The sequence below is a fragment of the Jiangella muralis genome (genome assembly GCF_001270745.1).
GTDB classification, from domain to species: domain Bacteria; phylum Actinomycetota; class Actinomycetes; order Jiangellales; family Jiangellaceae; genus Jiangella; species Jiangella muralis.
This window is the reverse complement of record NZ_LFXL01000031.1, coordinates 1-57,671: the sequence shown is the minus strand read 5'-3', so window position 1 is coordinate 57,671 and position 57,671 is coordinate 1. Positions and strand designations below refer to the sequence as shown.

The 57,671-nt window shown below is 72.8% G+C and carries 45 protein-coding genes and 1 pseudogene (1 of these 46 running past the window's edge); 27 read left to right on the top strand and 19 right to left on the bottom strand.

Annotation, left to right across the window (positions count from 1 at the left end):
• A protein-coding gene (locus tag ACW62_RS24580) for an ArsR/SmtB family transcription factor (protein ID WP_053206747.1) crosses the window boundary here: on the bottom strand, positions 1–79 show its start. Its footprint begins 269 nt before the window's first position; the window shows 79 of its 348 coding nt (coding positions 1–79); the start codon lies at positions 77–79; its stop codon lies off the left edge, out of view.
• A gap of 14 nt (positions 80–93) precedes the next feature.
• A complete protein-coding gene (locus ACW62_RS24575; protein ID WP_053206746.1) occupies positions 94–456 on the bottom strand; it encodes a VOC family protein in 363 nt (120 codons plus the stop codon).
• Between the two features lie 350 nt (positions 457–806).
• Here ACW62_RS24575 and ACW62_RS24570 point away from each other — a divergent pair, with 350 nt between their 5' ends.
• Positions 807–3,176, top strand: a complete 2,370-nt coding sequence (locus ACW62_RS24570) for an FtsK/SpoIIIE family DNA translocase (protein WP_053206745.1) — start codon at positions 807–809, stop codon at positions 3,174–3,176.
• On the top strand, positions 3,169–3,813 hold the full coding sequence (locus tag ACW62_RS24565; RefSeq protein WP_053206744.1) for a dienelactone hydrolase family protein: 645 nt from the start codon (positions 3,169–3,171) through the stop codon (positions 3,811–3,813). The genes ACW62_RS24570 and ACW62_RS24565 overlap by 8 nt, the downstream gene beginning before the upstream one ends.
• On the opposite strand, the gene ACW62_RS24560 is transcribed toward ACW62_RS24565, so the two are convergent.
• Positions 3,801–5,363, bottom strand: a complete 1,563-nt coding sequence (locus ACW62_RS24560; RefSeq protein WP_053206842.1) for a beta-N-acetylhexosaminidase — start codon at positions 5,361–5,363, stop codon at positions 3,801–3,803. The two genes, ACW62_RS24565 and ACW62_RS24560, sit on opposite strands and share 13 nt — an antisense overlap.
• A gap of 28 nt (positions 5,364–5,391) precedes the next feature.
• Here ACW62_RS24560 and rimO point away from each other — a divergent pair, with 28 nt between their 5' ends.
• The 5 genes and pseudogenes from rimO to ACW62_RS24535 all read left to right on the top strand — a co-directional run bounded on the left by rimO (position 5,392) and on the right by ACW62_RS24535 (position 8,870).
• On the top strand, positions 5,392–6,804 hold the full coding sequence (gene rimO / locus ACW62_RS24555; RefSeq protein WP_053206841.1) for a 30S ribosomal protein S12 methylthiotransferase RimO: 1,413 nt from the start codon (positions 5,392–5,394) through the stop codon (positions 6,802–6,804).
• Between the two features lie 10 nt (positions 6,805–6,814).
• On the top strand, positions 6,815–7,390 hold the full coding sequence (gene pgsA / locus ACW62_RS24550; protein WP_053206743.1) for a CDP-diacylglycerol--glycerol-3-phosphate 3-phosphatidyltransferase: 576 nt from the start codon (positions 6,815–6,817) through the stop codon (positions 7,388–7,390).
• Positions 7,387–7,860, top strand: coding sequence for a CinA family protein (locus tag ACW62_RS24545; RefSeq protein WP_205629569.1), 474 nt, complete (start codon positions 7,387–7,389; stop codon positions 7,858–7,860). The genes pgsA and ACW62_RS24545 overlap by 4 nt, the downstream gene beginning before the upstream one ends.
• Before the next feature lie 171 nt (positions 7,861–8,031).
• Positions 8,032–8,319: pseudogene (locus tag ACW62_RS24540) on the top strand (helix-turn-helix domain-containing protein); the annotation flags it as partial.
• An 80-nt stretch (positions 8,320–8,399) separates the two neighbouring features.
• The gene (locus ACW62_RS24535) at positions 8,400–8,870 is read left to right on the top strand and encodes a flavin reductase family protein (RefSeq protein ID WP_053206741.1); all 471 of its coding nucleotides are present in this window, start codon (positions 8,400–8,402) and stop codon (positions 8,868–8,870) included.
• Positions 8,871–8,889: 19 nt separating this feature from the next.
• On the opposite strand, the gene ACW62_RS24530 is transcribed toward ACW62_RS24535, so the two are convergent.
• The 3 genes from ACW62_RS24530 to ACW62_RS24525 all read right to left on the bottom strand — a co-directional run bounded on the left by ACW62_RS24530 (position 8,890) and on the right by ACW62_RS24525 (position 14,447).
• Positions 8,890–9,336 (bottom strand): GNAT family N-acetyltransferase, encoded by a 447-nt coding sequence (locus ACW62_RS24530; RefSeq protein WP_053206740.1) that lies wholly within the window; start codon positions 9,334–9,336, stop codon positions 8,890–8,892.
• 125 nt (positions 9,337–9,461) lie between these two features.
• Positions 9,462–9,698, bottom strand: coding sequence for a hypothetical protein (locus ACW62_RS34315; protein ID WP_157574957.1), 237 nt, complete (start codon positions 9,696–9,698; stop codon positions 9,462–9,464).
• Positions 9,699–9,791: 93 nt separating this feature from the next.
• Entirely contained in the window at positions 9,792–14,447 is a 4,656-nt protein-coding gene (locus ACW62_RS24525) for an Lhr family helicase (protein ID WP_053206739.1), read from the bottom strand.
• A gap of 64 nt (positions 14,448–14,511) precedes the next feature.
• Here ACW62_RS24525 and ACW62_RS24520 point away from each other — a divergent pair, with 64 nt between their 5' ends.
• The 8 genes from ACW62_RS24520 (at position 14,512) to rny (ending at position 23,164) form a co-directional block, all read left to right on the top strand.
• A complete protein-coding gene (locus tag ACW62_RS24520) occupies positions 14,512–14,706 on the top strand; it encodes a DUF3046 domain-containing protein (RefSeq protein WP_053206738.1) in 195 nt (64 codons plus the stop codon).
• Positions 14,707–14,887: 181 nt separating this feature from the next.
• Entirely contained in the window at positions 14,888–15,820 is a 933-nt protein-coding gene (locus ACW62_RS24515) for an ABC transporter ATP-binding protein (protein ID WP_053206737.1), read from the top strand.
• Positions 15,820–16,611 (top strand): ABC transporter permease, encoded by a 792-nt coding sequence (locus tag ACW62_RS24510; RefSeq protein WP_205629568.1) that lies wholly within the window; start codon positions 15,820–15,822, stop codon positions 16,609–16,611. The genes ACW62_RS24515 and ACW62_RS24510 overlap by 1 nt, the downstream gene beginning before the upstream one ends.
• Positions 16,608–17,417: an ABC transporter permease gene (locus ACW62_RS24505; protein WP_053206736.1), complete on the top strand. Its 810-nt coding sequence runs from the start codon at positions 16,608–16,610 to the stop codon at positions 17,415–17,417. The genes ACW62_RS24510 and ACW62_RS24505 overlap by 4 nt, the downstream gene beginning before the upstream one ends.
• Before the next feature lie 8 nt (positions 17,418–17,425).
• Positions 17,426–18,766 (top strand): MFS transporter, encoded by a 1,341-nt coding sequence (locus tag ACW62_RS24500; RefSeq protein WP_083460134.1) that lies wholly within the window; start codon positions 17,426–17,428, stop codon positions 18,764–18,766.
• Positions 18,767–18,920: 154 nt separating this feature from the next.
• Positions 18,921–19,958, top strand: a complete 1,038-nt coding sequence (gene recA, locus ACW62_RS24495) for a recombinase RecA (RefSeq protein WP_053206735.1) — start codon at positions 18,921–18,923, stop codon at positions 19,956–19,958.
• Positions 19,959–19,965: 7 nt separating this feature from the next.
• The gene (locus ACW62_RS36285; RefSeq protein ID WP_205629567.1) at positions 19,966–20,772 is read left to right on the top strand and encodes a regulatory protein RecX; all 807 of its coding nucleotides are present in this window, start codon (positions 19,966–19,968) and stop codon (positions 20,770–20,772) included.
• Positions 20,773–21,508: 736 nt separating this feature from the next.
• Complete coding sequence (gene rny, locus ACW62_RS24485; protein ID WP_053206734.1) at positions 21,509–23,164, top strand: ribonuclease Y; 1,656 nt, start codon at positions 21,509–21,511, stop codon at positions 23,162–23,164.
• A gap of 27 nt (positions 23,165–23,191) precedes the next feature.
• On the opposite strand, the gene ACW62_RS24480 is transcribed toward rny, so the two are convergent.
• The 4 genes from ACW62_RS24480 to ACW62_RS24465 all read right to left on the bottom strand — a co-directional run bounded on the left by ACW62_RS24480 (position 23,192) and on the right by ACW62_RS24465 (position 26,480).
• On the bottom strand, positions 23,192–24,070 hold the full coding sequence (locus tag ACW62_RS24480; RefSeq protein ID WP_053206733.1) for an amino acid ABC transporter permease: 879 nt from the start codon (positions 24,068–24,070) through the stop codon (positions 23,192–23,194).
• Entirely contained in the window at positions 24,067–24,717 is a 651-nt protein-coding gene (locus ACW62_RS24475) for an amino acid ABC transporter permease (RefSeq protein ID WP_053206732.1), read from the bottom strand. Before ACW62_RS24475 ends, ACW62_RS24480 begins: the two co-directional genes overlap by 4 nt.
• An 82-nt stretch (positions 24,718–24,799) precedes the next feature.
• Positions 24,800–25,696, bottom strand: coding sequence for a glutamate ABC transporter substrate-binding protein (locus tag ACW62_RS24470; RefSeq protein WP_053206731.1), 897 nt, complete (start codon positions 25,694–25,696; stop codon positions 24,800–24,802).
• Positions 25,697–25,724: 28 nt separating this feature from the next.
• Positions 25,725–26,480 (bottom strand): amino acid ABC transporter ATP-binding protein, encoded by a 756-nt coding sequence (locus ACW62_RS24465; RefSeq protein ID WP_053206730.1) that lies wholly within the window; start codon positions 26,478–26,480, stop codon positions 25,725–25,727.
• A gap of 240 nt (positions 26,481–26,720) precedes the next feature.
• On the opposite strand from ACW62_RS24465, the gene ACW62_RS24460 reads away from it, so the two are divergent.
• The 6 genes from ACW62_RS24460 to miaB all read left to right on the top strand — a co-directional run bounded on the left by ACW62_RS24460 (position 26,721) and on the right by miaB (position 35,291).
• Positions 26,721–28,181, top strand: coding sequence for a M14 family metallopeptidase (locus tag ACW62_RS24460; RefSeq protein ID WP_083460133.1), 1,461 nt, complete (start codon positions 26,721–26,723; stop codon positions 28,179–28,181).
• A 132-nt stretch (positions 28,182–28,313) separates the two neighbouring features.
• On the top strand, positions 28,314–28,979 hold the full coding sequence (locus tag ACW62_RS24455) for a response regulator transcription factor (protein WP_053206728.1): 666 nt from the start codon (positions 28,314–28,316) through the stop codon (positions 28,977–28,979).
• A 5-nt stretch (positions 28,980–28,984) separates the two neighbouring features.
• A complete protein-coding gene (locus ACW62_RS24450) occupies positions 28,985–30,364 on the top strand; it encodes a sensor histidine kinase (protein WP_053206727.1) in 1,380 nt (459 codons plus the stop codon).
• Positions 30,361–31,299 (top strand): TAXI family TRAP transporter solute-binding subunit, encoded by a 939-nt coding sequence (locus ACW62_RS24445; protein WP_053206726.1) that lies wholly within the window; start codon positions 30,361–30,363, stop codon positions 31,297–31,299. Before ACW62_RS24450 ends, ACW62_RS24445 begins: the two co-directional genes overlap by 4 nt.
• A gap of 82 nt (positions 31,300–31,381) precedes the next feature.
• Positions 31,382–33,724 (top strand): M14 family metallopeptidase, encoded by a 2,343-nt coding sequence (locus ACW62_RS24440; RefSeq protein WP_157574955.1) that lies wholly within the window; start codon positions 31,382–31,384, stop codon positions 33,722–33,724.
• Between the two features lie 58 nt (positions 33,725–33,782).
• A complete protein-coding gene (miaB, locus tag ACW62_RS24435) occupies positions 33,783–35,291 on the top strand; it encodes a tRNA (N6-isopentenyl adenosine(37)-C2)-methylthiotransferase MiaB (protein ID WP_053206724.1) in 1,509 nt (502 codons plus the stop codon).
• A 169-nt stretch (positions 35,292–35,460) separates the two neighbouring features.
• Here the strand turns inward: miaB and ACW62_RS24430 are convergent, their stop codons facing one another.
• The 8 genes from ACW62_RS24430 to ACW62_RS24395 all read right to left on the bottom strand — a co-directional run bounded on the left by ACW62_RS24430 (position 35,461) and on the right by ACW62_RS24395 (position 47,706).
• Positions 35,461–39,975, bottom strand: a complete 4,515-nt coding sequence (locus ACW62_RS24430) for a ThuA domain-containing protein (RefSeq protein WP_053206723.1) — start codon at positions 39,973–39,975, stop codon at positions 35,461–35,463.
• 13 nt (positions 39,976–39,988) lie between these two features.
• Positions 39,989–40,852 carry a sugar phosphate isomerase/epimerase family protein gene (locus ACW62_RS24425; protein WP_053206722.1) on the bottom strand — a complete coding sequence of 288 codons (864 nt, stop codon included), beginning with the start codon at positions 40,850–40,852 and terminating at the stop codon, positions 39,989–39,991.
• A 99-nt stretch (positions 40,853–40,951) separates the two neighbouring features.
• Positions 40,952–42,121: a purine-cytosine permease family protein gene (locus tag ACW62_RS24420; protein ID WP_053206721.1), complete on the bottom strand. Its 1,170-nt coding sequence runs from the start codon at positions 42,119–42,121 to the stop codon at positions 40,952–40,954.
• Positions 42,118–42,927 (bottom strand): ABC transporter ATP-binding protein, encoded by an 810-nt coding sequence (locus ACW62_RS24415; protein ID WP_053206836.1) that lies wholly within the window; start codon positions 42,925–42,927, stop codon positions 42,118–42,120. The genes ACW62_RS24420 and ACW62_RS24415 overlap by 4 nt, the downstream gene beginning before the upstream one ends.
• 20 nt (positions 42,928–42,947) lie before the next feature.
• Positions 42,948–43,952, bottom strand: a complete 1,005-nt coding sequence (locus tag ACW62_RS24410; protein WP_053206720.1) for an ABC transporter substrate-binding protein — start codon at positions 43,950–43,952, stop codon at positions 42,948–42,950.
• Positions 43,953–43,975: 23 nt separating this feature from the next.
• Positions 43,976–44,845: an ABC transporter permease gene (locus ACW62_RS24405; protein ID WP_205629566.1), complete on the bottom strand. Its 870-nt coding sequence runs from the start codon at positions 44,843–44,845 to the stop codon at positions 43,976–43,978.
• Positions 44,838–45,200, bottom strand: coding sequence for a cupin domain-containing protein (locus ACW62_RS24400; protein WP_053206719.1), 363 nt, complete (start codon positions 45,198–45,200; stop codon positions 44,838–44,840). Before ACW62_RS24400 ends, ACW62_RS24405 begins: the two co-directional genes overlap by 8 nt.
• A 286-nt stretch (positions 45,201–45,486) precedes the next feature.
• Complete coding sequence (locus tag ACW62_RS24395) at positions 45,487–47,706, bottom strand: hypothetical protein (RefSeq protein WP_053206718.1); 2,220 nt, start codon at positions 47,704–47,706, stop codon at positions 45,487–45,489.
• Positions 47,707–47,810: 104 nt separating this feature from the next.
• Between ACW62_RS24395 and ACW62_RS24390 the strand changes: the two genes are divergently transcribed.
• Positions 47,811–48,461, top strand: a complete 651-nt coding sequence (locus ACW62_RS24390) for a class III extradiol ring-cleavage dioxygenase family protein (RefSeq protein WP_205629565.1) — start codon at positions 47,811–47,813, stop codon at positions 48,459–48,461.
• A gap of 36 nt (positions 48,462–48,497) precedes the next feature.
• Here the strand turns inward: ACW62_RS24390 and ACW62_RS24385 are convergent, their stop codons facing one another.
• Positions 48,498–48,707 carry an antitoxin gene (locus ACW62_RS24385; protein ID WP_053206834.1) on the bottom strand — a complete coding sequence of 70 codons (210 nt, stop codon included), beginning with the start codon at positions 48,705–48,707 and terminating at the stop codon, positions 48,498–48,500.
• A 522-nt stretch (positions 48,708–49,229) separates the two neighbouring features.
• On the opposite strand from ACW62_RS24385, the gene ACW62_RS24380 reads away from it, so the two are divergent.
• The 5 genes from ACW62_RS24380 to ACW62_RS24360 form a co-directional block, all read left to right on the top strand.
• Positions 49,230–50,936: a glycine/sarcosine N-methyltransferase gene (locus ACW62_RS24380; protein WP_083460131.1), complete on the top strand. Its 1,707-nt coding sequence runs from the start codon at positions 49,230–49,232 to the stop codon at positions 50,934–50,936.
• Entirely contained in the window at positions 50,933–52,129 is a 1,197-nt protein-coding gene (metK, locus tag ACW62_RS24375) for a methionine adenosyltransferase (protein WP_053206716.1), read from the top strand. The genes ACW62_RS24380 and metK overlap by 4 nt, the downstream gene beginning before the upstream one ends.
• 20 nt (positions 52,130–52,149) lie before the next feature.
• On the top strand, positions 52,150–53,130 hold the full coding sequence (locus ACW62_RS24370; RefSeq protein ID WP_053206715.1) for a carbohydrate kinase family protein: 981 nt from the start codon (positions 52,150–52,152) through the stop codon (positions 53,128–53,130).
• 11 nt (positions 53,131–53,141) lie between these two features.
• Positions 53,142–56,684, top strand: coding sequence for a methionine synthase (gene metH, locus ACW62_RS24365; protein ID WP_157574954.1), 3,543 nt, complete (start codon positions 53,142–53,144; stop codon positions 56,682–56,684).
• Positions 56,685–56,705: 21 nt separating this feature from the next.
• Positions 56,706–57,671 (top strand): adenosylhomocysteinase (locus ACW62_RS24360; protein ID WP_053206714.1); only part of this gene is annotated, 966 nt, incomplete at its 3' end.

The window sequence follows — 57,671 nt, the reverse complement described above, 5'->3', positions numbered from 1 at the left end:
CGAGGATGTCGCGGCGGGTCGGGTTGGCGAGCGCGCCGAACAACCGGTCCGCCGGCGACGTCTTGCCCCGTTGCGGCATGGCTCCGTTCTACCTCAGCCCGCGGACGAGAGGACGTAGCCGTTGCCGTCCGGGTCGGCGAACGTGGCCTGGCGGCCCCACGGCAGCTCGTTCGGCCCGTCGACGGCCACGCCGGCGGCCCGCAGCCGCTCGACGTCGGCGTCGAGGTCGGACGACGCCAGGATGGTGCCGCCGGACGTCCCCGCCGTGGCGCCCGGGAACGGCCGGTGCAGCACGATCGCCGTCGCCGCGCCGGGCGGGGCGACCTCCAGCCAGCGGTTGTCGCCCATGGCGAGATCGGTGCGGACCTCGAAGCCGAGCACGTCGGCATAGAACCGCCGGGCCCGCTCCTGGTCGTCGACGAACATGGTCAGGGTCCGGATCTGCGTCAGGCTCATGCCGGAACCATAGGTAGGATTTTTCCTACGCGTCAACTCACGTTCCATGATCATCAACCTTCTGAGACGTCATAGCAGCCCAAAAGGTTGATGATCATGGAACCCACCTGCGGCAACGGACATTTCACCCGACGCGCCGGGGCTCGTGTGACTGAAGATGCGCCTGTGTCGGATGTAGCATGATCTCCATGGCGACCCGAACAGCCACGGCACGGTCGCGAAGCTCGTCGGGTACCCCCAAGCGGCGTACCCCGGCTCGCGGCCGGAAGCGTCGCACACCTGAGCCGCCCCCACCGCCGCCACCTCCGGAGCCGAGTCTCGCCGCGCAGTTCTTCGGCGGCATCGGCCGGATGTTCGTCGGCATCTGGATGGGCATCGCGCACCTCGTCGGCGGCGTGGCCCGCAGTGTGGGACGCACGGCGACGAGCCTCGAGGCCGATCAGCGCCGCGACGGGATGGGGCTGTTCCTCATCGGGACGGCGTTCATCGTCGCGGCGTCGGTGTGGTGGACGCTGGACGGCAAGATCTACGAGGCCGTGTACCAGGGCATCGCGGGCGCCATCGGGACGGGCGCGTACGTCGCGCCGGTGCTGCTGGCGATGGCGGCCTGGCGCACGCTGCGCCACCCCGACCGCAATGGCCCGGGCGGCCGCCAGGTCATCGGCTGGGTGTGCCTCGCGCTGGGCACGCTGGGCCTCGCGCACGTCGCCGGCGGCATGCCGCGCCCGGTCGACGGGCAGGTGGCGATGGAGCGGGCCGGCGGCGCCATCGGCTACGTCTCCTCGACCATCCTGGCCGACCTGCTGACGGTGTACGTGGCGGGTCCGCTGCTGGGCCTGCTGACGCTGTTCGGCGTGCTGGTCATCACCGGCATCCCGCTGTACGAGGTGACGGCGCAGCTGCGTGCCGGCGCGCTGGTCGTGGGCGGCTGGCTGGGCTTCCGGCCCCCGGCCGCCGACGGCGAGGAGGTGGACGCCCACGGCCGCCGCCTCGCGCCCACCGACGATGAGCCGTACGACTCGCCGGTGCTGCGCGAGAAGCCGAAGCGCCGGCGCAAGCCCGAACCCGAGCCCGACGCCGACGACGACACCGCCGAACTGGCCGGCCTCGGCGCCGAGGACGACACCCCGACGGAGCCGGCGGTCGTCGACCGCGAGCTGCGCAAGCGGAAGAAGAAGGGCGCCGACGGCCCGGCCGAGCCGCCGCCGCACACCCCGATCCCGCAGCGGGTCGAGCAGCTGGCGCTGTCCGGCGACATCACGTACACGCTGCCCAACAGCGACCTGCTGCGCCAGGGCAGCCCGCACAAGGCCAAGTCGGCCGCGTCCGACCTGGTCGTCGACTCCCTGATGGGCGTGTTCGACCAGTTCAACATCGACGCCGTGGTCACCGGCTACACCCGCGGCCCGACGGTGACGCGGTACGAGGTCGAGCTGGGCACGGCGGTGAAGGTCGAGCGCGTCACGGCGCTGTCGAAGAACATCTCCTATGCGGTCGCCTCCGCCGATGTTCGAATCCTGTCGCCGATCCCGGGCAAGTCGGCCATCGGCATCGAGATCCCCAACACCGACAAGGAGATCGTCAGCCTCGGCGACGTCATGCGCTCGCCGGTGGCCCGCAAGGACCACCACCCGATGATCGCCGGCCTGGGCAAGGACGTCGAGGGCGGCTTCGTCGTCACGAACCTGGCGAAGATGCCGCACCTGCTGGTGGCGGGCGCCACCGGCTCCGGCAAGTCCAGCTTCATCAACTCGATGATCACGTCGATCCTGATGCGGGCGACGCCTGACGAGGTGCGGCTGATCATGGTCGACCCGAAGCGGGTGGAGCTGTCCGCGTACGAGGGCATCCCGCACCTGATCACGCCGATCATCACGAGCCCGAAGAAGGCGGCCGAGGCGCTGCAGTGGGTCGTGCGCGAGATGGACATGCGCTACGACGACCTCGCCAACTTCGGCTTCCGGCACGTCGACGACTTCAACAAGGCGGTCCGCGCGGGCAAGGTGAAGCCGCCCGAGGGCAGCGAGCGGGTGCTGACGCCGTACCCGTACCTGCTGGTCATCGTCGACGAGCTGGCCGACCTCATGATGGTCGCCCCGCGCGACGTCGAGGACTCCGTCGTCCGCATCACGCAGCTGGCCCGGGCCGCCGGCATCCACCTGGTGCTGGCGACGCAGCGGCCGTCGGTCGACGTCGTCACGGGTCTCATCAAGGCGAACGTGCCGTCGCGGCTGGCGTTCGCGACGTCGTCGCTGGCCGACTCCCGCGTCATCCTCGACCAGCCGGGCGCCGAGAAGCTGGTCGGCCAGGGCGACGGCCTGTTCCTGCCGATGGGCGCGAGCAAGCCGATCCGCGTCCAGGGCGCGTGGGTCACCGAGACCGAGATCGCCGCCGTCGTCGGGCACTGCAAGGAGCAGCTGGAGCCGAACTACCGCGAGGACGTCACGGTGCCCGCGGCCGCGAAGCGCGAGGTCGACGAGGACATCGGCGACGACCTCGACCTGCTCTGCCAGGCCGCCGAGCTGGTGGTCAACACGCAGTTCGGCTCGACGTCGATGCTGCAGCGCAAGCTCCGGGTCGGGTTCGCGAAGGCCGGCCGGCTGATGGACCTGATGGAGAGCCGCGGCATCGTCGGCCCGTCCGAGGGGTCGAAGGCGCGCGACGTGCTGATCAAGCCCGACGACCTCGACGAGGTGCTGGACGCCCTGCGCGGTGACTGAGCCCGGGTACGTCCTGACCGAGGACCGGCCGCGCGGCGACGTCCGCGCGGCCGTCCTGCTGTTGCACGGCGGCCGGTCGGAGAGCCGCGAGCCGGTCCGGCCGCGGCAGCCGTCGGTGCTGCGGCTGCGGCCGTTCGCGCGGGCGCTGCGGCGGGCCGGCGCCGCCCGGGGGCTGACGGTGTGGCGGCTGCGGTACGCGGTCCGCGGCTGGAACGGCGCCGACGAGTCGCCGCTGGCCGACGTCCGGGCCGCGCTCGCCGCGGTGGCGGAGCGCGACCCGGACGTGCCGGTGGCGCTGGTCGGCTACTCGATGGGCGGACGGGCCGCCGTGCGGGTCGCGGGATCGTCCGGCGGCGTCGTCGCGGTGGCCGCGCTGGCGCCGTGGCTGACCCCGTCCGAGCCGCCGTCGCTGCTGGCCGGGAAGCACGTCCTGCTCATGCACGGCAGCGCCGACAGAATGACCGATCCGCGGGCGACGGCGGCGCTGGCGGCCGCGCTGGACGGCGTCGCCGCGTCCTGCCGGTACGTCCCGGTGGCCGGCGACCGGCACGCGATGCTGCGCCACCCGTCGGTCTGGCACCGCGAGGTGACCCGGTTCGTGCTGGCCCGGACGGGGCTCGCCGATCAGGCCCGCTGACGGCGTCCGGTGCCGCCGCGCTGCCAGGGGCGCGGGCCGTCCAGCGGCCGGTAGTTCACCCCCAGCGCGTCCAGCCGCTCCAGGTGCGCCGGCAGGCGGCGCAGCAGGCCGGCGGCGTCGCGGCGCTCCGGCGCCGTCCACGCGACCTCGGCCAGGGCGCTGAGCCGCGGGAACGCCGCGTACTCGACGGCGGACGACGTCGGCAGGAACTCGGTCCAGTGCTGGCCCTGCACGCCGATCAGCCGGCCCGGCCCGTTGCCCGCCTCCGGTTCCCAGGCGGCGACGTCCTCGACGGTGATCAGGCCGCCGATGGCCAGCGGCTCGTCCGCGCCGCCGGACTGGTGGTAGTCGAAGTACGCCACCTCCTTGGTGCACATGACGACGTCGTGGCCGACCGCCATCGCCTTGACGCCGTGGTCGCTGCCGCGCCAGGCCATGACGAGGGTGTCGGCCGGCATGCCGCCGTCGTCGACGACCTCGTCCCAGCCGACGACCCGCCGGCCGTTGCTCGTCATGTGGTCGTGCAGGCGGCGCAGGAACCAGCTCTGCAGCTCGTCGACGGAGGCCAGCCCCAGCTCGGCGGCGCGGGCGGCCGCGGCCGGGCTCTCCCGCCACTCCGTCCGCGGGACCTCGTCGCCGCCGAGGTGCACCCACCGGCCGGGGAACACGTCCAGGACTGTGTCGAGGACGTCGCGGGCGAACGCCAGGGCCTGCTCCGTCGGCGCCAGCACGTTGTCCGAGATGCCCCACGTGCGCCGCACCTCGACCGGCTGCCCGGTGTTGCCCAGCTCCGGGTACGCGGCCAGCACCGACTGCACGTGGCCGGGCAGGTCGATCTCCGGGACGACGGTGATGGCGCGCGCCTCGGCGTAGGCGACGATCTCGCGCAGGTCGTCGAGGGTGTAGAAGCCGCCGTGCGGGGTGCCGTCGAAGCTGTCGGTGCGGCCGATGACGGTCTCGGCGCGCCACGAGCCGGCCTCGGTGAGCCGCGGGTGCGCCGGGACCTCGACCCGCCAGCCCTGGTCGTCGGTGAGGTGCAGGTGCACGACGTTGAGGCGGTGCAGCGCCGCGAGGTCGATCAGCTTCAGCACGAACGCGACCGGCTGGAAGTGCCGCGCGACGTCGAGGTGCACGCCGCGCCACTCGAACCGCGGCGCGTCCTCGATCTCGGCGCAGCCGACCTCGACGGGTCCGGCCGCCACCGGCGCCCGGCGCAGCGCGGCCGGCGGCAGCAGCTGGCGGAACGTCTGGACGGCGCGCGCCAGCGCCGCGGCGGTGCCGCCGTCGATCGTCACCCGCTCGGGCGTCACCGTCAGCCGGTAGCCCTCCGGGCTGTCCCGGACGACGTCGCCGATGCGCAGGACGATGGTCGCGGCGGGGTCGGCGGCCGGCACGACCGGCGCGCGGACCCCGGCGCCGGTCAGGACGTCGTGCAGCAGCCAGGCGGCCCGGCGGGCGTCGTCGTCCGCGCCGATGATGGTGCCGTCGTCGATGGGGAAGGCGCCGGGGCGCGCTTCGTGGACCAGGGGGAGCGGGATCAGCTCGCGCATGGTGGACAACGGTAGAGTGACCGGCGACATGAGCAAACATTCCGTCGCGATCGTCACGCTCGGCTGCAGCCGCAACGAGGTCGACTCCGAGGAGCTGGCCGGCCGTCTCGACGCCGACGGCTTCGAGCTCGTCGCCGACCCCGCGTCCGCCGAGACCGTCCTGGTCAACACCTGCGGCTTCGTCGAGCAGGCCAAGAAGGACTCCGTCGACTCCCTGCTGGCCGCCGCCGACCTCAAGACGTCCGGGGCCACCAAGGCCGTCGTCGCCGTCGGCTGCATGGCCGAGCGGTACGGCGTCGAGCTGGCGTCGGAGCTGCCCGAGGCCGACGCGGTCCTGGGCTTCGACGACTACTCGGCCATCGGCGAGCGGCTGCGGGGGATCCTCGGCGGCGCCGAGCACGTCGCGCACGTGCCCCGCGACCGCCGCACGCTGCTCCCCGTCACGCCGGTCGAGCGGCAGGCCGCCGCCTACGCCGCACCCGACCTGCCGGCCGGCATGTCGCCCGCATCCGGCCCACGCTCGGTGCGGCGGCGGCTCGACGGCGGGCCGATGGCGCCGCTGAAGCTGGCCAGCGGCTGCGACCGCGCCTGCACGTTCTGCGCCATCCCGATGTTCCGCGGCTCGTTCCTGTCCCGCCGCCCGTCCGACGTGCTGGCCGACGCGCGCTGGCTGGCCGGGCAGGGCGTGCGCGAGCTGTTCCTCGTCAGCGAGAACTCGACGTCGTACGGCAAGGACCTCGGCGACATCCGGCTGCTGGAGACGCTGCTGCCCGAGCTGGTCGCCGTCGACGGGATCGAGCGGGTGCGGGTCTCGTACCTGCAGCCGGCCGAGATGCGCTCGACGCTGGTCGACGCCATGCTGTCCACGCCCGGCGTCGTGCCGTACTTCGATCTCTCGTTCCAGCACGCCAGCACGCCGCTGCTGCGCCGGATGAAGCGGTTCGGCGGCACGGAGTCCTTCCTGGACCTGATCTCGTCCGTCCGCGACCGGGTGCCGGCCGCCGGCATCCGGTCCAACGTCATCGTCGGGTTCCCCGGCGAGACCGAGGACGACGTCGCCGAGCTGGAGTCGTTCCTCACCCAGGCCCGCCTGGATGTCGTCGGCGTGTTCGGCTACTCCGACGAGGACGGCACCGAGGCCGCGTCGTTCGACGGCAAGCTCGACGCCGACGAGATCTCCGAACGGGTCGAACGCGTCGGCGACCTCGTGGAGGAACTGGTCGCCCAGCGGGCCGAGGACCGCGTCGGCGAGACGGTGTCCGTGCTGGTCGAGTCGGTGCTGCCCGATGGCCGGGTCGAGGGCCGGGCCGAGCACCAGGGCCCCGAGGTCGACGGCAGCACCGTGGTGTCCGGCGGCGCGGCCGTCGGCGACATCGTCACCGCGACCGTCACCGGCAGCGACGGCGCCGACCTCGTCGCCGCGCCCGTCCACGTGCCCTAGCCTTGGCCCCGTGGCCGAACAGTCGACCTCTCCGCCCAGCCCGTGGAACATCGCCAACGCGCTGACCGTCCTGCGGGTGGTGCTGGTGCCGCTGTTCGGCTGGCTGCTGCTGCGGCACGGCGGCGACGACGACGCCTCGAGGGTGGCGGCGTTCTTCACGTTCGGCGTCGCGATGATGACCGACCGCTTCGACGGCGACCTCGCCCGGCGCCGTGGCCTGGTCACCGACTTCGGCAAGATCGCCGACCCGATCGCCGACAAGGCGCTCACCGGCATGGCGTTCGTCGGGCTGTCGATCCTCGGTGAGCTGCCCTGGTGGGTGACGGTCGTCGTGCTGGTCCGCGAGTGGGGCATCACGGCGCTGCGGTTCGCCGTCATCCGGTACGGCGTCATGGCGGCCAACCGCGGCGGCAAACTGAAGACCGTCCTGCAGGCGCTGGCGCTCGGCCTGTACATCCTGCCGCTGCCCGGCTGGTTCGACCCCATCGAGGGGACGGTCATGGCGGCCGCCGTCATCGTCACCGTCGTCACCGGCGTCGACTACGTGTTGTCGGCGATCCGGCTGCGGCGGAGCGCGACGCCGTGAGCGTCTCGGCCGCCTCGGTGGTCGCCCGGCTGGTCGCGCGCGGGCTGACGGTCGCCGCGGCGGAGTCGCTGACCGGCGGGCTGGTGTGCGCCGCGCTGACGTCGGTGCCCGGGTCGTCCGCGGTGGTCCGGGGTGGGGTGGTCGTGTACGCGACCTCGTTGAAGGAGTCGCTGGCCGGGGTGCCGCCGGCGGTGCTGGCGGCGGACGGGCCGGTGGCGGGGTCGACGGCCGCGGCGATGGCCGAGGGCGTCCGCTCGCGGCTGGGCGCGTCCGTCGGCGTGGCGACCACGGGGGTGGCCGGGCCGGATCCGCAGGACGGTCACCCGCCGGGCACGGTGCACGTCGCGGTGGCGTCCGACGGCGGGGTGCGGGTGCGGTCGTTCACGGGTCCGTCGGCGCTGCGCGGCGATCGTTCGGCGGTGCGCGCGGCGACCGTGGCCGCCGTCCTGGAGCTGTTGTCCGAGGTGTGAGATGCCGTCCCGGCGGCCGGGAATCCTGAGGCGTGCCGGGGCGTTCCAGACGGTGAGATGAATTCTTCTGTGCACCCCGTCTTTCCCGGCGAGGCTGGAAACGCAAACGTACGAAACAGAAGGTACGGTGGACTCAAGCACAGTCGAGACGAATCGCGAGAGGGGTAGCCGATGGTTCTCATCAGACGGCTCGTCGGCGATGTCTTGAGACGTCGCCGGATCGAGCAGGGCCGCACCCTTCGCGAGATCTCGGCTGCGGCGCGCGTGAGTCTCGGGTACCTGTCCGAGGTCGAACGCGGCCGCAAGGAAGCGTCGTCCGAGCTGCTCGCAGCCATCTGCGAGGCGCTGGACCTGCCGATGTCCGAGGTGCTCCGCGAGGTCAGCGACGAGATGATGCGGGTCGAGGCGGCGGCGGTGGGCGCGCTCACCGAGCTGCGGCCGCGGGAGTCCGTCCGGCCTCGCGACGTCGTCCGGGTCGGCTGACGCTGCTGCCGGAGTCGTTGCCGCGGTCGAAGCCTGCGCCGGAGTTCCGTGACGCCATGGCCCGCCTGGCGGGCGGTGTGGCGTTGCTCACGGTGCTCGATCCGGTCGGGCGCGACTGCGGCCTCACCGTCACGGCCGTCTCCTCGGTGTCGTTGGAGCCGCCGCTGGTGCTGGCGTGCGTCAAGAAGGACGGCTTCATCCACGACGCCCTCTTCGTCGCCGACGGCTGGTCACTCTCGTTCCTGGCCGCCGACCAGCTGGCGCTGTCCGATTACGGGGCACGCGAGCGTCACCCTGGCGCTCGCGACGACTTCTCGCCCTGGCCGACCCGCCGTTCGGCCCGCGGCGAACTGATCTTCACCGGTGCCGTCGCCGCCGTCGAGTGCGCGCCGTACGACCTGGTCGACGCCGGCGACCACACGATCGCCCTGGGCCGCGTCACCGCGGTGGCGCGCGACGCCGGTGGCGCCGTGCCCCTCGTCCACGTCGATCGGCGCTACTACGAGCCCGGCCCCGAGGTCGCCTGAGGCTGCCCTTCGGGCGCCGTCAGCGGATCAGCGACGAGGCGGTCGGGCCGGAGCGGATCATGAACTTGTCGAGCGCTTCGATCGGCCCGAACCCGAGCGGCGCATACACCCCGTGCGCGTCGGCCGTGGCCAGCAGCCACCGCTCGATCTCGGCGTGGTCCGGGTGCTCCAGCACGGCGCTGACCAGCACTCGCGCCAGCCCTTTGCCCCGGTGCTCCGGCAGCACGAACACGTCGGCCAGCCACGCGAACGTCGCCCCGTCGCCGACGACGCGGGCGAACCCGGCCTGCGCGCCGCCGGGTGCGTAGAGCCCGACGCCGACGGAGCGGCGCAGGGCCCGCTCGAACGTCTCGCGCGAGCGGTGCTTGCCCCAGTACGTCGTCAGCAGGAACCCGATGATGACGTCGAGATCGAGCCGCTCCGGGTCGTCGTCGACCTCGTAGCCGGCGTGGGTCGCGAGGATCATCCGGCCAGGCTACCCAGCGCCGGCGCGCTTCGCGGCGGCGGAGGAGGCCGGATGAGGTGATGCGGAAGCCGGCGGGGTCAGGAGCTCCGTATCGCGGGGGTGACCTCAGCGCCAGATGTTGGCTCTCAGGTCAACCCGGCCGAACGAGCTCCGATGCTCGGCCGGTTGTGGCCGACCGCCCGCCGATCGCTACCTCGTGCGCCGCGCGCCGGGTCCCGGGTGCCGAGGGTCGGGTTCTGGGCGCCGCTTCGTGCGCCGGCCGCCCAGCGCCGCTCCGGCCGGGCCAGCGCCGCGCAGCGCCGCTCCGGCCGGGCCAGTCGCGGCCGGAGCGGCGGCGCCGACATCGAGGGCGTCGCCGACATCGGGGGCGTTCCGGTCAGCCGCGTAGGCGGAGGCCTCGTGGCGTGGTGTGGAAGCCGACGGCGGTCAGGGCGCCGACATCGGGGCCGTGCCGGTCAGCCGCGTAGGCGGAGGCCTCGTGGCGTGATGTGGAAGCCGGCGGCGGTCAGGGCCTCGCCGAGGGGCGTCGCGGTGATCTGGGCGCCGTCGGCACGTTCGACCCGCAGGGCGCCGAGCGCACCCTCGCGCACCGACAGCGCCAGCGCGTCGGCCGCCGCGCGGAGCCGGTCGGGTTCGTCGGTCCAGGACAGCAGGGTCCGGCCGCCGCGCTCGACGTACAGGGACAGTTCGCCGTCGATCAGCACGACCAGCGCGCCCGCCTTGCGGCCCGGCCGGTGCCCCGGCGACCCGGACTCGCCGCGTTCCGGCCAGGGCAGCGCCGCGCCGTACGGGTTGGCCGGGTCGGTCGCCGCCAGCACCAGCGCGCTGGCCGGCCGGGCGTCGTCGAGGTGGGAGAACGTGCGCAGCCGGTCGACCGCGCCGGGCGTGCCGAACTGCGCCGCGCCCAGCCCGGCGACGAAATAGCCGCGGCGGGCCCGGCCGGTGTCCTCGAACGCCGACAGCACCCGGTACGCGGCCGCGAACCCGCCGGGCAGCCGCTCGGCCTGCACCGCGCCGCGGGTCACGACGCCGTGCCGGTCGAGCAGTGCCTCGGCGGCCGCGTGCGCCCGGCGGGTGGTGTCGGTGTCGCGGCCGGGCAGCAGCGACCACCGGCCGGCCGCCGCCGGCGGACCGGTGCGCGACGGCATCGCCGGCCGGCCGCGCGCATACCGCGACCGCGGCCGGGCCGGCCGGGACCGGTGCGCCGGCCGCCCGGTCAGCAGCGACCGCAACGGCGCCAGCGTGTCGTTGGTGATCAGCCCGGCCCACACCAGATCCCACAGCGCCGTCGTGAGCGCCGCGTCCTCGGGCGGCGCCGGCACGAGCGCCGTCACCGCGTCGCTGAGCTGCCGGAAGAAGTACGCACCGCCGCCGGTCAGCGTCTCGAGTACCGCCTGATGCAGCTCGCCATCGGCGTCGGCGAGATCGATGTCGGGCAGCGTGAGGTGCGCGCCGTCGGCGAGGTGCAGCGACACCCAGCCGTCCGACCCCGGCAGCGTGCCGTGCCCCGACCACACCACCTCGCCGGCCGTCGTCAGCTCGTCCAGCCAGGCCGGCGAGTAGCCGGCGACCCGGGCCGGCAGCACCAACGACTCCAGCGCGCTGGCCGGCACCGCCGCCCCGCCCAGTTGCTCGACCACGCGCAGCACGCCGTCGGCGCCGCGCAGCGAACTGCCCACCGACTGCCACGCCGGCAGAAACCGCCCCAGCGTCGCGGCGTCGACCGGCTCGGCCTCCTTGCGCAGCGCCGCCAGCGACCGCCGCCGCAGCAGCCGCAGCACCTCGGCGTCGCACCACTCGGTGCCGGTGCGCCCGGGCCGCAGCTCGCCCTCGACGACGCGGCCCTCGGCGGACAGCCGGCGCAGCGTCGACACGACCACCGCGACGCCCAGCCCGAACCGTTCGGCCGCCTCGGCGGCGTGGAACGGGCCGTGCGTGCGGGCGTACCGCGCCACGATGTCGCCGAGCGGGTCGGGCACCGGCGCCGTGAACGCGTCGTGCACGCCGCCGGGCAACGCCACGCCGAGCGCGTCGCGCAGCCGGGCGGCGTCCTCGACGGCGGCCCAGACCTCCTGGCCGGCGATGCGCACCGCGATGACCCGCCGCTGCTTCACCAGCTCGTCGAGGTGTCCGGCGGCGTCGGCCGGCTCCGCGGATCGCGCCGCCACCTCGTCCGATGCCAGCGGGCCGAGCAGCCGGAGCAGGTCGGCCACCCCCTCGGTGTCGCGCGCCCGCCGTTCCGGGACCAGCCGCTGCAGCTCGGCCTCCGTGCGCTCGACCACCTCGAGGTCGAGCAGTTCGCGCAGCTCCGTCTGCCCGAGCAACTCGGCCAGCAGCGCGGAGTCGAGCGTCAGCGCCTGCGCCCGCCGCTCGGCCAGCGGGGAGTCGCCCTCGTACATGAACGCCGCGACGTACCCGAACAGCAGCGACCGCGCGAACGGCGACGGCGTCGGGGTCTCGACCTCGACCACCTTGATCTGCCGGCCGGCGACGCGGCGCATGAGGTCGCGCAGGCCATCGAGGTCGTAGACGTCCTGCAGGCACTCGCGCATGGTCTCGAGCAGCATCGGGAACGACCCGTACTTCGACGCGACCTGCAGCAACTGCGACGACCGCTGCCGCTGCTGCCACAGCGGCGACCGGCGGTCGGGGGAGCGACGGGGCAGCAGCAGCGCCCGCGCGGCGCACTCGCGGAACCGCGACGCGAACAGCGCCGACCCGCCGACCTCGCCGGTGACGATGTCGTCCAGCTCGTCGGGGTCGAGCACCACCAGCCGGGCGTCGGGCGCCTCGGCGCCGGGCCTGTCTCCGCCCCCATCGAGCCGCCCGCCAGCGCCGTCGGGCTCCTCGCCGCCGCTCCAGCCGGCCCCCACGCCGTCGAAGGTGTCGGGGATGCGCAGCACGATGCCGTCGTCGGCGTGCGCGGCCTGGACGTCGACGCCGTACCGCTCGCGCAGCCGCGCCCCGATGGCCAGCGCCCACGGCGCGTGCACCCGGGCGCCGTACGGAGAGTGCACGATGAGCCGCCAGTCGCCGAGCTCGTCGCGGAACCGCTCGACCACCAGGGTGCGGTCGTCGGGCACGTGGCCGGTGGCCTCGCGCTGCTCGCGGATGTAGTCGACCAGGTTGTCGACGGCCCATTCGTCCAGCCCGGCGCTCGCGGCCCGCTCGCGCGCCTTCGGGTCGGGCAGCCGGTTGATCTCGCGGACGAAACCGCCGACGGCCGCGCCCAGCTCGGCCGGGCGGCCCAGCGTGTCGCCGTGCCAGAACGGCAGCTTGCCCGGGTGCCCGGGCGCGGGGGAGACCATGACGCGGTCGTGCGTGATGTCCTCGATGCGCCAGCTGGTAGCGCCCAGCGCGAACACGTCGCCGACCCGCGACTCGTACACCATCTCCTCGTCCAGCTCGCCGACCCGCGCCCCGCCGCGGCGGGGATCGGAGCCGACCAGGAACACGCCGAACAGGCCGCGGTCGGGGATGGTGCCGCCGCTGGTCACGGCCAGTCGCTGGGCGCCCGGGCGGCCCTTGAGCACGCCGCCGGTGCGGTCCCAGACCAGCCGCGGCCGCAGCTCGGCGAACTCGTCGGACGGGTACCGCCCGGCCAGCATGTCGAGGACGGCGTCGTACGACGACTGCGGCAGCGTGGCGAACGGGTGCGCCCGCCGGACCAGCGCCAGGAGGTCGTCGACCGGCCAGTCGTCCATGGCCACCATGGCGACGACCTGCTGCGCGAGGACGTCGAGCGGGTTGCGCGGGACGGTGAGCTGCTCGATCTGCCCGGATACCATGCGCTCGGCGACGACGGCGGTCTGCACGAGGTCGCCGCGGTACTTCGGGAACAGCACGCCGCTGGACACCGCGCCGACCTGGTGGCCGGCCCGGCCGACCCGCTGCAGCCCGCTGGCCACCGACGGCGGCGACTCGACCTGCACGACGAGGTCGACCGCGCCCATGTCGATGCCCAGTTCGAGGCTGCTGGTGGCCACGACGGCAGGCAGCCGGCCGGACTTGAGGTCGTCCTCGATCAGCGCCCGCTGCTCCTTGCTGACCGAGCCGTGGTGCGCCCGGGCGATGGTGGCCGCCGCGCCGTGCGACGACCCGGCCTGCGCCATCAGCGACGCCGGCGGCGGATGGTTCGTGGCCGGCTTCTCGTCGGCCGGACGGTCCTCGGCCCGCTCGGCCGCGATCTCGTTCAGCCGCGCCGTCAGCCGCTCGGCCAGCCGCCGCGAGTTGGCGAACACGATGGTCGACTCGTGCTGTTCGACGAGGTCGACGACGCGCTGCTCGACGTGCGGCCAGATGGACGCGGTGCCGCCGTCGCCCTCTTCGTCGAAGCCGACCGGGGCCGGGACCGGCGGCGCGACCGCATCGAGCTCGTCGAGGTCGGGCACCGGGACGACGACCTTGAGATCCCACCGTTTCTCGCTGGGCGGCGCGACGACCTCGACCGGGTGGCTGCCGCCGAGGAACCGGGCCACCTCCTCGATGGGGCGGACCGTCGCGGACAGGCCGATGCGCTGCGTTGGCCGTTCCAGCAGCGCGTCGAGCCGTTCCAGCGACAGCGCCAGGTGCGCGCCCCGCTTGCCGCCGGCGACCGCGTGCACTTCGTCGACGACGACCGTTTCGACGTAGCGCAGCGACTCGCGTGCCTGCGCCGTGAGCAGCAGGAACAGCGACTCGGGGGTGGTGATGAGGATGTCGGGCGGGTGTTTGGCGAACCGGCGCCGTTCGTCGGCCGGGGTGTCGCCGGTGCGGACGCCGACGCTGATGCCCGGCGACGGCACGCCCAGCCGGGCCGCGGCGTGCCCGATGCCGGCCAGCGGCGAGCGCAGGTTCCGCTCGACGTCGACCGTCAGCGCCTTCAGCGGCGAGACGTAGAGGACGCGGCAGCGGTGGGTGGGATCGTCCGGTTCCGGCTCGGAGGCCAGCCGGTCGAGCGCCCACAGGAACGCCGCGAGCGTCTTGCCGGACCCCGTCGGCGCCACCACCAGCGCGTTGTGGCCGGCCGCGACCGAACGCCAGGCGCCCTCCTGCGCCGCCGTGGGCGCAGCGAACGACCCGGCGAACCACGCGCGCGTGGCCGGGCCGAACAGCTCGAGGACGTCATTCATGGACCCATCATCGCGCGACCCACCGACAAGGTCGGCGTGGTTGCGGGTGAGGAATACTGACGGCGTGCGGTTGACGGACTTCTGGGAGCGGATGGAGCGCCAGTTGGGCTCCTCCTACGCCGACTCATGGGCGCGTGACTACGTCATCGAGGGCCTCGGCGGGCGGACGGTGCACCAGGCGCTCGCGGCGGGTGAGGACACCAAGGTGGTCTGGCGCGCCGTCTGCGACGCCCTGCGGCTGCCGCCGGGCCAGCGCTAGGACGGGCGCCGTCCCGGCGCTTGACCTCGCCGGGGTCTCGGCTGGCCGGGCTCTCGTCGAACGGATGGCTGGCGGTTTGGTGGGCCCAGGGCGCCAGTAATCCGCCAACCATCGGTGGCCGGAGAGGTGACCGATAACTCGGATGCTGGTTGTCGGGCCGGCGGGGTAACGTCTGCGAATCGTGACCACCGACCAGCCGATGATCAGCGCCCACCGCCTCACCAAGCGGTTCGGCGGGTTCACCGCGGTCGATTCCATCGACGTCGAGGTGCGGCGGGGCGAGGCGTTCGGGTTCCTCGGGCCGAACGGCGCGGGCAAGTCGTCGACCATGCGCATGATCGGCTGCGTGTCGCCGCCGTCGGACGGCAGCCTGCGCATCCTCGGTCTCGATCCGGCGCGGGACGGGCCGGCCATCCGGGCGCGGCTGGGGGTGGTGCCGCAGCGCGACACGCTCGACGAAGAGCTGACGGTGCGCGAGAACATCCTCGTGTACGGCCGCTACTTCGGGCTGTCGCGGGCGCACGTGCGGGCCAAGGCCGACGAGCTGCTCGAGTTCGCCCAGCTCACCGATCGTGCCGACAGCGTCGTCGAGCCGTTGTCCGGCGGCATGAAGCGGCGGCTGACCATCGCGCGGTCGCTGGTCAACGACCCCGAACTGCTGCTCCTCGACGAACCCACCACCGGCCTCGACCCGCAGGCGAGGCACGTCCTGTGGGATCGCCTGTTCCGGCTGAAACGCTCGGGCGTCACACTGGTCCTCACCACGCACTACATGGACGAGGCCGAGCAGCTGTGCGACCGCCTGGTCGTCATGGACGGCGGCCGCATCGTCGCCGAGGGGTCGCCGCGCGAGCTCATCGCGCTGCACGCCACCCGCGAGGTGCTCGAGCTGCGCTTCGCCGCCGACGACCACGCGCCGTACGCGGCCAAGCTCACCGACCTCGCCCAGCGCGTCGAGGTGCTGCCCGACCGCCTGCTGCTCTACACCGACGACGGCGACGCCACGGCCGCCGCGGTGCAGCGGCGCGGGCTCGCGCCGCTGTCCGTCCTGGCCCGCCGCTCGACGCTCGAGGACGTGTTCCTGCACCTCACCGGCCGGACGCTGGTCGACTGATGGCCACGACGCACGCGCAGCCGCGCGAGGGGCGCATGGCCGGACGGGCGTTCGCCTACTGGCTGACGAACTACCGGCGGGTGTGGCAGGGCACCATCATCAGCGGCTTCCTCGGGCCGCTGTTCTTCCTGGCCGCCATGGGTTTCGGGCTCGGTTCGCTGGTCGACGGCGGCGGGCTGGGCGCGCCCGGGTACGTCGAGTTCATCGCGCCCGGCATCCTCGCCGCCCAGGCCATGCAGACCGCCGTCGGCGAGTCGACGTTCCCGGTCATGGGCGCGCTGAAGTGGCAGCGGCAGTACCACGCCATGCTGGCCGCGCCGCTGGGCGTCGCCGACCTCGTCCTCGGGCACGTCGCGTTCGTCGCCATGCGGGTGGCCATCACCAGCGTCGCGTTCGCCGTCGTCGCCGTCGCGCTGGGCGCCATCACGTCCTGGTGGGTGCTGCTGGCGGTGCCGGCGGCGATCCTCACGGGGCTCGCGTTCACCACGCCGGTCTTCGCCTTCGCCGCCCGGCAGGACAACGACGCCGGCTTCAACGTGCTGTTCCGGTTCATCGTCATGCCGATGTTCCTGTTCTCCGGCACGTTCTTCCCGGTCGAACAGCTGCCCGGCGTGCTCGAGGCCGTCGCCAAGGTCACGCCGCTGTGGCACGGCGTCGAACTGTGCCGCAGCCTGGTCCTCGGCACGGCCACGGCGGCCGGGTCGCTCGGGCACGTCGCCCACCTGGCGCTCTGGGCCGTGGGCGGGCTGTGGCTGGCGTTCGCGAGCTTCCGCAAGCGGCTGGTCGCATGAGCGCCGTCGCCGCCGTCGCCCGCGCGTTGCCCATCCCGGCCGGCGCGGGGCTGGCCCGCGCGCTGATCGAACGCAACGCCCGCGCGTTCCGGCACGGCTGGATCACGCTGGTCAGCGGCGTCTTCGAGCCGATCTTCTACCTGTTCTCGCTCGGTGTCGGGCTCGGCGCGCTGATCGGCGACGTCGACGCCGGCGGCGGGCGCATGGTCGAGTACGCCGCATATGTCGCGCCGGCCATGATGGCGGCCGCCGCCATGAACGGCGCCGTGTTCGACTCCACGTTCAACCTGTTCTTCAAACTCAAGTACGCCAAGCTGTACGACTCCGTGCTGGCCACGCCGCTCGGGCCGCGCGACGTCGCCGTCGGCGAGATCGGGTGGGCGCTGCTGCGCGGGCTGCTGTATTCCACGACGTTCCTGGTCGTGGCCGCGGCCGCCGGCGTCGTGCACTCGTGGTGGTCGCTGCTGGCGCTGCCCGCGGCCAGCCTCATCGGGCTCGCGTTCGCCGCCGTCGGCATGTCCGTCACGACGTATCTGCGCAGCTGGCAGGACTTCGACTACATCCAGCTGGCGCTGCTGCCGATGTTCCTGTTCTCGGCCACGTTCTATCCGCTGTCGACGTACGACGAGTCGATCCGGTGGATCGTGCAGGCGACGCCGCTTTACCACGGCGTCGCGATGATCAGGGACCTCATGCTCGGCGACGTCGCATGGGGCATCCTGGCGCACGTGGCATATCTCGCGGTGATGGGCGTCGTGGGCCTGCTGTTCGCGGCCCACCGCATCGAACGGCTGCTGCTCCGGTGACGGCGGGGATGGACGAGACGGGCAGCGAGGGGACCGGCAAGGACGAGAGCGGCAGGGACGAGAGCGGCAGGGACGGGATCGGCGACGGGACCGAGTCGGCCGAGGCCGCGGCGATCCAGCGGCACTCGGTCCGCACACTGGTCGCCAGCCAGGTCGCGGGCGGGCTCGGTGTGTCCGCGGCCATCGCCGTCGGCGCCGTCGTCGTCACCGAGGTGTTCGGCCGCGACGACCTCTCCGGCCTGGTGCAGAGCGCGCAGGTGCTCGGTGCGGCGCTGCTGGCCATGCCGGCGGCGTCGCTGGCGGTGTCGTTCGGGCGGCGCGTCGGGCTCGGCGTCACGTACGCGATCGGCGCTGTGGGCGCGCTCATCGCGGTCGTGGCCACGCAGCTGCAGTTCTTCCCGCTGCTGCTGGTCGGGACGGCGCTGCTGGGCGGCGGGACGGCGGCCGGGCTGCAGGCCCGCTACGCCGCCACCGACCTCGCGCCGGCCGCCGGGCGGGGCCGCGCGCTCTCCGTCGTCGTCTGGTCCACGACCGTGGGCGCGGTGGCCGGGCCCAATCTCGCCGGGCCCGCGGGCGATCTCGCCGGCTCCCTCGGCATCGAGCCGCTGGCCGGGCCGTTCCTCATCGGCGCCGTGGTTCTCGGGGTGGGCGCGCTGGTGATCCTGGCCGGGCTGCGGCCCGATCCGCTGCTGACCGCGCGCCGGCTGGGCGGGGCGTCCGGCGATCCGCCCGTACGGCGCCGGGGTGTGCTCCGAGCCGGATGGGCGGCCATCGTGGCCAGCCCGCCCGCGGTGCTGGGGCTCGTCGCCGTCGTCGTCGGGCACACCGTCATGGTGACCGTCATGGTCATGACGCCAGTGCACATGACGCACGGCGGCGCGTCCATCTCGATCATCGGCTTCGTCATCAGCGTCCACGTGGCCGGCATGTACGCCTTCTCGCCGGTCATGGGCTGGCTGGCCGACAACGTCGGCCGGGTGCCGGTCATCCTGGGCGGGGTCATCGTGCTGCTCGGGTCGGTGGCGCTGGCGGGGACGGCGCACGAGGGGCACTCGCCGGGGCTGACGGCCGGGCTGTTCCTGCTCGGCCTGGGGTGGTCGGCGTGCATGGTGGCGGGCTCGACGCTGCTGACCGACGCCGTCGGGGCGGCCGATCGGCCGGCCGTGCAGGGCGCCTCCGACCTGCTGATGGGCTTGGCGGCGGCCGGCGGCGGAGCGCTGGCCGGGGTCGTCGTCGGGTCGTACGGGTACGGCGTGCTGAACGCGGCTGCGGCCGTCGTGCTGGTCGCCCCGGTCATCGCGATGCTGATTCCGGCGTGTCGCTCGCTCTCGAACACCCGTTCGGCATAGAGTCTCTTCTGTCCACACCGGGGATCAGTCAGCGCGGTTATCCACAGGTTCGGAATTCGTTCTCGATCTTTGTCAGTGGCACCGCGTAACGTCTCCGGCGATGACCAAGAAAACGCAGGGCCGTGCGCCGGCCCGTCGACCCCAGGTGGTGCCCATGGCTGTTTCCGCGGATCGCGACAAGGCGCTCGAGGCCGCGCTCGCGCAGATCGAGCGCTCGTTCGGCAAGGGCTCGGTGATGCGGCTGGGCGAGGAGGCCCGGGTCCCTATCGAGGTGATCCCCACCGGCGCCATCTCCCTCGACGTCGCTCTCGGCATCGGTGGCCTGCCGCGCGGCCGGGTGGTCGAGATCTACGGCCCCGAGTCCTCCGGTAAGACCACCGTCGCGCTGCACGCGGTGGCCAACGCCCAGCGCGCCGGCGGCGTCGCCGGTTTCATCGACGCCGAGCACGCGCTCGACCCCGACTACGCGAAGGCGCTGGGGGTCGACACCGACTCCCTGCTCGTCTCCCAGCCCGACACCGGTGAGCAGGCGCTCGAGATCGCCGACACCCTCATCCGGTCCGGCGCGCTCGACATCATCGTCATCGACTCGGTGGCGGCGCTGGTGCCCAAGGCCGAGATCGAGGGCGAGATGGGCGACAGCCACGTCGGCCTGCAGGCCCGGCTGATGAGCCAGGCGCTGCGGAAGATCGCCGGTGCGCTGAGCCAGTCCAAGACCACCGCCATCTTCATCAACCAGCTGCGCGAGAAGATCGGCGTGTTCTTCGGCTCGCCCGAGACCACCACCGGCGGCAAGGCGCTGAAGTTCTACGCCTCCGTACGCCTCGACGTCCGCCGCATCGAGACGCTCAAGGACGGCACCGACGCGGTCGGCAACCGCACCCGCGTCAAGGTGGTCAAGAACAAGGTGGCCCCGCCGTTCAAGCAGGCCGAGTTCGACATCATCTACGGCGAGGGCATCAGCCGCGAGGGCGGCCTCATCGACCTCGGCGTCGAGCAGAGCATCGTGCGCAAGTCCGGTGCCTGGTACACGTACGAGGGCGACCAGCTGGGGCAGGGCAAGGAGAACGCCCGCAACTTCCTCAAGGACAACCCCGACCTCGCCGACGAGATCGAGAAGAAGATCAAGGAGAAGCTCGGCGTCGGCCCGAAACTCGACACCGCCGTGGAAGAAACCCCCGCCGACTTCTGAGCCGGTCATGGTGAGCAGCAACGCCGGGCGGTCGCGGCGCGGCCGCCCGGACGGTCCCGAGCGGGAGGACGAGTCCGCCCGCTCGGCGTCCGCGGATCGAATGAGCGCCGCCGACGAGCACGACGATCGCGGTGTCGACGGTGACCGGGCCGACGATCGCGGCGCCGACGGCGGCGGTGGCGGTGGCCGCAGCGGTGCCAACGGTGGCGGTGCCAACGGTGGCGGTGGCGGTGCCAACGGTGGCGGTGGCGACGGTAGCGGTGGCCGTGGTGGCGAGGTTCGTGCCGATGCCACGGCCGATGTCGACGCCGATCCGGAGTCGGTGGCGCGGACGGTCGCGCTGAACCGGCTGTCGGTCGCGCCGCAGACCCGGGCCCAGCTCGACGCGGCGATGGCGCGCAAGGGCGTGCCGGAAGAGGTCCGCGACGGCGTGCTCGACCGTTTCACCGACGTCGGCCTGGTCGACGACGCGGCGTATGCGCGGGCGTGGGTCGAGTCCCGGCACACGGGCCGCGGCCTGTCCCGTCGCGCGCTCGGCTACGAACTGCGTAAACGCGGCGTCGAACCCGCCGTCGCCGCCGACGCGGTCGAGACCCTCGATCCCGAGCAGGAAGCGGCGACCGCCCGCGCCCTCGTCGCCGCGCGGCTGCCGAGCACCCGGCGCCTCGATCCGGTCGCCCGCACCCGCCGGCTCACCGGCCTGCTGGCGCGCAAGGGCTACCCGCCCGGCCTCGCCTTCCGCGTGGTCCGCGAAGCACTGGAGTCCGACGGCGTCGCCGGCATGGACCTCCCCGACGACTTCCTCGCCGACTGACCCCGGGCGCCGGTGCCGGCCCAGGCGTCACGTCGCCGACTGACCCCGGGCGCCGGTCCCGGCCCAGGCGTTACGTCGCTGACCGGCCCCGGGCGCCGGTCCCGGCCCAGGCGTTACGTCGCCGACTGACCCCGGCCCCGGCCTCGGCCCAGGCGTCACGTCGCCGCCCCGAACCGGGCCGGGTGCGCGATGTGCGATTCGGATCCCCCCGTTTCGTTGCGGGCCTCGCGGGCTTCGGCCGGCCTCAACAGCCGAAGTCGCGTTCTGGGGCGCGGAGGACGACCGTGACCATCGAGGACGCGCCGCTCTCCTTGATCATCAACCGGTGGCGACACCATGGTGTCGTTGATCGTTGATGATCACGTCGGCCACCGGGCAGCTCGGCGAAACGGGGTATCGTCGCAGCGCACAGGCGCGAAAACGGGGCGTGGCGCGCGTTCGCGCTGCTTGACCGGCTGTACACCCTTACGTAACCTCAACTTCAAAGGTGGAGAACAACTCCGCGACCGCGGATCGGACATAGCGAACATGGCAACGCTCGACACCACAGCACCGCCGAGGCCGGCGCAGGGCAGGCCGAAGCGGCTCGTCGAGGTGTGCGTACAGCAGCACTGATGTGGCACGTCGGTGGTTCGAGGGGCTCGCATCGTCCAGGGTGCGGGCGCGGTCGTGGTGCGGTTCCCCGCCGTCAGCCGGTCTGGCCTGCGCAGACCGCGATATGTGAGGGAGCCCGCCGATGAACACCGGAACGGCAATTCTGCTGGTCGGACTGGTGGTCGTGGCGCTACTGGCCGTAGCGCTCTACGCCTTGTTCAGCCGGCTCCGCGGCGTCGAGGGCACGCGCGCCAACTCCGCTGAGCTGTTCGCACAGATCGAAGCCGACTCCGTGCGGCTGCGGTCGGCCGCCCAGAGCGAGGCCGACGACGTCCGCGCGAAGGCGCGGCGCGAAGCCGACGAACTGCGGACGGCCGCCGCCACCGAAGCCAACGAGCTGAAAACCCGCGCCACCGCCGAGGCCGAGAAGGCCCGCGAGGACGCCGACCAGGCCCGCGGACGCGCCGACGAGGCCACCGCGGAGCTGCGCGAGCAGCGCGCCGACCTCGACCGCCGCGAGCAGCGGCTGGTCGAACGCGAAGAACGCGTCACCGCCGACACCCAGTCGCTGGAAGAGCGGCTGGCCGAGGTCGAGACCCAGGCGAGCGAACTGGCCGCCCGCACCGAGGAACTGGCGGCGCTCGAGGCCGAACGCCGCGCCGTCCTCGAACGGACCGCCCAGCTGACCGCGGAGCAGGCGAAGGCCGAACTCGTCGCCACCGTCGAGGACGAGGCCAAGCGCGCCGCGGTCATGCGGGTGCGCGACATCGAGAAGGACGCGAACGAGAACGGCCAGGCCCGGGCCCGCGAGATCATCACGCTCGCCATCCAGCGGCTCGCGTCCGAGCAGACGGCGGAGTCCGTCGTGTCGGTGCTGCACCTGCCGGGCGATGAGATGAAGGGCCGCATCATCGGCCGCGAAGGCCGCAACATCCGCGCGTTCGAGCAGGTCACCGGCGTCAACCTGATCATCGACGACACGCCCGAAGCGGTGCTGCTGTCGTGCTTCGACCCGGTCCGCCGCGAGGTCGCCCGGCTGACGCTGGAAGAGCTGGTGCTGGACGGGCGCATCCACCCGCACCGCATCGAGGAGCAGTACGAGAAGAGCAAGGCCGAGGTCGAGGCGCTGTGCGTGCGCGCCGGCGAGGACGCGCTGGTCGAGGTCGGCGTCACCGACATGCACCCCGACCTCGTCCTGCTGCTCGGCCGGCTGCGCTACCGCACGTCGTACGGGCAGAACGTGCTCAAGCACCTGATCGAGTCGGCGCACCTGGCCGGCATGATGGCCGGCGAGCTGGGCCTCGACGTGAAGCTGACGAAACGGTGCGCGCTGCTGCACGACATCGGCAAGGCGCTGACGCACGAGGTCGACGGCAGCCACGCGCTCATCGGCGCCGAGATCGCCCGCCGCTACGGCGAGAACGACGACGTCGTGCACGCCATCGAGGCGCACCACAACGAGGTCGAACTGCGCACGGTGGAAGCGGTGCTGACGCAGGCCGCCGACGCCATCTCCGGCGGCCCCCCGCCCCCCCGCCGCGAGTCGCTGGAGGCGTACGTCAAGCGGCTCGAACGGCTCGAGGAGATCTCCATGAGCCACGACGGCGTCGAGAAGGTCTTCGCCATGCAGGCCGGCCGCGAGGTGCGGGTCATGGTGCTGCCCGACGTCGTCGACGACATCCAGGCGCAGGTGCTGGCCCGCGACATCGCCAAGCAGGTCGAGGAGGAGCTGACCTACCCCGGCCAGATCCGCATCACCGTCGTCCGCGAGTCCCGGTCGACGGAGTTCGCCCGCTGAGCTGACGGCGTCCCGGCCGGGACGCCGTCACATGGAGACGCCGGTGGCGGTGGTGCCGCCGATGGCCGCGTCGTCGGCCTTCGCCACTCCGCCGGCCGCCTTCTTCGTGCCCCGGCGCTCCAGGTAGACCGCCACTCGCGACAGGGTGAAGTTGACGGTGATGTAGATGGCCGCGCCCACCACGAAGAACTGGAACCAGTACTTCTGCCCGAAGAACTGCGTGTTCAGCTGGATGCGGCGCAGCAGCTCCGCGTAGCCGATGATGAACCCGAGCGACGTGTCCTTCAGCAGCACGACCAGCTGGCTGACCAGCGACGGCAGCATGCGGCGCACGGCCTGGGGGAGTAGGACGGTGAACAGCGTCTGCCAGCGGCTCAGCCCGATCGCGTAGCTGGCCTCGGACTGCCCCTTCGGCAGCGACACGATGCCGGCCCGCAGGATCTCGGCGAAGATCGCGCTGTTGTAGATGACCAGCCCGAACACGACGCCCCAGAAGATCGGCAGGCCGATCGCGATGACGCCGAAGAACATCAGCAGCACGACCGGCAGGCCGCGGAAGAACTCGATGACGGTCGTGACGGGCCAGCGCACCCACCGCGTCCCCGACATCCGCAGCACCGCCAGTAGCACGCCGATGGCCAGGGCGAAGACGGCGCCGATGCCGGCCGCCCGCAGCGTCGCGCCGAGGCCGTCGATGAGCAGTGACGTCCACACGTCGTTGGCGCTCTGGCCGAGCGGCGGATCGGTGAAGACCTGCCAGCGCTCCGGGTCCCACTGGTCGCGCGAGTCGAGCTGCCGGTAGGCCAAGTACAGCAGACCGAGCACGAACAGGGCGCCGAGGATCGAGTAGATCGTCGTCCGGCGCCGGGTGCGGGGCCCGGGGGCGTCGTACAGGATAGAACTCATCGGGCGAACGCCACCTTCCGCTCGACGTAGCCGGCGAAGATTCCGGCCGGGATGGTGATGACCAGATAGCAGGCCGCGACGCCCAGCAGGACGGCGATGACGTCAGTCGGGTGCGCGTTGGCCAGCTGCTTGCCGACGCCGAACAGCTCGGCGACGAAGAATCCGCCGGCGACGGAGCTGTTCTTGGTCAGCGCGATGAAGATGTTGATCAGCGGCGGGATGACGGTGCGGAACGCCTGCGGCAGCACGATGAGCTGCAGCGTCTGCGGGAACGTCAGGCCGATGGCGCGCGAGGCCTCGGCCTGGCCCAGTCCGACACTGTTGATGCCCGACCGCACCGCCTCGCAGACGAACGCCGCCGTGTACACCGACAGCGCCACCACGGCGGGGGCGAAGAAGCCCGACGGCGTCCAGCCCAGCTGCGGCGCCACGAACACGAAGAAGATGAAGACCAGGGTGAGCGGGGTGTTCCGCACGATCTCGACGTACACGGTGCCGAACCAGCGCAACGTCGGGACCGGCGACACCCGGAAGGCGCCGAGGATCGTCCCCACCACCAGCGCGATGACGGCGGACAGCAGGGTGAGCGCGAGTGTGGTGGTGAACCCGTCCCAGTAGAGCGGGAGCTCGTCGATCACGGTGTCCATCAGGCAGCCCTTCTCGGACGGTCGGACTCAGAACGGAAGGACCGCCGCCAGCTGGTGGCGGCGGTCCGTCCGATGCGGGCCGTCAGTAGCGGTCGACCTGCGGCGGGTCCGGCGTCTCGAGGACCGCGCCCGCGGTCTCCTCCCACGCCTCCGCCCAGCGGCCGTCCTCGTAGGAGGCCTCGAGGACGTCGTTGATCCAGTTGCGGAACTCGGTGTCGCCGAGCGCGAGGCCGATGCCGTACGGCTCCTCCGTGAAGGTGTCACCGACCAGCTTGAACTCGCCCGGGTTCTGGTCGACGAAGCCGGACAGGATGACGTTGTCGGTGGTGACGGCGTCGACCTGGCCGTTGCGCAGCGGCTCGAGGCAGTCGGAGTAGGCGCCGGTCGGGAACAGCACCGCCTCCGGGTAGTTGGTGCGGATGTTCTCGGCCGGCGTGGAGCCCTCGACCGAGCAGACGTTGCGGCCGGCGAGGTCGTCGGGGCCGTTGATGTCGCTGTTCGACTCGAGCACCATGATCGTCTGGCCGGCGTTGAAGTACGGGCCGGCGAAGTCGACGAGCTGCTTGCGCTCGTCGTTGATCGTGTAGGTGGCCACGACGATGTCGACCTGGCCGTCCTCGATGAACGGCTCGCGGTTGGCCGAGACCGTCTCGACCCAATTGATGTTGTCTTCGCTGATGCCGAGCTCGCCGGCGATCATCTTGGCGATCTCGACGTCGAAGCCGACCGGGGTGCCGTCGGGGCCGACCAGGCCGAACAGCGGCTGGTCGAACTTGGTGCCGACGGTGATCTCGCCGGCCTCGGCGAGTTCGGCCATCGTGCTGCCTTCGGGGAAGTCGGCGGCGTCGGCGGTGGGCTCGGAGCCGCTGCCGCCGTCGTCGCCGTCGTCGTCGCCGCAGGCGGCCAGGACGAGCGACGCCGCCAGCGCCGTCGCGGCCAGCGCGCCGAAGCGGCGCAGTCTGGGTCGGGTGGTACGCATGGTGTTTCTCCTCTGGTTACTTCGACGTTCAGTGAGTCAGGATCTTGCTGAGGAAGTCGCGGGCCCGGTCGCTCTGGGCGTTCGTGAAGAACTCCTCCGGGGTGGCCTCTTCGACGATGCTGCCGGCGTCCATGAAGATGACGCGGTTGGCCGCGCGCCGGGCGAAGCCCATCTCGTGGGTGACGACGATCATCGTCATCCCGTCGTGGGCGAGGGCCGTCATGACGTCGAGCACCTCCTTGATCATCTCGGGGTCGAGTGCGGAGGTGGGCTCGTCGAACAGCATGACCTTGGGCTTCATGGCCAGTGCCCGGGCGATGGCGACGCGCTGCTGCTGGCCGCCGGACAGCTGCGCGGGCAGCTTCCTGGCCTGGTCGGCGACGCCGACGCGCTCGAGCAGCTCCATGGCCGTCTTCTCCGCCTCGGACTTCTTGACGCCCTTGGCCTTGACGGGGCCCAGCGTGACGTTCTGCAGCACCGTCTTGTGCGCGAACAGGTTGAACGCCTGGAACACCATGCCGACGTCGGCGCGCAGCCGGGCCAGCGCCTTGCCTTCGGCCGGCAGTGGCCGGCCGTCGACGGCGATGGTGCCGGAGTCGATGGTCTCCAGGCGGTTGATGGTTCGGCACAGCGTCGACTTGCCCGAACCGGACGGCCCGATGACGACGACCACCTCGCCGCGGGCGACGCTGAGGTCGATGTCGCGCAGCACGTGCAGCGCGCCGAAGTACTTGTTGACGCCGCGCAACTCGACCAGCGGCCCGCCGGCCGTCTCGACGCTCATGGACTCACACCACCACCTTCACGACGATCCCGGGACAAGCGTCAACGGTATGGGGGAGAAGACCGCCTGTCATGCCCTTTGAGCTGCGGTTGAGGTCACCTCTTGGTAACGAACTGGTGACTGCCCGCGTGACTGCTCGCGTAGGCGCCGGAACCTCAGCACCTGCTCAACACGGGTTCACCCCGCGTCCTGGCGCTGCTTGCATGCGGGTGCGGGGACAGCCCCATCGAGGAGGTTTCCATGACGACGAGACGTGGCCGCGTGTGCGCGGCCCTGGCCGGGCTGACGGTGGTGGCGACGACGGCGGCGTTGCCGGCCACCGCGGCGACGGCGGCCGAGGAGCCGCCGCGGACCGGGTTCGAACTGCGCGACGGCACGAGCTGGACGACGTTCGCCGAGGAACAGGCCTATCTGGAGCAACTCGACGCGCTGACGGACCGGCTGGAGATCGAGCCGATCGGCGCCACGCTGCAGGGCCGCCCGCTGCACCTGGCCCGCATCGGCAACCCGGCGCCGCCGCCGGTGGACGAGCTGGACGGCGAGAAGACGGTGTTCATCGTCTGCAGCCAGCACGGGAACGAGCCGGCGCCGCGGGAGATGTGCCTGCAGGAGATCCGCGACCTCGCCCTCACCGACGACCCGGAGCTGCTGGAGTTCCTGCGGACGACGACGGTGCTGGTGGTGCCGACGGCGAACCCGGACGGCCGCGAGGCGAACACCCGCGGCAATTCGAACGGCACCGACATCAACCGCGACCACCACTATCTGGAAGAGCTGGAGTCGCAGGCGATGGGCGGCGTGCTGCGCGACGTCCGGCCGACGATCTCGTGGGACGCGCACGAGATGGGCTCGCGGACGCTGGACTTCGCGATGCTGTGGCCGCGCAACCTGAACGTCGACGACCCGCTGCGGGCGCTCTCCGGCGAGCTGGCGCAGAGCATGCGGGACGTGCTGGAGGACGAGGACTACGTCGTCGACTGGTACACGTCGAACACCGAGGGCGACGAGCGGATCTTCCGCAACGTCGCGGGGCTGCGCGGCGGCGTCGGCCTGCTGACGGAGAGCAGCACGGCCAACCCGCCGCTGGAGCGGGTCCGGATGCAGGAGCTCGGTTTCTACTCGACGCTGGACTTCGCCATCGAGAACGGCGACGAGGTGCAGGCGGCGATCGACGCGGCGCGGGCGAACGAGCTGGTGAAGGGCGCGTCGGCCGCGCCGGTGTTCTGGGGTGGACAGGACAACCGCCCGCCGGCGCCGGAGGAGATCCTGTCGCCGGCCGCCTGTGCGTACGTCCTCACCGATGAGCAACTGGCCGCGACGGAGCTGCACCGCGACCTGTTCCGCGTCGACGACTACGACTCGGGCCGCGGCTTCGTCCCGATGGCGCAGGAGGCCCGGCCGATCGTCCCGCTGCTGTTCGACGCCGACGCGCGCTACCCGATCGTCGAGGCGCGGCGGGAGTACCCGGACCTGCGCGGCACCGTGGTCGTCGGCGACGTGGACAGCGGCGTGCCGAACGCGACGCTGGCCGACGGCTGCACCGTCAACAACCGGATCCAGGAGGACGCCGAGTGGCGCAACCACGGCCAGTTCGTCCGGCACGTCACCGCGGTGGTGAACGAACTGCGCGCTGACGGCGTGCTGTCCGGCCGCGAGGGCGGCGCCATCGTCCGGTCGGCGACGCAGTCGAACGTGGGCTAGTCATCCACTGAGTCGCTGGACGCCGCCGAGACCGCAGCTCGGCGGCGTCCAGCTCTGTCACGGCCACTGTCAGGTGGCGTGTGATATGGCAGTATTTGCCGCATATCGCCCCCGAGCCAGGAGCGTGAGCCCATGCGCGTGGTGCTGGTCGAGGACGACAATCACGTGGCCGGGGCGCTGGCCGCGGTGCTCACCCGGCACGGCTATGACACCGTGCGGGCCGAGGACGCGGCCGCCGCGCTGCGCGCCGTCGACAGCGGCACCGACATGGTGCTGCTCGACCTCGGGCTGCCCGACCTCGACGGCCTGGAGCTGTGTCGGCGCATCCGCCGGGTGTCCGACGTCCCGGTCATCATGGTGACGGCGCGCTCGCAGGTGAACGCGCGGGTCAAGGGCCTGCAGGTGGGCGCCGACGACTACCTGGTCAAGCCGTACGACGTCCGCGAGCTGATCGCGCGGATGAGCGCCGTCGAACGGCGCGGCCGGTCCCGGGCCGGCCCGGGCGGCGCGCTGGTGCGGGTGGGCGACGTCGTCATCGACCTCGCCGCGCGCCGGGTCGAGGCGGGCTCGCGCCCGGTCACGCTGACCAAGAAGGAGTTCGACGTCATCGCCTTGCTGGCCCGGCACCCGGGCGTCGCGCTGCCCCGGGAGCGGATCCTGCGCGAGGTGTGGCAGACCAGTTGGCGCGGGCTGGGCCGCAGCCTGGAGGTGCACGTCGCGTCGATCCGGCGCAAGCTCGGCCCCGACGACGTCATCGAGACCGTCCGCGGCGTCGGCTACCGCCTGGCCTCGCGGTAGCCGCGGTGCGCGCCCGGCTGATCGCGGTGCTCGTCGTCCCCCTGGCCGCGCTGCTCGTGGTGCTCGGCGTCGCCTACGCCCGCAGCCTCTCCGACGCCGGTCACCAGCAGCTCTACCTCGACCGGCTGGCCGACGCGAACCTGTTCGTCGCGACGGCCCGGCAGGCGTTCGCGGCCGGCGACCCGCAGCTGGTCGACCGCGAGCTGGACCGCTACCGCGACGTCTACGGCATCCAAGCCGCCGTCCTCGACAACACCGGCGGCATCTGGGCCACCAACGGGCTGCGCCTGGACGATCCCGGGTCGCCGCGGCAGCGGGCGGTCGACGCGGCGCTGTCCGGCCGCTCGGACAGCACGCTGGACGAGATGTCGCCGTGGTCGTCGGGTGAGCTGCTGGTGGCCGAGCCGGTGTTCGACAGCGGCGACCTGCTCGGCGCCGTCGTCACGTCGTCGAACAGCCGGCAGCTGGCTGAGCAGCATCGGCGGCAGCTGAGCGTCCTGCTGCTCGGCGGCCTCGCGGCGCTGGTGGTCAGCGTCCTGCTGGCCAGCCGGCTGGCGCACTGGGTGCTGCGGCCCGTGCGCATGGTCGACGCCGCGATGACGGAGATCTGGCACGGCCACGTCGGCGCCCGCATCGCCGACGCGTCCGGCCCGCCGGAGCTGCGCCGCGTCGTGACGGCGTTCAACGGCATGTCGGAGAAGGTCGAGCAGCTCATCTACAAGCAGCAGGAGTTCGTCTCGAACGCCTCGCACGAACTGCGCAACCCGCTCAACGCGCTGCTGCTGCGGATCGAGGACCTGCAGCTCGCACTCGGTGACACCGCGGCGACGGAGGTCGACCACGTCCGTGAGGAGGGCCGGCGGATGGCTCGGATCCTGGAGGCGCTGCTGGTGCTGGCCCGCGACCAGGGCGCCCCGAGCGCGGTCGCGCCGGTCGAGCTGGGCGCGCTGGCACGCGGCCGGCTGGACGCGTGGCGGCCAGTGGCCCGCGACGCCGGTGTCGCCGTCGCGCTGGACGCCCGCGCCGAGGTCTGGTGCGAGGTGGACGACATCGTCGTCGAGAGCGCGCTGGACGCCGTCGTCGACAACGCGCTGAAGTTCGCGCCGCCCGGCAGCGTCGTCGACGTGCGGGTCGAGGCGGCGGGGGAGCGCGCCCGGATCACCGTCCGCGACCACGGGCCGGGTCTCGCGCCGGACGAGATCGAGCACGTCGCCGACCGGTTCTGGCGCAGCCCGCAGCACCAGAACGCCCGCGGCGCCGGGCTGGGGCTGGCCATCGCCACCGAGTTCCTCGACTCCTGCGGCGGCCGGCTCGAGGTCGCGGCGGCGGACGGCGGCGGGCTCGCCGTCACCCTGTGGGTCCCGATCGAGGCGGCGCCGGCATGAGGCGGGTGCTGGCCGTCGTCGCCGCCGTCGTCGCGCTCGCCGGCGGGTGCCTGCACGACACGTCGCCCGCCGCCGGGCCGGTCGTCGTGGCCGGCGGCGGCACCACCGGCGTCTACTACGCGTACGGCGACCGGCTGGCCGGCGAGCTGGCCGGGCGGCTCGGCGTCGACGCCGGGGTGGTCGAGACGGCCGGTTCGGTGGAGAACCTCGGCCGGGTGGCGGCGGGCGAGGCGCTGCTCGGCTTCACCGCCGCCGACGCCGCCGCGGACGCCGTCGCGGGGCGGGCCCCGTTCGACGCGCCGCTGCCGATCCGGGCGGTGGCCCGGCTCTACGACGACCTCGTGCACGTGGTGGTGCCGGCCGGGTCCGACGTCGACCAGCTGGCCGACCTGCGCGGCCGGCGGGTGTCGCTGGGCGCCGTCGGTTCCGGCACCGAGGTGATCGCGCGGCGGCTGCTGGCCGCGGCCGGGGTCGACGAGGGCGAGCTGGTGGCGCAGCCGCTCGGCATCGACGGGTCGATCGCGGCGCTGCTGGCCGGCGAGCTGGACGCGTTCTTCTGGTCCGGCGGGCTGCCGACGCCGGGCGTGGCGGAGCTGGCGCGGACGCTGCCGATCCGGCTGCTGGAGCTGACGACGGAGGCCGCCGTCGTCAGCCGCGCCTACGACGGCGTGTACCGGCAGGCGGTGGTGCCGGCCGGCGCGTACGACCTGACGGCCTCGGTGACCACGCTGGCCGTGCCGAACTTCCTGGTGACCGCCGCGGACGCCGACGAGGCGCTGATCGCCGAGGTCACCGCGACGCTGTTCGAGCGGCGGGCGGTGATCGCCGCGGACGTCGGGGCCGCCGCCCGGCTGAACGGCCGCCGGGCGATCTACACCGGGCCGGTCGAGTTGCATCCGGGAGCGCTGCGGCACTACCGGGAGCTCAAGCCATGACGGTTGCTCAAGACCTGCTCAAGTGGCTTCCGGCGACCGTGGCCGGGCTGCTTGCGTGGGGTTTCCCCGAGGAGGTCACATCATGAGGCTCACACGACGAACGGCACGGGCGGTGATCGTCGTCGCCGCGACCGCCGGTCTCGCCGCGGCCGGGCTGTCCGCCCAGGCCAACGACCCGTCGCCGGACGTGGCGCCGGTGCGGCAGGAACTGGCGCTGCCCGACGAGCGGGTGGTGCGGGTGCACGTCCCCGGCAGCGAGGCGCTGACGGCGATGGAGGACGCCGGCTACGACTTCACCGGCGACTATGAGCGGGTGCCCGACGGCGTCGTCGTCGACGCCCTGCTCACGGCCGGGCAACTGGCCGGCCTGGACGCGTACGGCGCGACGGTGGCGGCGGCGGACCCGCTGCCGGTGGCGGCGCCCGGCGCGACGGGTGCCCGGGCCCCGGCCGCGGCCGGCGCCGACGCGGACACCGTCGTGGTCGGCCGGGTCGACTGGTTCACCACGAAGGGCCAGGGCTTCCTCTCCGTCGAGGTGAAGTCCGACGCGCTCGACGCCGCCACGCTGACGCTGAGCTGGGACGGCGGCTCGGTGGACGTCCCGGCGTACAACGACTCCGGCGAGTACCTCTACCACCGGGTGCTGACCAGGGTCGACGGCCCGCGGCCGGACGAGATCACCGTCACCAGCTCGCTCGGCGGCAGCTCGGCGGCGCCGGTGACCGACTGGCTGCACGAGACCGACGCCGACATCGAGCGCCCGGGGTACGAGTACGGGTTCATCGACGGCTACCTGAATCCGACGGAGGTCTACGAGCGGCTCGAGCGGCTGCACGAGGAGCACCCGGACGTCACCGAGATCGTCGAGCTGCCGAACGAGACGAACGGCTACCGCCGGCTGGCCCAGGCGCTGTTCGGCACGGCGAACGCCAGCCGGGTCGGCGTCGACTCGCTGGCCTGGGGGCACGAGGGCGGCAACGACATCTCCGTCGAGCTGGCCGCCCCCGGCGTCGCGAACAGTGCGCTCGACGTCACCGTCGCCGGCGACGCCGTCACCGTCCACCTCGGCACGGACGCGGCCGGCGCCGTCAGCAGCACCGCCGCGCAGGTCGTGGCCGCGCTGAACGAGGAGGCCGGGTCGCTGGTCCGGGCCTACACCTACCGCGGCAACGCCGGCGCGGGCGTCGTCGAGCCGGCCGTGCCGACGCTGCTCAGCGACAACCTGGCCGCGCCGCCGGAGATCTCCCGCGACCCGTTCCCGATCAGGGCGCTGCGGATCGGCAACCACCGCGACGGCTCCCGGCCGGGCGTGCTGATCATCGCCCAGGACCACGCCCGTGAGCGGGTGACGCCGCTGGTGGCGCTGGAGGCGGCGGAGCGGCTGCTGGCCAACCGCGACAACGACCGGACCACCCGGCGGATCCTGGACAACGTCGACATCCTCATCGTCCCGTCGAACAACCCCGACGGGGGGCACTACAACTTCTTCGACCGGGCCGGCCAGCGGCGCAACATGACCAACCACTGCCCGACGACGGGATCGGCCGACGTGCTGGCGCGCGGCAACTGGGGCGTCGACCTCAACCGGAACTACCGGGTCGGCTCGGCGCTGGACGGGTACGACGGCGCCTCGTTCTCCTGCACCAGCGACACGTTCATGGGCCCGGACAAGCTGTCCGAGCCCGAGGCGCAGAACATCGTCTGGCTGGCGGACACTTTCGACAACCTCAAGTTCTTCATGACGGTGCACAGCTCCGGCGGGCAGTTGTTCTGGCAGCCGGGCGCCTACATCGCCGACGGCCGCATCACGACGCCGCGGCCGCCGCTGCGCGACGAGACGTACTACTGGGAGATGGCCGAGGAGATCCTCTCCAACGTCAAGGGGCTGCGCGACACCGTCGTCCAGCCGGGCAACGTCGGCGGCTCGTCGGACGTGCTGTACTCGTCGGCCGGCAACGTCCGCGAGGACCTGTACTTCAACTACGGCATCTACGCGTTCGGCTGGGAGATCGGCGGCGTCCAGTGGAACCCGGAGACCGGCGAGTTCGACTCCGGCGGCGGCTTCATCCCGGAGTGGCCGGAGGCGGACCTGCAGTACCAGGAGTACGCCAGCGGCGTCATCGAGATGTTCGAGATCGCCATGGCGTACGGGCAGGACCAGCGGCCGGCCACCACGCGGCTGGTGCAGGAACGCCAGTCCGACGGCACCGTGCACGTGACGTTCGAGCCCAGCGAGCCGGCGTCGATCCACTACACGACCGACGGCAGCACGCCGACGGCGGAGTCGCCGGTCTACGAGGCGGCCAACATGCGCGAGCCGGGCGAGGTCATCGTCGTCGACGAGACCACGACGTTCCGCTGGATCTCCGTCGACGTGAAGGGCCAGGTCGAGAACCACAAGCGCTTCACCGTCCGCGTCCGCTGAGAGGTGAGCGCTCGCCCCGGTGAGGCTGTCGGGGCGAGCGCTTATCCTGGGTGGCGACATGGATGCGCGCACGTACGAGGTCCGCACCTACGGGTGCCAGATGAACGTCCACGACTCCGAGCGGCTGTCCGGGCTGCTGGAGGACGCGGGCTATGCCCGCGCGGGCGACGGCGCGACGGCCGACGTCGTCGTGCTCAACACCTGCGCGGTCCGCGAGAACGCCGACAACAAGCTGTACGGCAACCTCGGCCACCTGGCCTCGGTCAAGGCGGCCCGCGACGGCATGCAGATCGCCGTCGGCGGGTGCCTGGCGCAGAAGGACCGCACCGAGATCACCCGGCGGGCGCCGTGGGTCGACGTCGTGTTCGGCACCCACAACGTCGGCTCGCTCCCGGCCCTCCTCGATCGCGCGCGCATCGAGCAGGAGGCGCAGGTCGAGATCGTCGAGGCGCTCGAGACGTTCCCGTCCGACCTCCCGTCGCGGCGCGAGAGCCCGTACGCCGCCTGGGTCGCCGTCAGCGTCGGCTGCAACAACACCTGCACGTTCTGCATCGTCCCGGCGCTGCGTGGGCGCGAGCGCGACCGCCGTCCGGGCGACATCCTGGCCGAGGTGCAGGCGCTGGTCGCCGACGGCGTCATCGAGGTCACGCTGCTCGGCCAGAACGTCAACGCCTACGGGGTCGAGTTCGGCGACCGGTACGCGTTCGGCAAGCTGCTGCGCACCGTCGGCGCGGTCGACGGGCTCGAGCGGGTCCGGTTCACCAGCCCGCACCCGCGCGACTTCACCGACGACGTCATCGACGCCATGGCGTCCACGCCGACGGTCATGCCGCAGCTGCACATGCCGCTGCAGTCCGGGTCCGACCGCGTGCTGCGGGCCATGCGCCGCTCGTACCGGCAGGAGCGCTACCTCGGCATCGTCGAGAAGGTGCGCGACGCCATGCCGCACGCCGCCATCACCACCGACATCATCGTCGGCTTCCCGGGCGAGACCGACGCCGACTTCGAGGACACCCTGCATGTCGTCCGCGAGGCCCGGTTCGCGTCGGCGTTCACGTTCCAGTACTCCAAGCGCCCCGGCACCCCGGCGGCCACCATGGACGACCAGGTCCCGCCCGAGGTGGTGCGCGAGCGCTACCAACGGCTGGCCTCGCTCGTGGAGGAGGTGGCCTGGGCCGAGTCCCGCGCCTTCGTCGGCCGCGACGTCGAGGTGCTGGTCGCCGACGGCGAGGGCCGCAAGGACGGCGCCACGCACCGGCTGTCCGGCCGGGCCCGGGACAACCGCCTGGTGCACTTCGCGGTGCCCGGCGGCGCCGAGCGTCCGCGGCCGGGCGACATGGTGACGGTGCAGGTCAGCTACGCCGCGCCGCACCACCTCGTGGCCGACGGGCCGACGTACGACCTGCGCCGCACCCGCGCCGGCGACGCCTACGAGCGGGCGACGACGGCGCCGGCCGCGGCCGCGCCGGGGGCGGCCGCGCCCGGGGTGCTGCTCGGCATGCCGACGGTGGGCGCTCCGGCCGCCCTGCCCGTCGCCGACGCCGCGCCCGCCTGCGGCCACGCCTGAGCGCCCGGCGCCCGCGCCGGCACCTCTGGTGCGATCTGGCGTGTTGACCTCAGCGCCACATGTTGGCGCTGAGGTCAACACGCGCGACGAGAGGTCCCGGCGCGGAGCATCGACGCAGCCGGCCGGCGACGGGACGCTGCGGATCGTCCCGCCGCCGGCCGAGCCCTGACTACGCGCCGTCCTCGACCAGCAGCGCGAGGATCCGCCAGTAGTTGCCGGTCGGGCTGGACAGCCGCAGGTCCACCGTCCGCCCCGATTCGCCGCCGTCCAGCGTGAACTGCTCCCACGCGTACTGCCCGGCCGGCAGCGTCGCCCGCGCGGGCACCACCACGGCATCGTCCGCCTCTACGACGAACCCGCTGGTGGAGAAGCCCGGGTCGCCGGTCAGCAGCGACACCGTGTGCGGCCCCGGCGGCAGCGCCACCCGCAGGACGCCCGGACCCCGGTTGTCCAGCACGAAGTCGCGCCGCAGGGCATCCGGCCCGCCGCGGTCGCGCTGCAGCGGCGCGCCGGTCACCCAGCCGTACCCGCGGGCGGCATCCCACGCGTGCGACGGCGCCAGCGCGGCGTAGGACTCCAGCACCGGGCTGGTGTCGGAGCCGCCGTCCAGCGCCAGCACGAGGTCGTCGCCATGCGGGACGGCGTAGGTGCGGGCGCCCGGCGTCCCGGCCACGACGACACCGGGGGCGGTGACCGACGCGGTCAGAGTCGCCTCAGCGAGTGGCCCGGCCGCGACACCGCCGGGCGGCGCGGTGACCGGCACCTCCAGCGTCGCGGACCCGCCGGCCGGCACCGCCGCCGTGGCGCTGCCCGCCGTCCAGCCGGCCGGCACGCTCACCGTCGCGGTCACCTCAGCCGCGGCGGCCGAGCGGTGGTTCGTCACCGTCACCGCGGCCACCGACTCCCGGCCGGCGAACAGCGGCGCCGCCACCGTCACCCCGTCGGCCGACACCGCCGGCCGCACCGTCACCGGCGCCGACAGCGGGACGGTGACCCGCTCGCGGCCGACGTGGGCGTACCCCGCCGACCCGGACAGCGTCACCTCGCCGGGCGTCGCGTCCGCCGGGACCGTCACGTCCCAGGCGCCGGTCAGCGTCGCACCGGCCGCCAGCGACGACACCGACGTCGGCCCGGCGGCCGCGGCCTGCCAGCCGTCCGGCACCGCCAGCTCGACCGCCGCCGCGCGGACGGCCGAGGCGCCGCCGTTGGTCAGCGTCGCCGTCACCCGGACCGTCTCGCCCGCCGTGACCGCGCCACCGGCCAGCGCCGCGCTCACCCCGTCGACCGTGCCGATGACGCCTTCCAGCGCGGCCGCCGCCTCGTCCAGCGGGGCCAGCAGCGCCGCGGGCAACCCCTGCTCGGCGACCCACTGCCGGGTCTGATTGACGAAGATCAGCGCACGATCCAGCGACCGGGCGAACGCCGGGTCGTCGGTCGCGGTGTCCATGGCCGTGGCCAGCTCGGCGCCGATCCGTTCCGCCGCGCTGGCCACGTACGCGGCCTGCTCGTCGGTCAGCTCCGCCGCGTCGGCCGCGGCCGCGAACTCCCGCACCGCGGCCCGCGCCGCGCGCACCCCGTCGAGCAGGGTGTGCCCGAACTCGAACGCGTCGACGTTGACCAGGTAGTCGTCGCCCGGGTTGTTGGTGAAGACGAGGAACAGCTCGTGGCTGCCGCCCGGATCCTGCACCGGGATGGACACCGACTCGAACGCGTACGAGTCGCCGGTCGGCTCCAGCCGGCCGCTGCCGATCGCCGGGCCGTCGGCGGCGTCCAGCCGCACCGTCACCGTCCCGCCGGTGCCGGATGACGCGTACCGGACGGTCAGCTCGTTCACGCCGCGCAGGTTCACCGGCTCGTAGGACAGGAAGTCGCCGTGGCCGATCTGGCCGACCATGCGGTTGCCGGTGTCCTCCTGCGTGTCGTACAGGACGACGTCGCCGGCCGACGTCCAGTGCTCGGCCTGCTTGTGCCGCGGCTGCAGGATCGCCGAGTCGCCGCCGGTCAGCGGGGAGACGCCGGCGCCGCCGCTGTCGGTGTACGTCGAGTCGACGATGTAGAAGATGTTGTCGACCTCGGAGTGCCCGTCGTCGACGATCGCCTGGATCTCGCCGCTGCAGCCGGTGTACTGCTCCAGCGGGTGTCCGTGCTGGTCGTGGCCGAGCGCGGGCTGCGTGACGATGTCGGCGCAGGCCACGCCGGCGCCGCTCACGCCGTCCTCGGCGTCGTCGACCCGCACCTCGAACGGCACCGGCTCGCCGAAGTCGAACACCTGCCCGTCCAGCGGCTCGACCAGTTCGACCTCCGGCCGGGTGTTGCCGACGCTGACCGGCACGTTCGCCACCCCGGTGCGGCCGGTCGGGTCGGTGACCACCAGCTGGGCGGTGTAGTCGCCGTTCGCGGTGTACGTGTGCGACGGGTTCGGCGCGGTGGAGTCGACGGCGCCGTCGGAGTCGAAGTCCCACGCGTAGGTGATCTCGTGCTCGTCCGGGTCGCCGGAGCCCTCGCTGGAGAACTGGACGGCCAGCGGCGGCTGCCCGGAGGTGGGGTCGGCCGACGCCCGCGCGACCGGCGACCGTTCGCCCGGCTCGGCGTAGTTGATCTTGTAGATGCCGGAGTCGGTGTTCGGGTCGCCGCGCCCGGAGCCGCCGTAGTTCGAGCCCCACTCGATGACGTACAGCGAGCCGTCCGGGCCGAACTGCAGGTCGATCGGGCGGAGGAACTCCACGCCGGGCAGGAACCGGTTCAGCACGGCCGGCTGCCCGTCCTCGTCCAGCTGGACCTCGAAGATCGCGTTGCGGGTCCACTCGGCGATGAAGACGGTGTCGTCGTAGTACTCCGGGAACTTCGCCTCCGACGGGTTCGCGCCGTCGTAGTGGTAGGTCGGGCCGCCGATCGCCAGCCGCCCGCCGGTGCCCAGCTCCGGGTACTCCGGCGTGAGGTCGTACTGGTACGGCAGCCAGGCCGCCTGGGCCGGCGGCAGCTGCGTCAGGCCGGTGTTGTTCGGCGAGTCGTTGACCGGCCCGGCCGCGCAGTCGTACAGCGGGCCGGACTGGCCGGTGGCGAAGTCGTGGTCGTTGTACGCCTGGTTCGCGCCGACGCAGTGCGGCCAGCCGAAGTTGCCGGCGCCACGCGCCTGGTTCCACTCGTCGTAGCCGCGGCTGCCGCGGGTCGGGCTGTCGACGCGGGCGTCCGGGCCGACGTCGCCCCAGTACAGCCAGCCGGTCTCCTGGTCGACGTGGATGCGGTACGGGTTGCGCAGCCCCATCACGTAGATCTCCGGCCGGGTCCGCTCGGTGCCGGGCGGGAACAGGTTGCCGTCGGGGATCGTGTACGTGCCGTCGTCCTCGGGGTGCACGCGCAGCACCTTGCCGCGCAGGTCGTTGGTGTTCGCCGACGACCGCTGCGCGTCGTTGTACTCGAACCCGGGCCGCTCGTCGGTGGCGCCGTAGCCGCCGCAGCAGGGCGAGGAGTTGTCGCCGGTCGCGACGTAGAGGTTGCCGTCGGCGTCGAAGTCCATGCCGCCGCCCTCGTGCGCGTTGACCGCGCGCTGCGACGGCAGCTCGAAGATCGTCACCCGCGACTCGGGATCGACGGTGCCGGTGGCCTCGTCGTAGGTGAACCGGGCCACGACGGTGTTCGGCTCGTCTCGTGGCGAGTAGTACAGGTACAGCCAGCGGTTCGCGGCGAAGTCCGGGTCCAGCACGATGCCGTGCATGCCGTGGGTGTGCTCGACCAGCACGTCGAACCGCGCCGCCAGCTCCGTCCGCGCCGTCGCCGGGTCGTACACCTTGACGTCGCCGCCGCGCTGCACGAAGAACACCCGCCCGGTGTCGTCGATGTCCATCGCCAGCGGGTCGTCGGTGTTGCCGTCGAGCTGGATCTTCTCGAAGTTGTGCTCCGACGTCGCGCCGCAGTCACCGTCCACCACGCCAGCCGCCCACTGGATGCCGCCGAGCAGGTGCTGCAGGAACAGCGGCTCGTCGGTGAACGCCGACGGCGCATGCCCCATCCCGGTGTACCAGGACCGGCCGCCGTCGAAGTTCTGGCACCAGCTGATCGGGTGGTCCGCGCCCATCCGGTGCCCGCTGTAGGACGTCGTGTCGTAGCTGGCCAGCACGTGCACGTCGCCGCGCGGGTTGGTGACGAAGTCGTACGGCTCCTCGGTGCGGATCCACTCCTGCGGCAGCCCCGCGGTCGACGGGTGCACCTTGTCGTCCACCTCGACCTCCAGCTCCTGGACCGCCGGGTGGCTGAGGAAGAACGCGCCGGCCAGCTCGCCGTACCAGTCCCAGTCGCGCTCGGTGCCCGACGCGGAGTGGATGCCGACGTACCCGCCGCCGCCCTGGATGTAGCGCTCGAACGCGGCCCGTTGCTCGGCGTTCAGCAGGTCGCCGGCCTGCGGGGTGGAGTTGGTGTTGTTGAAGATCACCACCTCGTACTCGGCCAGCGCCTCGTCGGTGAAGTTCGCCGGGTCGTCGGAGATGGTGACGTTGAACCCGTTCTCCTCGCCGAGCTGCTCGATCGCAGCCTGACCTGCGGGGATGGAGTCGTGGTAGAAGTTCGTGACGCGCGAGAAGACCAGCGCGTCGAAGCTCTCCGCCGTCGGCTCGACGGCGGCGGTCGCGAGACCGCCGCCGGTCAGCGCCGAGGCCGCCAGCGCGGCGGCCAGCCCTGCTCTCAGCATGCGTGGCCTCCCGTCAGAAGCGCAGATCGCGCAGGTAGGCGAAGCTGTTGCGGGCCGTGCTCAGCTCGTCCGCCGGGTTGTCGTGCTCGACGAGGAACTGGCGGACGCCGCCGCGGCTGGCGTGCTCGAACATCGCCGGGAAGTCGAGCGTCCCGGAGCCGACGTCGGCGAACCCGCCGTCCGGCGCCATGTCCTTGACGTGCAGCGCGGGGAACCGCGCGGGATGCTGGACGAAGTAGTCGCCGGCGTCGTAGCCGCCGCGGGCCGCCCAGTACACGTCCAGCTCGAAGCCGACGAGGTCGGGGTCGGTCTCCTCCAGCAGCACGTCGTAGAGCACGCGGCCGCCGTCGGTGCGGAACTCGGCGTCGTGGTTGTGGTGCAGCACCTTCAGCCCGTAGGTCGCGGCGACGGCGCCGGCCCGGTTGAACTCCGCGGCGGCCCGGCGGATGCCGTCGAGCGTGTACAGCGAGCCGGGCAGGCTGGACGTCACCACCCACTGGCCGCCGAGCGTCAGGACGTCCTCACAGGCGCCGGCCAGGTTGTTCGTCAGGCGGTCGTAGCCGACGTGCTCCAGCACGGCCGTCAGCCCGGCGTCGTCGAGCATGGCGCGGATCGCGGCGGCGCTGTGCCCGTGCCGGCCGCTGACGCCGACCGTGGCGTAGCCGATGTCGGCCAGCGCCTGGACGGTGCCGGCGAAGTCGGCGGCCAGCCCGCGGCGCATCGTGTACAGGTGCATGCCGATCGCGGGCCGGGGGATCGGGCGGCGGCCGCTGCCCGCGGCCGCGGGGAGGACGCCGGCGGTCGCCGCTCCTGCGGCGAGGGCGGTCGCGGCGGTGGTACGCAGGAACGCACGGCGGTCGAGCAGGCGTCGGGACATGAGGCGACTCCACCTTTCGTTGTTCGTCGATGAACTTCTCGCGGTGGTAAGCGCTTTCCGAGCGGGTGACCGTACCGTAACGGCGGGGCACGCGCCGAGTCAACGCCTGGATCGGAACCGGTGATATCCGTGCGTTCCGGCCGTGCAGAGGACGGCCGCGGCGAGGCCGGCGAGCGGGGCGCCGGGCACCCCGGCGATCGTCAGCGCGACGCCGAGCGCGGCGGCGGGCAGCCACATCGCCGCGCTGACGGGGCGCGGCGGGCGCCGCTGCCGCCGTCGCACCCGGGCCTCCCAGCCGAGCGGGACGACCAGCGGCGGCAGCACCGCGGCGAGCACCGTCAGCCAGGGGAGCAGCGCGTTCTCGAACCCGGTCGTCGCCACGGCCAGCCCGGCCACGCCGATGACGGCCGCGGCCGGCCGGTCCCGCAGCCCCGTGACCGACCGCAGCGCCAGCCCGCCCGAGTGGAACGACGTCAGGCACGGCGCGGCGACCGCCACCACCACGAGCGCCGTCCCCAGGTCCGACGTGCGCAGGTGCGCCACGAGGTCGGCGGAGTCGCTGCGCAGCGCGATCATCGTCCCGGCGGTGGCCGCGACCAGCGTCGGCAGCACCAGGATCGCCGTACACGCCCACAGGTCGCTCCGGCCGCGCAGCCCGGCGGTGAAGTCCGGCGCCCGCAGCCCGAACACCGCGACGTACCCGACGAACACCGCCACGTCGGTGAGCAGCGTCGTCGACGTCCCGAACCCCGCGTCCAGCGGCGGCTCGCCGGCGGGGGACCCGTGCGTCGCGATGACGACGATCAGCGCGAGCGCCGCCGCCGTCGTCACCAGCGCCAGCGCGTTCCAGCGGTGCTGGCCGGCCGCCGCGATGGCCAGCAGCGGCAGCCCCAGTACGACCACGCCGGCCCACTTCGGGACGTCCAGCAGCGACCCGAGCGCCGCGCCGCCCAGGCCCGCGTTGAAGCCCAGCCAGCCGGCCATCGCCAGTGCCATCAGCGCGCCGACCACCGTCCGGTCGCCGCGCGGCAGGTACGCCTCGAGCAGCTCCGCCAGCGGCCGGCCCTCACCGTAGGGCGGCCGCAGCCCGAGCCGTCCGGGCACGATCAGCAGCACCGTCATCGCGACGCCGCCCAGGAGCAGGGCGCCGACCGGCACGGGGCCGCCGTGCCGGTCGGCGAGCCCGGCGCCCAGCACCAGCGCCGCCGGGCCGGTGCCGATCGCGAGCCACGCGCCGGCGGTGTTCCACCAGCGGCGCTCGGGCGTCATCCGTGCTGGCCGCTGGCCCCCAGCAGCGCCCGGATCTCGCGTGCCAGCTGCTCGAACGTCGGGCTGGACATGGTGGCGCCGTACTCGCGGACGGCCGGCAGGTCGACGTCGTAGACCCGCTCGATGCGGCCCGGCCGCGGCGTCATCACGACCACCCGTTGGCCGAGGTAGACCGCCTCCGCGATGGAGTGCGTCACCAGCACGACCGTCGTGCCGGTCTCGCGCCAGATGCGGTGCAGCTCGACGTTCATGTGCTCGCGGGTGAGCGCGTCCAGGGCGCCGAACGGCTCGTCCATGAGCAGCACCGGCGGCTCGTGCAGCAGCGCCCGGCACAGGGCGACGCGCTGCTGCATGCCGCCGGACAGCTCGTGCGGCAGCGCGGACTCGAACCCGGTCAGGCCGGTCAGCTCGATCAGCTGGTCGGCCCGGGCGGCGGCCGCGCGCTTGTCCAGGTTGCGCATCTCCGCCTGCAGCAGGATGTTCGCCCGGACGCCGCGCCATTCCAGCAGCGCGGCCCGCTGGAAGGCGAAGCCGATCTCCCGCTGCGGCCCGTTGACCTCGTTGCCGAGCAGCTTCACCTGCCCGCTGCTCGGCGGCACCAGGCCGGCGACGATCTTCAGCAGCGTCGACTTCCCGCAGCCCGACGGCCCGACGATGCTGACGAACTCGCCCGCCCGGACCGACAGCGAGACGTCGACGAGCGCCGTCGTCCGCTTCCGCTTGCTGCTGAACCTGCAGGTGAGGTCCTTGATGTCGATGGTCGTGGCGGGCCGTTGCCCGGCGGCGGCCGAGGGCTGCGTCGTCATGGTCTCCGTCATCTCCGTGCTCACCCGGCCTCGCCGAACGACGACTCCCAGTACGTCGCCGGGTCGCCCGGGTCGGACAGCGAGCCGGCGTCGGACAGCAGGTCGATGGTCTCCTGCCACTGCTCCTCGGTGTTGACGCCGGGCGTGCCGGCCTCGTCCAGGCGGAGCAGGCCGATGCTCTGCTCCAGCTGGGCCCGCAGCACCTCGGCCGGCGGGGTCTCGTCGGCGCCGTCCTCCATGGCCGCGGCGGCGCCGTCCGGGTCCTCGGCGGCGGCCTCCCAGGCGCGCGCCGTCGCCCGTACGAACGCCTCGGCCAGCTCCGGGTTCTCGTCGATCGTCTTCTGGTGCGCGATGATGCCGGTGCCGAGCAGGTTCATGCCCCAGTCGGTGTACAGCAGCGCGTCGACGTCCTTGCCGCTGAGGTCCTCGATGGTGGGGCCCTGGTCGTGGAAGAAGCCCATGATCACGTCGGCGCGGCCCTCGACCAGCGCCGCGATCTTGCCGGCCGGGTCGACGTTCACCACCTCGACGTCGTCCGGGTTGACGCCGTTCAGCTCCAGCCACGCCGGGAACGTCGCGTACATGGCGTCGCCCGGCGTCCCCGCGACCACCTTGCCGACGAGGTCGGCCGGCTCGCTGATGCCCTGGTCGGTGAAGAACTCCACCGACGCCGGGCCGGTCTGCAGGAACACCCCGAGGCTCTTGATCGGCATGCCCTCGGTGACGCCGTTGAGCAGCGGCGGCGTGTCGGCCCAGCCGAAGTCGGTCTGCGCCTGGGCGACCTGCTGCACCGTCGTCCCGGAGCCGCTGCCCGGCTTGATCTCCAGGTCGATGCCCTCCTCCTCGTAGATGCCCTCGGCGACGCCGTAGTAGAACGGCGCGTGCTCGCCGTACGGGACCCAGTTCAGGGTCAGGGTCACCTCGGTCAGTTCGCCGTCACCTGCCGCGGTGGGTTCGTCGTCGCCGCCGCAGGCGGACAGCGCGAGGAGTGCCACGGCCGCGGTGGCCAGCAGGCTGCGTCGCATGGTGGGCCCTTTCGTGGGTTTCTTCATGACGTGGTCAGGGGAACGCCCTGCCGCCGGCTGGCGTGCCAGGGGATGAGCAGCTTCTCGGCCACTTCGACCGCGACGAACAGCACGACGCCGAGGGCGGACATCAGGATCAGGTCGGCGAACAGCAGCGACGAGTTCAGGTTGCCGCTGGCCAGCAGCAGCACGTACCCGAGCCCTTCGTCGGCGCCGACGAACTCGCCGACCACCGCGCCGACGACGGCCAGCGTCACGGCCACCTTCAGGCCCGACAGCAGGTGCGGCAGCGCGTTCGGGAACCGGATCTTCCGGAACGTCTTCCACCGGCTGGCGCCCATCGTCGCGGACAGGTCCAGCAGCTCCGGATCGGTCGAGCGCAGGCCCGCGACCCCGGAGACCACGATCGGGAAGAACGCGATCAGCACCGCCAGGATCACCTTCGGCATCGGCCCGAACCCGAACCAGACGACGAGGATCGGCGCGATGGCGATCTTCGGGATCACCTGAGCGAACAGGATCAGCGGGTACAGCGCCTTCTCCAGCGTGGGCGAGTACACGATCAGGACCGCTGCGAGCAGCCCGATCGCCGCCGCCAGCAGGAAGCCCAGCACCGTCTCGTACGTCGTCACCCAGGTGTGCCGGGCGAGCATCTCGCGCTCCTCGACCAGCTCGTTCGCGACGTCGCCCGGTGTGGGCACCAGGTAGGCGGGGAAGACCTCGGCCGCCGTGACCGCCCACCAGCCGAATCCAAGCAGGACCAGCAGCAGGGCGGGTCGCCAGGCGGCGTCGAGGAGCTGGATCGCGCGCTGGGCGGCCGTCCGCCGGGCGGGCGCCTCGTCGTTCTCTGATTCGGCCGATGGGGGAGCGGCCGGGGACATCACGTCAGGCATCGAAGTACTCGTCCTCGTCGTCGGCGGCGGGGATGGCGACGACCAGCGCGCGGAGCTCGCCGATCGCGCGGTGCCGGGTGCCCGGCGGGATCAGGAACGCGCTCAGCGGGCCGGCCTCGTGCGTGACGCCGTCCAGCTCCACCTGGCCCTCGCCCTCCAGGACCACGTAGATCTCGGTGGCCCGGCGGTGGTAGTGGCTGATCGCCGCGTCGACGTCGAGCAGATGCACGCTCGCCGTCCCCGGCTCCACGTCGACGAACGCCCGGCGGGTCTGCCCGCATGAGCACGAGCGCGGCTCGATCGCATCGAGCCTGGCAGTGGCGGGTGCGTTCGGTACGGTCGAGGATGCGGCCATTCGCGCCTCCTTGCGGAAGTACGTCGGTGGAAAACGCTTTCCTGTGTCGGCCGACGTTACCGGGGTGTTGCCGAGGTGGTCAAGGGTCCGGTCCGTCCAGATCGCCCGGCGGTTCGCCGGCTGCGGCGGCGTGCTGAACAACGCGGCCCGCAGCGGGTTCGGCGCCGTGGATGAGGTCACCGAGAGCAACGGCAACGAGAGCCGCAGATCATCCACCTTTCTGGTGGTCATAGCGGCTCAAAAGGTTGATGATCATGGCGGCTACGCCGTTGGCGCGCCGCGCTCGTCAGGCGGCGGGTGGCGGCGGGGGAGGCTGAGGCGGCGGCGGCGTGCCGGGCGGCACACCGACCACCCGTACCGGCGCGCGCTGCTTCGCGGCCACCGGCGGTGGCGGCGGGGGAGGCGGCAGTTCCGCCCCGTTCACCCGCAACCGCCGTCCCCACGGCGGGCCGGCGTCGTGCGAGGGCTCGCGCGGTGTCGTGGACTGCGCCGGTCCGGGCCGGCTGTCCAGCTGGCCGCTCGGCTCGACCGGGCCGCTCGGCTCGACCGGGCCGGCCGGCTCGACGCGGCGTGGCACCGAGCCGCCGCCCTTGCCCGGCGCCGTCCCCGATCCCTTCGGCGGCTTGCTCTTCCGGATCGTCGGCGTGGTCTGCTGGCCGTTCGTGCTCTCGTCCTCGTCGAGCCGCTCCAGCCTGATCACCGTCAGCCGTCGCAGCGCGTCGCGGCGGGCCCACGGCACGACCTCCTGGGCGTCGTGCAGCGGACCGGGCTCCTCGGCCGGCGGCGGCGGATCGGCCGGCCGGTCCTCGCCGAGCTGCTCGAGTCGCGTGGTCGTCAGCCTGCGCAGCGCGTCGCGGGCCCGGACCCACGCCGGTCCGCTCTGCTCCTCGCGCGGCTCGGCCTTCGGCTCCGGCCCGGCCGGCTTCTGCTCGGCCTGCTCCAGTCGCGTCGTGGTCAGGCGCCGCAGGGTGTCGCGGGCACGCACCCACGCCGGCCCGGTCTGCTCCTCGGCCGGCTCGGGAGTGGGCTCCGGCGTGGGCTCCGACTGGGCGACGGGCGCCGGCTCGGCGATGGGCGCCGGCCGGGCGTCCGGCTCCGGTGGTGCGGACGTGGCGCGGCGGAAGGCGGTCCGGATCCGGGTCCGCCACGGCACGGCCGGCCCGGCCGCGACGGGCTGCTCGCTCCCGGCCCCAGCTTCGCCGGCGTCGTCGGCCGGGTCGGGCCAAGCTGCCGCGATGCGCCGGCTGACGGCACGGCGCAACTCCAGTCTCGAGCGCGTGCGGCCGGTCGGCGCCGCCTCGGCGCCGGCCGGTTCGGTGGACGCGAGCGGTGCGGTGGCGGGCGCGGCGGGTGCGGCGGACTCGGCCTGCTGTCGTGCGCCGCCGAGCCGGTGCGCGACCGCGGCGCGGAGCCGGGTCCACCCGGACCCGGCGGTCTCGGCCGGCGCCGGGGGTTCGCGATGGCGGCCCCGCGGCTCCGCCGGCTCTGCCTCGGCTGCCGCCGGCTCTGCCTGGGCTGCCGCCGGCTCTGCCTGGGCTGCCGCCGGCTCTGCCTCGGCCGCCTCCGCCTCTGCCTCGGCCGCCTCCGGCGACGCGTCTCGCGTGCGTGGCGGTGCGTAGCGGCGCCGGATGACGCCGGACGGGCGGCTCGGCGACTGCGCGGCGACGCTTGCGGACCGCGCCTGCGGCTCCGGCTCCGGGGTGACGGGCGGCGGCTGGGCCGGGCTGGCGGGCGGTGCCTGAGTCTCGGGCACTGGTGCGACAGGTTCGCGCTCGGCCGGCGGCGGTTCCGGTTCGGCGGCCGCAGGACTCGCCTCGGCCGGCTGCGGCTCGGCGGTCGCCGATTCAACTGCCGCCGGTGGGGGAGTGGGCTCGCTGGGCGCCTGGTGCGCCGCGACGACACTCGCGGCGCCAGCAGCACCGACCGGCGCGGGAGCAGCGGCAGCACCGATGGACGCTGGGCCGACAGCGGGCAGGTCCGCCGGCTGGGCCGATGGCAGGGTGGCTGGCGGGGCCGATGGCGGGGACGGTCGCTGGGGCGGGCCGAAGCGGCGCCGGACGGCCACCCGCAGGCGGACCCGGGCCCGATCGGCGATGGCCATGGTCGCCAGCGCCCCCGTCACCCCGACGACGAGGGTGCCGACGGCGCGGAGCTCGGACGGGAGCCGGACCAGTGGGCCCCAGCCCTCGAACGTCCCCAGCGCGGCGAGTCCGGCGAGAACGGCCGCCACCACGATGCCGCCGCGGTGCGGGCGCGGAACCTCGGGCGGCGGCTGGGCCTCCCACGCGATCAGCCCGCCCATCGCCGCCAGCGCGAAGCCGAGCACGCTGCCGAGGCCGCCGAGGTCGGCGATGCCCATGATCAGGCCGGTCGTCACCAGCAGCCGGGCCGGGAGTCCGGCGGTGTCGTGGCGGCGCGCGGGGAGCCAGGCGATGACGGTGCCGAGGCCGAGCAGCAGCACCACACCGGCGACGGTGAGGAGGAAGCTGTTGTCGGCGTCGAACATATCCGACATTCGACCATGAAGAAGGCCGGTGGCGCAGCCGGGCCGCGCCGCAGCTAGGCTCTAGTGTGCTCATCGCCGCTGCGATCTGCCCGTATCCGCCGCTTATGGTGGCCTCTGACGACGCCCGGATGGACGACGTCCGGGCGGCCTGCTGGTCCGCACTGGACGACCTGCGGGCGGCCAGCCCGGACCTCCTGGTCGTCGTCGGGCCGGGTGAGACGACGGCCGACGAGGCGGGGCGGGCGGGCAGTCTGGCCGGGTACGGCCTCGACGTCACGGTCGCGCTCCCCGGCGCCGGAGAGGGCCGGACGATGCCGCTCTCGCTCAGCGTCGGCGCCTGGCTGCTGCAGCGCGACGGCTGGGAGGGGCCGGTGGCGACGGCGACGGTGGCCGGCGACGCGGGCGACGGTGACGGGGTGGAGCTGGGCCGGCGGCTCGCCGACCGGGCCGACCGGGTGGCGCTGCTGGTGATGGCGGACGGCTCGCCGCTGCGGGCGGACACCACGCCGGACGCGCTGCGCGGGCGGGCGGAGCGTTACGACGCCGCACTGGCGGCCGCCCTGCGTGACGGCGATCCGCGCGGCCTCCTGGGCCTCGACGCGGACGCGGACGCGGAGGCCGGGTCGCCGGGGCGCCAGGCACTGCGGGTGCTCGCTGGCGCCGCCGACGACGGGCTGTTCGATGCCGAGGTGGGCTACGACGCCGCCCCGTACGGCGTCGGCTACCTGGTCGGCGTCTGGGAACGGCACGGCTGACGCGCGTACCGCTCCCAGCTCGACCGGTCGACGGCGTCAGGCGGGCGGGTTGTCCTCGCCCTTCTCGCCGTCGAGGCCGTCGATGAGGTCGCGGGCCTTGTCGTCGACGCCCTCGAGGTGCTCGCTGTACTTGCCGCCGGTCTTGTCGTCGATGAAGTCGGTGGCCTTGTCGACACCGTCGCCGACCTTGTCAGCGTTGTCCGAGAGCATGTCGGTGACCTTGTTCTTGATTTCGTCGAAGCCCATGATCGGCACTTCCCCTCGTTGACGTGGCCGTCGGGCCGCCTGGTGCGGCTCGAACAGCGCTCCCACCGACGTTCATACCCCCACCTCCGGCGACCCGCAACGCGTTCGCCGACACCCGTGGCGCTCGCCGTGGGAATGCGAGGACGCCCGGCCGGAAATGATCGAGGCAAAAGTGCGTAACGCACCGAATATACCGTATCGGTCTCGACACTCGATCCGTGGGGGTCGAAGGCGCGCCGAAATCATGAAATTCGGAGTAAATGCACTGGTCAACGACGAATATTGTCAGGATCTTGCTATATCGATACGAACCCCCTAGCGTGGATTGCGCCATGAGGGCCCGCCGCGGGGAATGCGCGGTTGGTGGGCCGTGGCGATCTGCCGTGGATGTGCGGGCGCGGCGCGGGCGGGTGCCCGATGCCAGATAAGCCTGTTTACCTGCGGTGATGTAGGTGCCGGCCGTCCGAGTCCAGTGCAATGGCGCACGCGCACGTGTCACTCGAGCAATCGTAGGGAGTTTGTATGCCCGGAAGTGACCAGAAGGGCCTTCAACACATTGCCGAGACCACGGGGATCCCAGACGCGCCACAGGATTTCGGCGACAATCCACTCGAGGTTCGCGCCACCGACCACTACACCGCCGAATATGTCGCGAGTTTCGTCGAGAAGTGGGACGAGCTGATCGACTGGAAGCGCCGCTACGAGAGCGAGGGAAGCTTCTTCATCGACCAGCTGCGCTCCCGTGGGGTGCGCAAGGTCCTGGACGTCGCGACCGGCACCGGGTTCCACTCCGTCCGCCTGCTGGAAGAGGGGTTCGAGACGGTCAGTGCGGACGGCAGCCCCGACATGCTGGCCAGGGCGTTCGCGAACGGCCTGACGCACGGCGGCCACATCCTGCGGGTCGTGCACGCGGACTGGCGGTGGCTGAACCGGGACGTCCATGGCGAGTACGACGCGATCGTGTGCCTGGGGAACTCCTTCACCCACCTGTTCTCGGAGCGGGACCGGCGCAAGGCGCTCGCGGAGTTCTACGCGATGCTGAAGCACGACGGCGTCCTCATCCTGGACCAGCGCAACTACGACGCGATCCTGGACGACGGCTTCGCCAGCAAGCACACCTACTACTACTGCGGCGAGGACGTCTCGGCCGAGCCGGAGCACGTGGACCCGGGGCTGGCGCGGTTCCGGTACCGCTTCTCGGACGGCTCCGAGTACCACCTGAACATGTTCCCGCTGCGCAAGGACTACGTGCGACGTCTGATGCGCGAGGTGGGCTTCCAGAAGGTGGAGACCTACGGCGACTTCCAGCAGACGTACGCCGACGACCGCCCGGACTTCTACATCCACGTCGCGGAGAAGAGTTACGTGCCTGACGAGGAGCTCACCGACCACTACTCCGCCGCGGTCCAGACCGCGCGGGACTACTACAACTCCGCCGACGCCGACGGCTTCTACGCGACCGTCTGGGGTGGCGAGGACATCCACGTCGGCACGTACGCCGAGGCGGACGAGGACATCGCCGTGGCCAGCCGGCGGACGGTCGAGACGATGGCGGCCCTGGTGGACGTCGGCCCGCAGTTGCGCGTCCTGGACGTGGGCTCCGGCTACGGCGGCGCGGGCCGGTACCTGGCGAGCACGTTCGGCTGCTCCGTCACCTGCCTGAACCTGAGCGAGGTCGAGAACGACCGCAACCGCCGGCTCACCGCCGCGCAAGGGCTGGACGGCCTGGTCGACGTGGTGGACGGGTCGTTCGAGGACCTGCCGTTCGAGGACCAGGCCTTCGACGTCGTCTGGTCGCAGGACGCGTTCCTGCACAGTGGTGACCGGGCGCGCGTGCTGGAGGAGGCCGCCCGGGTGCTCCGGCCCGGCGGCGTCATGGTGTTCACCGACCCGATGAGCGCCGACGACGCGTCCGCCGCGAGCCTGGCCCCCATCCTGCAGCGCCTGCACCTGGAGTCGATGGCCTCGCCGGCCTTCTACACCCACCAGCTCGGCCGCCTCGGCCTGACGTCGGTGGAGTTCCACGACCGCTCGCACGACCTGGTCAGCCACTACCAGCGCGTGCTGGCCGAGACGGAGCGGCGTGCGGCCGAGCTGAACGGAGTGGTCGGCGACGACTACCTCGTCCGGATGAAGGCCGGCCTGCGGCACTGGATCGACGGCGGCCGGGCCGGGCAGCTGACCTGGGGGATCTTCACCGCCCGACGCGAAGAAGGAGCGCAGCGATGACCTTTCGGCGGCTGTTCACCAGCGAGTCGGTGACGGAGGGCCACCCGGACAAGATGGCGGACGCGATCAGCGACTCCATCCTGGACGCGATGCTGGCGCAGGACCCGCGGTCCCGGGTCGCCGTCGAGACGCTGATCACGACCGGGCAGGTGCACGTCGCGGGCGAGGTGACCACCAGCGGCTACGTGGACATCCCGGCGATCGTGCGGGACCGGATCCTGCGCATCGGCTACGACTCCTCGGCCAAGGGTTTCGACGGGGAGTCGTGCGGCGTGAACGTCGCGATCGACGCGCAGTCCGCCGACATCGCCCAGGGCGTCGACACCGCGCACGAGTTGCGGGTCGAGGGCGCCACCGACGCCATCGACGCCCAGGGCGCGGGCGACCAGGGGCTGATGTTCGGCTACGCCTGCTCGGACACGCCCGAGCTGATGCCGCTGCCGATCGCGCTGGCGCACCGGCTGTCCCGCCGGCTCGCGGCGGTGCGACGCGACGGCGTCCTGCCGTACCTGCGGCCGGACGGCAAGACGCAGGTGACCGTCGAGTACGAGGGCGAGCGTCCGGTGCGGCTCGACACCGTCGTGGTGTCGAGCCAGCACGCCGCGGACATCGACCTGGACCGGATGCTGGCCGTGGACGTGCACGATCACGTCATGGCGCCGGTGCTGGCCGGCGTCGAGCTGGACACGGCGGACACCCGCCTGCTGGTCAACCCGACTGGCCGGTTCGTGGTCGGCGGGCCGGTCGGCGACGCCGGGCTGACCGGGCGCAAGATCATCGTCGACACGTACGGCGGGATGGCCCGGCACGGCGGCGGCGCGTTCTCCGGCAAGGACCCGTCCAAGGTTGACCGGTCGGCGGCGTACGCGATGCGGTGGGTGGCGAAGAACGCCGTCGCCGCGGGCCTGGCCGGACGGATCGAGGTGCAGGTGGCCTACGCCATCGGGAAGGCCGCGCCGGTCGGGCTGTTCGTCGAGACGTTCGGCACCGAGGCCGTCGACCCGGCCAAGATCCAGCTGGCCATCGAGGAGGTGTTCGACCTGCGGCCGGCGGCGATCATCCGCGACCTCGACCTGCTGCGTCCTATCTACGCGCCGACCGCCGCCTACGGGCACTTCGGCCGCCCGGACCTCGATCTCCCCTGGGAGCGGACCGGGCGGGTCGACCAGTTGCGCGAAGCCGCCCGAGCCTGATCACCCGAGGAGGCCCTGCCATGCGCGTCGCCGTGACCGGCTCCATCGCCACCGACTACCTGATGGTGTTCCCCGGACGCTTCACCGACCAGCTCGTCGCCGACCGGCTCGAGCAGGTGTCGCTGTCCTTCCTCATCGACCGGCTCGACGTCCGCCGCGGCGGCGTGGCGGCCAACATCTCCTACGGCATGGGCGCGCTGGGATTGCGCCCGCTCCTGGTCGGCGCCGTCGGCCCGGACTTCGACGAGTACCGCTCCTGGCTGGAGCTCAACGGCGTCGACACCTCGCACGTCCGGGTGTCCGACGAACGGCACACGGCGCGCTACCTGTGCACGAGCGACAGCATGAACAACCAGATCGCCTCGTTCTACTCCGGCGCCATGGCCGAGACCGGCGAGATCGATCTGGGCGCCGTCGCCGAGCGGGCCGGGGGACTCGACCTCGTCCACGTCGGCGCCAGCGACCCGGACGGCATGATCCGGCACACCCAGCAGTGCCGCGATCTCGGCCTGCCGTTCGTCGCGGACTTCTCCCAGCAGATCGCCCGCATGAGCGGCGAGGAGGTCGCGTCGCTGGTGCCCGGGGCCCGGTTCCTGTTCACGAACGAGTACGAGGCCGGGCTGCTGTGCGAGAAGACCGGCTGGTCGCACGCGGACGTGCTGGAGCGGGTCGGCGGCTGGATGACGACGCTGGGCGCCGGCGGCGCGCGCCTGGAGGCGAACGGCGCCGCGCCGGTGGTGGTCCCGTGTGTGCCGGCGAAGCGGGAGCTCGACCCGACCGGCATCGGCGACGCGTTCCGGGCCGGGTTCCTGGCCGCGTTGTCGTGGGACGTCCCGCTCGAACGCGCGATGCAGACGGGGTGCCTGCTCGCCACCCTCACCATCGAGGCGCGCGGACCGCAGGAGTACCTGGTCGACTCCGTGGCCTTCCACCGCCGCATGGCCGACGCCTACGGCGACGACGCCGCGGCCGAGATCCTGCCGTTCCTGCCCGCCGCCTGAGAGGGGACCGCGTGACCGAGACCTTCATCGAGGCCCTTGACCGGCGGGTGCTCGTGGCCGACGGCGCCATGGGCACCATGCTGCAGGGCCACGACCTCGGGCTGGACGACTTCGTCGGGCTCGAGGGGTGCAACGAGATCCTGAACGTCACTCGCCCCGACGTCGTGCGGTCGGTGCACCGGGCCTACTACGAGGCCGGCTCCGACCTCGTCGAGACGAACACCTTCGGCGCCAACTGGGCCAACCTCGCCGAGTACGACATCGCCGGGCGGATCGGCGAGCTGGCCGAGGCCGGCGCCCGGCTGGCCCGCGAGACGGCCGACGAGTTCGCCACCCCGGACCGGCCGCGGTTCGTCCTCGGCTCGGTCGGGCCGGGCACGAAGCTGCCGACCCTCGGCCACGTCCGCTACGCCCACCTCCGCGACGCCTACGCCGAGCAGGTCGCCGGCATGCTGGCCGGCGGCATCGACGCCGTCCTCGTCGAGACCAGCCAGGACCTGCTGCAGGCGAAGGCGGCGATCCTGGGCGCGAAGCGGGCGATGCGGGCGGCGGGCCACGAGGTCCCGATCGTCGTCCAGGTCACCGTCGAGACCACCGGCACCATGCTGGTCGGCAGCGAGATCGGCGCGGCCGTGACGGCGCTGGAACCGCTGGGCGTCGACCTGATCGGGATGAACTGCGCCACGGGACCGGCCGAGATGGGCGAGCACCTGCGCTACCTGGCCCGCCACGCCCGGGTGCCGATCTCGGTCATGCCGAACGCGGGGCTGCCGGAGCTCGGCCCGGACGGCGCGGTCTACCCGCTCGGCCCGGACCAGCTCGCCGCGGCGCTCGCCGGGTTCGTCCGCGACCACGGAGCCCGGCTGGTGGGCGGCTGTTGCGGCACGACGCCCGAGCACTTGCGGGCCGTCGTGGCCGCGGTGGACGGCCTGCCCCCGGCCGAGCGCTCGCCGGAGCGCGAGGCCGGCGTCGCATCCGTCTACCAGAGCGTGCCGTTCCGCCAGGACACCAGCGTGCTGGTGATCGGCGAGCGGACCAACGCGAACGGCTCCAAGGCGTTCCGGACGGCGATGGCGGACGAGAGGTGGGACGACTGCGTCGAGATCGCCCGGGCGCAGACCCGCGACGGCGCCCACCTGATGGACCTGTGCGTCGACTACGTCGGCCGGGACGGCGTCGCCGACATGGACACGCTGGCGTACCGGCTGGCCACGGCGTCGACGCTGCCGGTGATGCTCGACTCCACCGAACCGGCGGTGCTCGAGGCGGGCCTGGAACGCCTCGGCGGCCGCTGCGTGATCAACTCGGTGAACTACGAGGACGGTGACGGGCCGGACTCGCGGTTCCAGCGCGCGATGCGCGTCGCCGCGGAGCACGGCGCCGCCGTCGTCGCCCTCTGCATCGACGAGGAGGGCCAGGCGCGGACGGCGGACTGGAAGGTGCGCGTGGCCTCGCGGCTGATCGAGGACCTCACCGCGAACTGGGGGCTCGCCCTCGACGACATCATCGTCGACACCCTGACCTTCCCGATCTCGACGGGTCAGGAGGAGGTCCGCCGCGACGCGGCCGAGACGATCGAGGCGATCCGCCGGCTGCGGGACCGGTACCCGGCCGTGCAGACGACGCTGGGCGTGTCCAACGTCTCGTTCGGCCTGAACCCCGCCGCCCGGCAGGTGCTCAACTCCGTCTTCCTGCACGAGTGCGTCGAGGCCGGCCTGACGACGGCCATCGTGCACGCCTCGAAGATCCTGCCGATGTCGCGGATCCCGGACGAGCAGCGTGCGGTCGCCCTCGACCTGATCTACGACCGGCGGCGCGAGGGGTACGACCCGCTGCAGCGGTTCATGGAGCTGTTCGAGGGCGCCACCGCCGCGTCCAACCGGGAGACCCGGGCCGAGGAGCTGGCCCGGCTGCCGCTGGGGGAGCGGTTGGAGCGGCGCATCGTCGACGGCGAGCGCAACGGCCTCGAGGCCGATCTCGACGCGGCCATGCGGGAGCGGCCGCCGCTGGAGATCGTCAACGACACGCTGCTGTCCGGCATGAGGACGGTCGGCGAGTTGTTCGGGTCGGGCCAGCTGCAGCTGCCGTTCGTGCTGCAGTCCGCCGAGGTCATGAAGGCGGCGGTGGCGCACCTGGAACCGCACATGGAGAAGGACGACTCCGGCGGGAAGGGCCGGATCGTGCTGGCGACGGTCAAGGGCGACGTGCACGACATCGGCAAGAACCTCGTCGACATCATCCTCTCCAACAACGGCTACGACGTGGTCAACCTCGGCATCAAGCAGCCGGTGGGCGCGATCCTCGACGCGGCGAGCGAGCACCGGGCCGACGCCGTCGGCATGTCCGGGCTGCTGGTGAAGTCGACGGTGGTCATGAAGGAGAACCTCGAGGAGATGAACGCGCGCGGCGTGGCCGAGACCTGGCCCGTGCTGCTGGGCGGTGCGGCGCTGAACCGCACGTTCGTCGAGGACGACCTCGCCTCGGTCTACAAGGGCGAGGTCAGCTACGCCCGCGACGCCTTCGAGGGCCTGCGGCTGATGGACTCCATCATGAAGCGCAAGCGGGGCGGCGTCGTCGAGGCCGACCCGGAGGCCGAGGCCAAACGCGCCGAACGACGCGCCCGCCGGCAGCGGTCGAAGCAGCTCGCCGAGGCGCGCCGGGCCGAGCAGGAGGCGGCCCAGCCGCCCGGCGGCCGGTCCGACGTCGCCGCCGACGTCCCCGTCCCCGAGCCGCCGTTCTGGGGCACCCGGGTGGTGCGCGGCATCGCGCTGGCCGAGTACGCGGCACTGCTGGACGAGCGCGCCACGTTCCTCGGCCAGTGGGGGCTGCGCGGCGCCCGGGCGGGCGAGGGCCCCGGGTACGAGGAGCTGGTCGAGACCGAAGGCCGGCCGCGGCTGCGGTACTGGCTGGACGAGCTGACGACTCGGGGCGTCGTCGCGCACGCCGCGGTCGTGTACGGCTACCTCCCGTGCGTCTCCGAGGGCGACGACCTCGTCGTGCTGGACGCTCCGGCGCCGGACGCCGGCGAACGGTGCCGCTTCACCTTCCCGCGGCAGCGCCGGGACCGGCGGCTGTGCCTGGCCGACTACTTCCGTCCCCGCGACCTGGCCGTGAGCTCGGGCCGGGTGGACGTGCTGCCGCTGCAGCTGGTGACGATGGGGCAGCCGATCGCCGACTTCGCCAACGAGCTGTTCGCCGCGGACGCCTATCGCGACTACCTCGAGGTGCACGGGCTCGGGGTCCAGCTCACCGAGGCGCTGGCCGAGTACTGGCACCGCCGGGTCCGCCAGGAGCTGCGGCTGCCCGGCGGCGGGTCCGTCGCGGCCGAGGACGCCGACGACGTCACCGAGTTCTTCCGGCTGGGGTACCGCGGCGCCCGGTACTCGCTGGGCTACGAGGCCTGCCCCGACCTGCGCGACCGCGAGAAGGTCGTCGCGCTGCTCGACCCCGGCCGGATCGGGGTCACGCTCTCGGCGGAACACCAGCTGCACCCCGAGCAGTCGACCGATGCCTTGGTGGTGCACCACCCCGAGGCCGTCTACTTCACCACCTGAATCGACTTGAGGAGCCGTTCCATGTCCCTTGATTTCAAGGTCGCTGATCTGTCGTTGGCTGATTTCGGTCGTCGTGAGATTCGTTTGGCTGAGCATGAGATGCCGGGTTTGATGGCGATGCGTGCCGAGTTCGGTGACAGCAAACCGCTCACTGGCGCCCGGATCACGGGTTCGCTGCACATGACGGTGCAGACGGCGGTGTTGATCGAGACGTTGACGGTGTTGGGCGCGGATGTCCGGTGGGCGTCGTGCAACATCTTCTCCACCCAGGATCACGCGGCCGCGGCGATCGCGGTCGGCCCGACGGGGACGGTGGACGCGCCGGCGGGGGTGCCGGTGTTCGCGTGGAAGGGTGAGTCGTTGGAGGAGTACTGGTGGTGCACCGAGCAGGCGTTGACCTGGCCCGGCGCCGCTGGCCCGAACATGATCCTCGACGACGGTGGCGACGCGACCCTGCTGGTGCACAAGGGGGTGGAGTTCGAGAAGGCCGGCACGGTCCCGGACCCGGCGGCGGATGATCCGGAGGAGTGGCGGGTCGTGCTCGGGCTGTTGAAGCGCACCCTGGGCGAGTCGGACTCGCGGTGGACGGCGATGGCGCGGGAGATCCGTGGTGTGACGGAGGAGACCACGACCGGGGTGCACCGGTTGTACGAGATGATGCGCGACGGCGCGTTGTTGTTCCCGGGTATCATCGTGAACGATTCGGTGACGAAGAGCAAGTTCGACAACAAGTACGGGTGCCGGCATTCGCTGATCGATGGGATCAACCGGGCCACCGATGTCCTGATCGGGGGGAAGGTGGCGGTGGTGTGCGGGTACGGCGATGTCGGTAAGGGGTGCGCGGAGTCGCTGCGCGGGCAGGGCGCGCGGGTGGTGGTGACGGAGATCGACCCGATCTGCGCGTTGCAGGCGGCGATGGACGGCTACGAGGTGACCACGCTGGACGAGGCGATCGAGCGGGCGGACATCGTGGTGACCGCGACCGGC

Bases quoted from the DNA above. Each gene is read 5' to 3' on its own strand.
- ACW62_RS24575 (WP_053206746.1), bottom strand. From the start codon at position 456: ATGAGCCTGACGCAGATCCGGACCCTGACCATGTTCGTCGACGACCAG.
- ACW62_RS24570 (WP_053206745.1), top strand. From the start codon at position 807: ATGTTCGTCGGCATCTGGATGGGCATCGCGCACCTCGTCGGCGGCGTG.
- ACW62_RS24560 (WP_053206842.1), bottom strand. From the start codon at position 5,363: ATGCGCGAGCTGATCCCGCTCCCCCTGGTCCACGAAGCGCGCCCCGGC.
- rimO (WP_053206841.1), top strand. From the start codon at position 5,392: ATGAGCAAACATTCCGTCGCGATCGTCACGCTCGGCTGCAGCCGCAAC.
- ACW62_RS24535 (WP_053206741.1), top strand. From the start codon at position 8,400: ATGGCCCGCCTGGCGGGCGGTGTGGCGTTGCTCACGGTGCTCGATCCG.
- ACW62_RS24530 (WP_053206740.1), bottom strand. From the start codon at position 9,336: ATGATCCTCGCGACCCACGCCGGCTACGAGGTCGACGACGACCCGGAG.
- ACW62_RS34315 (WP_157574957.1), bottom strand. From the start codon at position 9,698: ATGTCGGCGACGCCCTCGATGTCGGCGCCGCCGCTCCGGCCGCGACTG.
- ACW62_RS24525 (WP_053206739.1), bottom strand. From the start codon at position 14,447: ATGAATGACGTCCTCGAGCTGTTCGGCCCGGCCACGCGCGCGTGGTTC.
- ACW62_RS24510 (WP_205629568.1), top strand. From the start codon at position 15,820: ATGGCCACGACGCACGCGCAGCCGCGCGAGGGGCGCATGGCCGGACGG.
- ACW62_RS24505 (WP_053206736.1), top strand. From the start codon at position 16,608: ATGAGCGCCGTCGCCGCCGTCGCCCGCGCGTTGCCCATCCCGGCCGGC.
- ACW62_RS24500 (WP_083460134.1), top strand. From the start codon at position 17,426: ATGGACGAGACGGGCAGCGAGGGGACCGGCAAGGACGAGAGCGGCAGG.
- recA (WP_053206735.1), top strand. From the start codon at position 18,921: ATGGCTGTTTCCGCGGATCGCGACAAGGCGCTCGAGGCCGCGCTCGCG.
- ACW62_RS36285 (WP_205629567.1), top strand. From the start codon at position 19,966: ATGGTGAGCAGCAACGCCGGGCGGTCGCGGCGCGGCCGCCCGGACGGT.
- rny (WP_053206734.1), top strand. From the start codon at position 21,509: ATGAACACCGGAACGGCAATTCTGCTGGTCGGACTGGTGGTCGTGGCG.
- ACW62_RS24480 (WP_053206733.1), bottom strand. From the start codon at position 24,070: ATGAGTTCTATCCTGTACGACGCCCCCGGGCCCCGCACCCGGCGCCGG.
- ACW62_RS24475 (WP_053206732.1), bottom strand. From the start codon at position 24,717: ATGGACACCGTGATCGACGAGCTCCCGCTCTACTGGGACGGGTTCACC.
- ACW62_RS24470 (WP_053206731.1), bottom strand. From the start codon at position 25,696: ATGCGTACCACCCGACCCAGACTGCGCCGCTTCGGCGCGCTGGCCGCG.
- ACW62_RS24465 (WP_053206730.1), bottom strand. From the start codon at position 26,480: ATGAGCGTCGAGACGGCCGGCGGGCCGCTGGTCGAGTTGCGCGGCGTC.
- ACW62_RS24460 (WP_083460133.1), top strand. From the start codon at position 26,721: ATGACGACGAGACGTGGCCGCGTGTGCGCGGCCCTGGCCGGGCTGACG.
- ACW62_RS24455 (WP_053206728.1), top strand. From the start codon at position 28,314: ATGCGCGTGGTGCTGGTCGAGGACGACAATCACGTGGCCGGGGCGCTG.
- ACW62_RS24445 (WP_053206726.1), top strand. From the start codon at position 30,361: ATGAGGCGGGTGCTGGCCGTCGTCGCCGCCGTCGTCGCGCTCGCCGGC.
- ACW62_RS24440 (WP_157574955.1), top strand. From the start codon at position 31,382: ATGAGGCTCACACGACGAACGGCACGGGCGGTGATCGTCGTCGCCGCG.
- miaB (WP_053206724.1), top strand. From the start codon at position 33,783: ATGGATGCGCGCACGTACGAGGTCCGCACCTACGGGTGCCAGATGAAC.
- ACW62_RS24430 (WP_053206723.1), bottom strand. From the start codon at position 39,975: ATGCTGAGAGCAGGGCTGGCCGCCGCGCTGGCGGCCTCGGCGCTGACC.
- ACW62_RS24425 (WP_053206722.1), bottom strand. From the start codon at position 40,852: ATGTCCCGACGCCTGCTCGACCGCCGTGCGTTCCTGCGTACCACCGCC.
- ACW62_RS24420 (WP_053206721.1), bottom strand. From the start codon at position 42,121: ATGACGCCCGAGCGCCGCTGGTGGAACACCGCCGGCGCGTGGCTCGCG.
- ACW62_RS24415 (WP_053206836.1), bottom strand. From the start codon at position 42,927: ATGACGACGCAGCCCTCGGCCGCCGCCGGGCAACGGCCCGCCACGACC.
- ACW62_RS24410 (WP_053206720.1), bottom strand. From the start codon at position 43,952: ATGCGACGCAGCCTGCTGGCCACCGCGGCCGTGGCACTCCTCGCGCTG.
- ACW62_RS24405 (WP_205629566.1), bottom strand. From the start codon at position 44,845: ATGCCTGACGTGATGTCCCCGGCCGCTCCCCCATCGGCCGAATCAGAG.
- ACW62_RS24400 (WP_053206719.1), bottom strand. From the start codon at position 45,200: ATGGCCGCATCCTCGACCGTACCGAACGCACCCGCCACTGCCAGGCTC.
- ACW62_RS24395 (WP_053206718.1), bottom strand. From the start codon at position 47,706: ATGTTCGACGCCGACAACAGCTTCCTCCTCACCGTCGCCGGTGTGGTG.
- ACW62_RS24390 (WP_205629565.1), top strand. From the start codon at position 47,811: ATGGTGGCCTCTGACGACGCCCGGATGGACGACGTCCGGGCGGCCTGC.
- ACW62_RS24385 (WP_053206834.1), bottom strand. From the start codon at position 48,707: ATGGGCTTCGACGAAATCAAGAACAAGGTCACCGACATGCTCTCGGAC.
- ACW62_RS24380 (WP_083460131.1), top strand. From the start codon at position 49,230: ATGCCCGGAAGTGACCAGAAGGGCCTTCAACACATTGCCGAGACCACG.
- metK (WP_053206716.1), top strand. From the start codon at position 50,933: ATGACCTTTCGGCGGCTGTTCACCAGCGAGTCGGTGACGGAGGGCCAC.
- ACW62_RS24370 (WP_053206715.1), top strand. From the start codon at position 52,150: ATGCGCGTCGCCGTGACCGGCTCCATCGCCACCGACTACCTGATGGTG.